Here is a 57,671-nt window from a genome sequence, read left to right as displayed (position 1 = left end):
TTGATACAGCCGGCCGCAATTACCGAGAGAAAAAATATGTAGATGATTTACAGGATTTAATGTTGAGGAAAAAGGGAGAGTCCCTTTCCTATCTTGTTTTAAGTGCCGCATCAAAACAGGCGGATTTAGAAGAAGTCATTGATAATTTCAAACTAGTTCAATTCGATGGTTTTATTTTTACGAAAGTAGACGAAACAAAAACTAAAGGCACAATTGTGAATTTGATGTATACTTACAAAGTAGGTACAACGTACATCACAAATGGTCAAAATGTACCAGAGGATATTGAGAAAACAACGATTAAATCTATTATTCAATCATTATTTGAGAGTACATGCGATGAATGATCAAGCGGAAACACTGAGAAAAAAAGTGAGGCAAAAAGCGGCTGAAATCAATAAATTGAAAAAAAGCCGTGCAAAAACAGTAGCCATTGTCAGCGGAAAAGGCGGTGTTGGGAAAACAAACATTTCTGTAAACTTTGCTGTAGGTCTTGCCCAATTAGGCAAAAAAGTTTTATTGTTTGATATGGACATTGGAATGGGTAATATATACCATTTAATTGGTGAAGATCCTGGCCATTCTATTGCTGATTTTTTCAAAAAAGGGGAATCGCTTGTGAGTTTAGTCAAGCCTGGACCGGAAGGGGTTTCTTTTATTCATGGGGGTTCAGCAGCAGCTCAACTATTTGAGTGGGATGCTTCTTATATGGACAAATGGATTCATGCTCTTGAAGAACTTGTTGATGACTATGATTATTTATTGTTTGATATGGGGGCCGGTGCATCAAAAGAAAGTTTAAATATTTTGCATGCTGCCGAAGAAGTGTTAACAGTTACGATACCAGAGCCAACAGCGATAACAGATGCTTATTCTATGATGAAATTTATTTATTTACGTGATCAAGAAAAAGATTTTTATTTGATATGCAATCGGGCTGACACTGCAGAAGAGGGACGGAAAACAGCGGATCGTCTTAAGCAGACGATGGAGAAATTTTTATATGTCAGTCCAACCATCCTTGGTTCACTTCCAGAAGACAACGTTGTTCGGAAATCAGTCGCAGCCGGACAGCCTTTTATGATTTTGTATCCGGAAGCGCGTGTTTCAAAAGCGTTTGATCACATTGTAAAAAAGTATGCCGGTTTGCCTGAAAATGAAGAAAATCAACGAAAAGGTTTCATCGATAAATTGCGGCGTTTTTTTACAGAAAGAAGGGACAGCCGATGAAATCAAAAAAAATTCTTGTGGTGGACGACTCAGCATTTATGAGAAAGCTGATTTCTGAATTTTTATCCGAGCATCCAGATCTTGAAGTGATTGCATTTGCACGAAATGGACATGATGCCGTTAAAAAAGCAATAGAGTTAAAACCAGATGTCATTACGCTCGATATTGAGATGCCGGAAATGGGCGGGCTGGAAGTTCTAAAACTGATCATGGACAAACAACCCTGTCCAGTAGTTATGCTGTCGAGTGCAACAAAGGAAGGAACGGATATAACGTTAAAAGCAATGGAAATAGGTGCTGTCGATTTTATTGCTAAACCATCTGGGACGATCTCATTGGACCTTCACATAATCAAAGGTATATTAATTGAAAAAGTGCTAGCTGCAGCAAAAGCAAATATTAGTATGAAGCCTGCTTTAGCAGCAAAATCAGTCGTCAACGAATCGTTTATTTCGACTAATTCAGGATGGAGAGAAGGTAAGGTACGGCCTTCTTCATATGAAAAAGTGGATAAAATTGTGCTCATTGCTACATCAACAGGCGGCCCGCGGGCTCTGCAGCATGTTATAACTAAGCTGCCTGCAACACTTTTAGCCCCTGTTGTGATTGTACAGCACATGCCGCCAGGTTTTACAAAGTCGCTCGCGGATCGGCTTGACTCCTTGTCGGCAATGCGTGTAAAAGAAGCAGAAGACGGCGAAATTTTACAAAAAGGGACGGTTTATATTGCACCAGGAGGCTATCATTTAACGTTTAGGAAAAATGCTGCTTTTATCGCTATAGCACTTGACCAAACGGACCCGGAAGGTGGACACCGTCCAGCTGCTAATGTAACGTTCCGCTCTGCCTCAGCCATCCAAGGTGTTGAAAAAGTGACAGTGATTATGACAGGGATGGGTGCAGACGGTGCAGACGGTTTGATTAAACTAAAAGAAACAAGCGTAGTGAAAGCTATTGCAGAATCGAAAGAAACATGTGTCGTATATGGAATGCCCAAAGCAGCGATTGCGACTCATCTCATTGACGAAATAGTGCCGGTCGATGAAATTGCCGTAACGATTGTTAAGTATGTAAATGATAAGAGGTGAAGACGGGTGGATACGAATCAGTATTTGGAAATTTTTATTGATGAAAGCAAAGAACATTTACAAGCAATGAATGAGAACTTATTAGAACTGGAAAAGGATCCGGCGAATCTTGCTATTGTCAATGAGGTCTTTCGATCTGCCCACACGTTAAAAGGGATGTCTGCCACAATGGGATATGAAGATCTTGCAGACTTGACACATAAAATGGAAAATGTGCTCGATGCGATACGCAATCATAAAATTACCGTTACATTAGAAATTATGGATGTTGTCTTTTCTTCTGTAGATGACCTTGAAGCGATGGTAAACGATATTTCGTCCGGCGGTGATGGGAAGCGGGATGTAACTGAAATCGTTAGGAAACTGTTAGAAATTGAACAAGGTGAAACAGTTATACTGTCTGAACTAAAAGAAGAAGAGCCCTCCTTATCATTAAAAACAGATGTTCAATACGATGAATTTGAACGTACTGTAATTGAACAGTCAAAAGAACAGGGTTTTACATGTTATGAAGTTGCGGTCTTTTTACGCAGTGATTGCGTTTTAAAAGCAGCTCGCGTGTTTATGGTATTTGAAGTGCTTGAAAAATGTGGCGAGGTGATTAAGTCTGTTCCTCCTACGGAGCAATTAGAAGAAGAAAAGTTTGATGAATATTTCACCGTTGCTCTTATTACGAAAGAACCGTCAGAAGATATTGAAGAAAAAGTAAAAAAAGTATCAGAAGTTGATCAAGTAACGGTCACGGAAGTGGCAAATTTGATGATGAATGAAGCTCAACAAGAAGCTGGTACGCTTGTGCAAGAGCAGTCGAAACAAATGCACAAAAACAAAGAAGTAAAGCCAGCTGTAAAAGAAATGAACAATATTAAAGAAGCCAAGCATGCTGTAACGAATAAAACGATCCGTGTTAACATTGAGCGTCTCGATATTTTAATGAATTTATTTGAAGAGCTTGTCATTGATCGCGGCCGCCTTGAGTCGATCTCTACTGAACTGAATCATTCTGAATTAAATGAAACGGTTGAACACATGTCACGCATTTCAGGTGATTTGCAAACAATTATTTTGAATATGCGCATGGTACCAGTTGAAACAGTCTTCAACCGGTTCCCGAAAATGGTTCGCCAGTTAACGAGGGACTTAAACAAGCAAGTAAACCTTGAAATTATCGGAGCGGAAACTGAACTTGATCGGACGGTAATTGACGAAATTGGTGATCCGCTTATTCATTTAATCCGTAATGCAATGGATCACGGTATTGAGATGCCGGCAGACCGTATTGCAAAAGGGAAACCAGCTGAAGGCACAGTGAAATTAAAAGCATACCATAGTGGCAATCATGTCTTTATTGAAATTGAAGATGATGGAGCAGGGATTCATAAAGATAAAGTGTTGAGAAAAGCATTGGATAAAGGAATTGTTACAGACGAACAGGCGCTGACACTAAGCGATCGCCAAATTTATGAACTTATACTGGCATCTGGCTTTTCAACAGCAGAGGTTGTCTCTGATTTATCAGGACGCGGTGTAGGTCTTGATGTTGTCAAAACGACGATTGAATCGCTCGGAGGCTCGATTACAATTGATTCGGTTGAAGGATCAGGATCCATATTCTCGATTCAACTCCCATTAACACTATCAATCATTTCCGTCATGCTTGTAGAAGTAGAGAAAGAAAAATATGCGATTCCGCTTTCATCTATTATTGAAACGGCTATTGTCAAGAAGGATGAAGTGTTAAATGCCCATAACCAGCAAGTGATTGATTTCCGTGGCAAAGTCGTTCCACTTCTTTTTCTTGAAAATATTTTTTCTATACCACATCAAGATGATGATGACCGATTCTATTCGATCGTTATTGTTAGGAAAGGTGAAAAAATGGCTGGCCTTGTCGTTGACTCCTTTATCGGTCAGAAAGAAGTCGTTTTGAAATCTCTTGGCAATTATTTAACAAATGTGTTTGCCATTTCAGGAGCAACGATTTTAGGGGACGGACAAGTGGCGCTTATTGTAGACTGCAATGCGCTTATCAAATAAGAGGAGGTTCGGCTATGAGTGAGACAAGTACTCCAGTCGCTGTGAAAGTTATTGCTTTTCAATTAGTGGATAAAGAGTATGCTTTGCCTGTTCATCAAGTCTACTCCATTGAAAAATTAATGCATATTACGCGTGTACCTGGCACTGTGCCATTTGTAAAAGGTGTAATCAATTTGCGTGGTGTTGTGACACCCATTATCGATTTACGCAGCCGTTTCGGTTTGGCTGATGAAAAATATGATGATACAACGCGCATTATTATTGCAGCGCTCGATGCTATGGAAGTGGGTCTTATTGTAGATGGAGCAAATGATGTACTTGACATCCCTCTTGATGCAATTGAGCCACAGCCTGAAGTTGTAGGCTCCATGGGCGATGAATATATTACAGGAGTTGCAAAATTAGAAAAAAGACTGCTCATTATGCTTAGTCTTGAAAAGATATTTAAATAAAGGCGGCTCATGATGAACTATATTGATAATATTCAACCGATTCATCTTGATATTTTAAAAGAAATTGGCAACATAGGAGCAGGACATGCGGCAACATCGCTGTCTATTCTCTTAAATAGAAGAATTGATATGAAAGTACCGAGTGTACGCATTGTGCCTTTTTCAGAAATGATGGAATTAACCGGTGGATCTGAACAAGAAGTGGTCAGTGTCAGCCTTCGAATTGAAGGCGAGGCGGGCGGAAACATGTTTTTTGTCCTGACAGTAGAAGAAGCAGACCGCTTTATTCGTAAGTTAATGTCAGATGATCTATTTACATTTCATAATCGTGAAGCGCAGGATATTGGTTTCTCAGCTATGCAGGAGATGGGGAATATATTATCCGGTTCCTATTTATCTGCACTTGGTGATTTTACGCATTTGAAATTGCAGCCTTCTGTACCAGAACTCGCTATCGATATGTTTGGTGCGATCATCAGTTACGGACTGCTTGAAATTTCACAGTACAGCGATCATGCTATCGTGATCGACACAATATTAACGGAGCTTGAAGATGATAATGTGGAAACGGTAAAAGGACATTTCTTTCTCCTGCTGTCTCCGGAATCATTTCCGGTTATTTTCGAGGCACTCGGGGCCGGATACAGTGAATAAGGTGCGGGAAGTTGTCAAAGTAGGAATTGCTGATATGAAGATCGTTAAGCCGCCAGAAATGATACGCACGTCCGGGCTCGGATCCTGTGTCGGGGTCGTTATTTATGATGAAACTGCTCGCATTGCGGGAATGGTTCATGTCATGCTGCCGGATTCAAGCCTTGCGAAAGCAGGGGCGAAAAATGAGGCGAAGTTTGCGGATACAGGCGTACCCGCGCTTATAAAGACATTAACAAAAAGCGGCGCACGTCCTTTTCGTTTAAAAGCAAAGATCGCAGGCGGTGCGCAAATGTTTCAGTATAAATCGGGTTCTGATTTAATGAAAATTGGTCCACGGAATGTAGAGGCAGTCAAACAGCAGCTGAAAATAGCTCGTATTCCGATTCTTGCTGAGGATGTTGGTGGAAACAGTGGGCGAACGATTGAATTTGATCCGTTAACATTCATTCTACATATTCGTTCAGTCAATAAAGGCGAGCAGCAAATATAGAAAAAGCAGCGGATATAAAACCGCTGCTTTTTTGTACATAATGTTGGCAAACAACTGACTTTTCTTTAAACTGTTATTAAAGAAGGTAATAATTCGTACCGGGTCATGTCAGTTGATGGGGGGGATGAAATGACAAAATTAATGCCGTACGAAGAACATGATTTGTGGGAAAGATGGAAAAGAGATAGACATCCTGATGATGGGGATGCACTCGTCGCTCGTTATTTGCCACTTGTGACATTTTATAGCAGACGAATTGCTTCAACACTTCCAAAAGCGGTGAGCAGAGAAGAAGTGACAAGTTTTGGTTTATCAGGTTTATATGATGCGCTTTTAAAATTTGAACCATCACGTGATTTGAAGTTTGATACATATGCTTCATTTCGGATACGGGGTGCGATTTTAGATGGCTTACGTAAAGCGGACTGGCTCCCAAGATCTACTCGGGAAAAATCGAAAAAAATCGAGGCGGCTACATCTATGCTTGAACAACGCTATTTGCGAGCGGTGACAGCTGAAGAAGTAGCAGAAGAACTCGGTATAACAGCAGATGAAGTAAATGATACGATCGCTGAACACTTTTTTTCACACGTTTTATCAATAGAAGAGCAAGTAACTGAACCAGGCCAGCCGGACGGGCCAGGGTTTATATTGAAAGACGATCAGAAGATCTCACCGGAAGAAGAGCTCGTAAAGCAGGAACAAATGAAGGAGTTGGCTGTCGAAATCGAAAAGCTGACAGAAAAAGAACAGCTCATCATTGACCTTTTTTATAAAGAAGAGGTAACGTTGACGGAAATTGGTGAGATTCTCGGATTGTCGACGTCCCGCATTTCACAAATCCATTCAAAAGCGTTATTTAAATTAAAACAGCAGCTTGTGAAGAAAAAGTAATCATTCATTTTGGTGAAATTAGGTAAGGAGCGCATATGATAACATTTTTAATCACGACTTCATTTTTAATACATGCGGTCAATTTGTTTGCGCTTATTCTATTATTTCAACGCCAAAATAATATGAAGCAAACAGAAAAGAAAATGCGGCAAACGGCGGAAGAAACAGAAGAAATGATGTCAGCTTTTTTAATGGAACTAAAAGAAGAAAATGAGCAGCTGATCAAACAGTTGTCACAAAAATCAATGAACCGAAAAGAGCCGGCGCCTCCTATTTTGAATGAAGCACGGTCAGATGAAAAGGGAGTGCCACCTATTGTCCCGCGCGCGACAGCAGCTAAAGCATATGAAAATGTGAAAAAAGAACCGAAACTGCCGGTAAAGGAACGATCTACGTTAGAACAGATGATAGAATTGAAAAAGCAAGGATTTTCTGAAGAAGAGATTGCACGCGAATTAAAAATAGGTATTACAGAAGTTCAGCTTGGATTAAAATTTTATAGGCCACAATAAAATGGTTGCGGGACACGAAGTGATGTGGTATAGTAACTAACGGTGTTAATACACACGTCTTTTGATTCAGATAAACGGTGCCGTCCGTGACGGAATTTGTCGGAATAGGATAAAGGCGGAGGAAATCTAACCAAACAGGAGGAAACAAACATGTCAGTAATCTCTATGAAACAATTGCTTGAAGCGGGTGTTCACTTCGGTCATCAAACTCGCCGCTGGAACCCAAAAATGAAAAAGTACATCTTCCAGGAACGTAACGGGATCTACATTATTGATCTTCAAAAAACAGTTCGCAAAGTGGAAGAAGCGTATAAATTTGTAAGAGAAGTTGCCGATGACGGTGGTAAAGTATTGTTTGTTGGAACGAAAAAACAAGCACAAGATTCTGTGAAAGAAGAAGCAGAACGTTCAGGTATGTACTATGTAAACCAACGCTGGTTGGGTGGTACGCTTACAAACTTCTCTACAATCCAAAAGCGTGTTCAACGTTTGAAAAATATTGAAAAAATGCAAGAAGACGGTACATTTGATGTACTTCCGAAAAAAGAAGTGGTTAAACTAAAAAAAGAACATGAACGCCTACAAAAATTCCTTGGCGGTATTCGCGATATGAAAGGTCTTCCAGATGCTCTTTTCATCATCGACCCGCGTAAAGAGCGTATTGCAGTTGCAGAAGCACGCAAATTGCACATTCCAATCGTTGGTATTGTTGATACAAACTGCGATCCAGATGAAATTGATTATGTTATTCCGGCAAATGATGACGCAATCCGCGCTGTCAAACTTTTGACGGGTAAAATGGCTGATGCTGTTCTTGAAGCGAAGCAAGGCGAGGAAATTGTGGAAGCTGTTGCTGTTGAAGAAGCAGAACAAGTTGAAAAAGCAGAAGCTGCAGCTGAGTAATGAACAAAAAAGGTGATAAGAGGGATGCCCTTATCACCTTTTTTTGAAGCTAGATAAAATAAAGAAACATGGATTTATTTGAAAGTGTAAAATGCGGCAGCCTGCCGCAACGCTTTCGTGGACCGCATTGAGCGGGTCCTATTCTACATATTGAAGGAGGAACTATAATATGGCTATTACTGCACAAATGGTAAAAGAACTTCGTGAAAAAACAGGCGCAGGTATGATGGACTGCAAAAAAGCATTAGTTGAAACAAAAGGTGACATGGATCAAGCAATTGACTACCTTCGTGAAAAAGGTGTTGCAAAAGCGGCTAAGAAAGCAGATCGTATTGCGGCTGAAGGAACAACTTATATTACAAGTGAAGGCGATCATGCTGTTATTCTTGAAGTAAATGCTGAAACAGATTTCGTTGCGAAAAACGAAAACTTCCAAGTTCTTGTGAAAGAAATCGCAGCGCACCTTTTAGCAAACAAGCCAGCTACTGTCGAAGAAGCGTTAGCACAGACAATGCAAAACGGTAAAACAGTGGAAGTGTACATTAATGAAGCGATTTCCAAAATTGGTGAAAGACTATCCCTTCGCCGCTTTGAAATTCGTACAAAAGGCGAGAATGCTGCATTCGGCGAATACTTGCATATGGGTGGACGTATTGGCGTTCTTGCTGTCCTTGAAGGAACAACTGATGCAGCAGCAGCGAAAGACGTTGCGATGCATGCAGCGGCATTGAATCCAAAATATGTTTCACGCGAACAAGTTTCTGAAGATGAAGTAGCGCGCGAGCGTAAAGTATTAACAGAGCAGGCGCTTAACGAAGGAAAACCTGAAAAAATCGTTGAAAAAATGGTAGAAGGCCGACTTGGGAAATTCTTTGAAGAAGTATGTATCTTAGACCAAGGATTTGTTAAAGATCCCGATCAAAAGGTACGTCAATTCCTTGAATCTAAAGGCGCAACATTAATAGAATTCATTCGCTATGAAGTTGGCGAAGGACTTGAAAAACGTCAAGAAAATTTTGCTGAAGAAGTTATGAACCAAGTGAAAAAATAATGATTCTTTTTCCGTCGGACGGAATGGAATAAGTGAAATCCCTTGCCGATCTGGTGAGGGATTTCATGTACATTACAGATGGAGGTTTACATGAGCCAGCCTAAATATAAACGCGTTGTATTAAAATTAAGTGGTGAAGCATTAGCAGGAGAGGCAGGATTCGGTATTAACCCTGCTGTCATTCAATCAGTGGCTGAACAAGTAAAGGAAGTAAGTGAACTGGACGTAGAAGTGGCTGTCGTCGTTGGCGGTGGCAACATTTGGAGAGGGAAAATCGGTAGTGAAATGGGCATGGATCGTGCCACAGCAGATTACATGGGGATGCTGGCAACGGTCATGAATTCAATGGCATTGCAGGATAGTCTGGAACAGCAAGGTATTGAAACAAGAGTGCAAACATCCATCGAAATGCGTCAAATAGCAGAGCCGTATATTCGGAGACGGGCGATTCGCCACCTTGAAAAAGGCCGTGTCGTTATTTTTGCTGCGGGTACAGGAAATCCATACTTTTCAACAGATACAACAGCTGCGTTACGGGCTGCTGAAATTGAAGCTGAAGTTATTTTAATGGCAAAAAATAATGTGGACGGCGTATATAGTGCAGATCCAAAATTGGAAAAAGACGCAGTGAAATATGCGGAATTGTCCTATCTCGATGTTATTAAAGAAGGACTGGCAGTTATGGATTCGACAGCTTCTTCCCTGTGCATGGATAATGATATTCCACTAATTGTTTTCTCTGTCACGGAAAAAGGAAACATTAAACGTGTTGTTATGGGTGAAAATATCGGAACAATCGTAAGGGGGAAATAACCGTGGTACAACAAATTATTAATCAGACAAAAGAGCGAATGGACAAAGCGATTCAAGCATTTACACGTGAACTTGCATCAATCCGTGCAGGTCGTGCGAGTGCGAATGTGTTAGACCGCATTGCAATTGATTACTATGGAGCTCCGACACCGATTAATCAGCTTGCGTCTATCAACATTCCAGAAGCGCGTCTTTTAGTAATTCAGCCATACGATAAAACATCATTGGGTGATATTGAGAAGGCACTTTTGAAATCTGATCTAGGCTTAAATCCATCGAATGATGGAGCAGTCATTCGCTTAAACTTCCCAGCTTTGACAGAAGAGCGCCGTAAAGAACTTGCGAAGCTTGTAAAGAAAGAAGCAGAAGACGCGAAAGTGGGGATACGCAATATCCGTCGTGATGTAAACGATGAATTAAAGAAAAGTGAAAAAAATGGGGATATAACAGAAGACGATCTTCGTGGCTATACAGAAGACGTTCAAAAGCAGACGGATGAATATATTCGTAAAGTGGATGAAATTGCTAAAGATAAAGAACAAGAGATTATGGAAGTGTAATACGCTAATTAGCAAACCCTCTTCTTAGGCAAGAGGGTTCTTTTTTTGGATTTTATCGCTGTATTTACTATGAAATCGTCTTATATGGTAAAATGTATAGGAAAGAAGCGATGTGGAGGATCTTGTATGGGACATAAACCGTGGTTCTGGCAATCAAAACAAACAGGTGAAACAGCCTTTTCAGAAGAAAATGTGCCTGAACATATTGCGATCATAATGGATGGAAATGGTCGATGGGCAAAAAAAAGGGCTTTGCCGCGTATTGCCGGACATAATGAAGGCATGAAAACCGTACGGAAAATTACCCGCAGTGCCAATCGGATCGGGGTAAAGGTGTTAACACTCTATGCGTTTTCAACGGAAAATTGGAAGCGACCTAAAGTGGAAGTTGATTTCTTGATGAAATTGCCCGAAGAATTTTTATCTACTTTTTTGCCGGAATTAATAGAAGAAAATGTACGTGTTGAACTAATAGGTGATATAGAGAAATTACCTGTACATACAAAACGGGCTGTTCGAAATGCGATGGATAAAACGGCTGGCAATGATGGACTTATTTTAAATTTTGCTTTAAATTATGGCAGCCGTGCAGAAATCGTCAATGCCGTTCAGAGGATAATGAATGATGTACAATTGGGTGTGCTGGAAAAACATGATGTGACAGATGAAACAATTTCTCACTACTTAATGACCAGTCATTTACCAGAGCCTGACTTACTCATTCGTACAAGTGGTGAACACCGCCTCAGTAATTTTATGCTTTGGCAGCTTGCTTACACTGAATTTTTCTTTACAGACGTATTGTGGCCTGATTTTTCAGAAGAAGATCTTCTTGAAGCGGTGGCTGTATTTCAAAAAAGGTCACGACGTTTCGGGGGATTGTCGTGAAGAACAAGCTGGAGGATATAGAATTATGAAACAAAGAATTGTAACAGGCGTCATTGCCGCTGCTTTATTTTTACCAATTGTTATGTATGGGGGATGGCCGTTTGTCATACTCGTTTATATTATGAGTGCTTTTGCGGTACTCGAAGCGTTAAGAATGAAAGGTGTTCCAGCTATTTCTCTGCCTGCGCTTTTATCTGTCCTCCTTTCATTCATGTTACTTATGCCAGAAGTTGTTGCGGAGAAATGGCAGGATGCGGGATATGGAAAGCAAGAGTTATTGCTTATTTTTGTCTTATTTTTCTTAGTATATACAGTCATAACGAAAAATCGATTTACATTTGATGAAGCGGCATTTTGTGTCCTGGTCCCGCTTTATATTGGGTTCGGATTTTCATATATGATTGAGACGAGAGAAGCAGGTGTTTTATTCGTCTTTTTCGCTTTGCTCATTACGTGGGCAACAGACTCTGGTGCTTATTTTGTTGGCCGTGCGATCGGCAAACGAAAGTTATGGCCTGAGATTAGTCCCAATAAAACAGTAGCAGGTTTTTACGGTGGTATTGGATCTGCTGTGTTAGTGGCAGTTATCTTTTTATTTATTATTGATTTTGATGTTAATCCGTTATGGGTACTCACGGGAACGGCATTATTATCGATCGGGGGGCAAATTGGTGATCTTGCTGAATCTGCTCTCAAACGCCATTATGGTGTAAAAGATTCAGGTACATTATTGCCGGGCCATGGAGGCGTATTAGACCGCACAGATAGCTGGCTGTTTGTATTTCCGTTTTTACACCTACTTCAATTGCTTTAAAGGAGATGATTTTTTGAAAACGATAAGTCTGCTAGGGGCTACAGGCTCGATCGGCTTACAAACGCTCGATATTATTAGAAAAAACCCCGAAAGATTCAAATTAACATCTTTTTCCGCCGGGAAGAACATAGATGCAGCACGGCAAATTATCAATGAATTTAAACCAGATCTCGTATCTGTTCTTGAGAAAGATGAAGCAAATCGGCTGAAGATAGAGTATCCTCATATTCGTGTCTTGAGTGGAGCAGAGGGACTCGAAGCAGCGGCAATTGATGAAAAAGCAGATACCCTTGTGAATGCCGTTCTTGGCAGTGTAGGCTTGGAACCGACGTTGAAGGCCATTGAGACAGGGAAAACAATCGCGATTGCGAATAAAGAAACGCTTGTGACAGCGGGACATATTGTAACAGAAGCTGCAAAAAAAGCGGGTGTTAAGCTGTTGCCGGTCGATAGCGAGCATTCAGCGATTTTTCAATGCATGCAGGGAGAACATGAAAAAAATGTAAGTCGTCTCCTTTTAACTGCATCAGGTGGAAGCTTTCGGGATAAAAAAAGAGAAGAACTTGCAAATGTGACAGTTGAAGAAACATTGAATCATCCAAACTGGTCAATGGGTGCTAAAATTACTGTTGATTCTGCGACGATGATGAACAAGGGACTTGAAGTGATTGAGGCGCACTGGCTTTTTAACTTGCCATATGATCAAATAGATGTTATTTTACATCGAGAAAGCATCATTCATTCGATGATTGAGTTTCATGACCGTTCTGTTATAGCGCAGCTAGGTTCACCTGATATGCGTGTGCCAATTCAATACGCCTTGACGTGGCCAGATCGCTTTCCGTTACCAGATACAGCACCTCTGGATCTTGCTGCCATTGGCAAGCTGCATTTTGAAAAAGCAGATTTTAATCGGTATCGGATGCTTCAACTTGCGTATGAAGCAGGAAAAATAGGAGGCACGATGCCAGCAATCATGAATGCAGCTAATGAAGAAGCAGTAGCGGCCTTTCTTGATAGCAAACTTACATTTTTGCAAATTGAAGAAGTAGTGGAGCGGGCAATGGAACAACACAATTCGATTGAGTCACCTGAGCTAGGGGCGATTATCGAAACCGATGCAGAAGGGAGAGCGTTTGTACGCTCATTCTTATCATAAAAAGGTGGTTAGAACCGTTTGAATACCGTAATCGCGTTTATCGTTATCTTTGGATCACTTGTTTTCTTTCATGAGCTTGGTCATTTTATTTTTGCTAAACGAGCAGGTATATTATGCCGTGAGTTTGCGATTGGATTTGGACCGAAAATTTTTGCACATAAAAAGGGAGAAACGGTTTATACAATCCGGTTGTTGCCGCTCGGTGGATATGTCCGAATGGCCGGTGAAGATCCAGAAATGACTGAACTAAAAGCTGGACAGCGTATTGGTGTTATATTTAATGACCAAGACGAAGTGATTCATTTAATTGTCAATGGCCGTGATCGCTTCAAAGAGGCGCGTGTGATTGAAATTGAAAAAGCGGACCTTGAACACAAACTAATCATCAGCGGTTATGAAGAGGGCGAGGATGAATTAAAAACATTCCGCGTTTACCGTGAGGCGTTAATGACTGAAGATCATTTGAGTACACAAATTGCCCCGTATGATCGTCAGTTTAATTCAAAAACGTTGCCTAAGCGTGCAATGGCCATTTTTGCAGGGCCGTTGTTTAACTTTATCCTTGCATTTATCATTTTTGTCGTTCTAGCGATGATTCAAGGAATCCCAACAAATGAGCCTCAGCTAGGAGAAATCATTGAGGACGGCGCGGCGGTTGAAGCAGGATTGCAAGAAGGTGACCGTATTATGTCGATTGACGGTGAAACAATGTCATCATGGGAAGATATTGTCACCGTTATTCAAAAAAGTCCGGGAAAAGAGCTTGTCTTTAATATTGAGCGCGGCGAGCAGCAGCTGACGATTCCGGTTACGCCATCAGCTCAAGAAGCAGAAGGTGAAACGTACGGAATGATCGGAGTATACACCCCTTTTGAAAAGTCTTTTTTCGGAGCATTTGTTTACGGAGCCAAAGATGTTTATGCGTGGACAATCCAGATTATTCAATTGCTGGGTACAATCGTAACAGGTCAATTTTCGATTGACATGTTATCTGGCCCTGTTGGTATATACGTGTCTACGGATACCGTTGCCCAATCAGGCATTCTAAATCTCGCAAAATGGGCGGGCGTTTTAAGTATTAATCTAGGTATTATGAATTTGCTGCCGTTGCCTGCTCTTGATGGAGGCAGATTGTTGTTTTTCTTTTATGAAGCAGTGCGCGGTAAGCCGGTTGACCGTCAAATGGAGGGTATGATCCATTTTGTTGGTTTTGCGCTTTTAATGCTATTAATGATTGTTGTCACATGGAACGACATACAGCGATTCTTTTTATAATAAACAGAACCAATAATTTTTTAGTCGAGGTGCGATTGAATGAAGCAAAGTAGAACGTTAATTCCAACAATGAGAGAAGTGCCGGCTGATGCAGAAGTAAAAAGTCATCAACTCCTTCTCCGTGCCGGCTTTATCCGGCAAAATGCGAGTGGTGTGTACAGCTACCTGCCGCTCGGTAAGAAAATGCTTCGCAAAGTAGAAGACATCGTCCGCGAAGAAATGGATAATGCAGGGGCAATAGAAATATTAATGCCTGCCTTACAGCAGGCAGAGTTATGGCAAGAATCAGGCCGCTGGCAAACATACGGTCCGGAATTAATGCGTTTAAAAGACCGTCATTCACGTGAATTCGCACTTGGTGCGACACATGAAGAAGTCATTACGGCTCTCGTTCGGGATGAAGTGAAATCATATAAACGCTTACCACTGACACTTTATCAAATTCAAACGAAGTTTCGCGATGAAAAACGGCCGCGATTCGGATTGCTTCGCGGCCGTGAATTTATTATGAAAGATGCTTATTCATTTCATTCTTCTCAGGATAGTCTGAATGAGGTGTATGATCGTTTGTTTGAAGCGTATTCGAATATATTCCGTCGCTGCGGGTTGAACTTCCGCGCTGTTATTGCTGATTCAGGAGCCATGGGTGGGAAAGATACCCATGAATTTATGGTGTTATCTGAGATCGGTGAAGACACAATTGCGTATTCAGATACATCAAGCTATGCAGCAAATATCGAAATGGCGCCAGTTGTGACGGTTTACGAGAAAAGCAATGACGAGCAAAAAATGCTTGAAAAAGTGGAAACGCCGGATTGTAAGACCATTGAATCTGTGGCCGCCTTTTTAAATGTGCCAGCTCAACAGTGCGTAAAAACGCTCGTCTTTAAAGTAGATGAAGAAATAGTCATCGTACTCGCACGTGGCGATCATGAAATTAATGATATTAAATTGAAAAACTTCTTAAACGCTGGAACAGTCGAAATGGCAGCGGAACAGGAATCAGCTCACCTTTTTGGCGCAACGTTTGGTTCACTTGGTCCAGTAGGGGTACCGGCAAATGTCAAAATCATTGCTGATCAGGCTGTTCGTTCACTTACAAATATAGTCTGTGGCGCAAATGAAGACGGCTGGCATTACGTGAACGCAAATATGGAACGTGATTTTAATGTATCTGAATTTGCGGATCTTCGTTTCATTTTAGAAGGTGATCCATCACCTGATGGAGAAGGAATCATTCAATTTGCAAAGGGCATTGAGGTCGGCCACATATTTAAACTGGGTACACGATACAGTGAAGCGATGAATGCCGTGTACTTGGATGAAAATGGCCGTACACAGCCGATGATTATGGGCTGTTATGGAATTGGTGTCTCGCGTATTGTAGCAGCAATTGCAGAGCAGTTCAACGATGAGAAAGGCTTCGTCTGGCCAGTTAATCTCACCCCATTTGATGTCCATTTAATACCGGTCAACGTGAAGGATGAAGCTCAGGTGAATGCAGCAAACGCACTTTATGATACACTGCGGCAGTCAGGCTTCAGCGTATTAATGGATGATCGTGCTGAGCGTGCAGGCGTTAAATTTACAGACAGCGATTTAATTGGCTTGCCAGTACGTGTCACAGTCGGTAAAAGAGCACCAGAAGGTATAGTAGAAATCAAAGTACGTAAAACAGGTGACGTTATTGAATCATCTGTTGAAGATGTTGTCAACACTATTCGTGACTTGCAAGGAACGATGTAAAAAAGAGGATGAGCGGCATTTGCCGATCATCCTCTTATACGTAAGGGGGAAGGGCTATGAATGGATCGTCATCCGACGGCCGGAGCCGCTTTTTAATTTTACTTGAACAACTCCGTTTAACGGAAGATGCCGTTGTGCGCCATTTTGATGAAACTGAAATTAAAAAATTGATTGTTCATAAACAAGATCAAAAATGGCAATTTATTTTTTCAGCACCGGCACTTATACCATGCAGTGTTCTCATGCGTTTCGCCGATGCGCTTTCAAGTACATTTTCGCCTATTGCTTCGGTTACGTTTGCGATTGAGGTCAAGGATCGATCCTGTACACCAGAGCATATTTTGGATTATTGGTCGTATTGTGTTCGCCAGCTAGACGGCATTGCGCCACCGATTCTTGCTGCGTTAAACGAACAGCAGCCAGGGGTGTCTGGAACGAAATTGATTATTCGCACGCAAAATGAAATGGAAGGAATGGCACTGAAAAATAAATACGGGCGCCGCCTTTGTGATATATATGAAAGTCTTGGCTTTCCGCCGCTTACATTTGATGTGCAAATAACAGAAAATACCCAAAATGAAGAGTATGAGAAGTTTCTCGAAGAAAAGCGAAAAGAAGATGCGGAACGGGCAAGACAAGCGGTTGTTGAGATGCAAAATCGAGCGAAAGAGCAGGAATCCGGTACTGCAGAGGATTCGGGTCCTGTTACGATTGGGTATACGATTAAGCGTGACAGTGAATTTAAACGGCTTGAAGAAATTATCGATGAAGAACGCCGTATTGCAACGGAAGGGTATATTTTTGATGCGGAAACGAAAGAACTGCGCAGCGGCCGTACGCTGCTTACATTTAAAATTACAGATTACACAGATTCATTAATGATTAAAATGTTTTCTCGTGATAAAGAAGATGCAGCGATATTTAATCGTGTCAAAAAAGGAATGTGGGTGCGTGTCAGAGGATCGGTTCAAAATGATACATTCGTCCGCGACCTAGTCATGATTGCCAACGATATTAATGAAATTCGTTCGCCGTCACGTGAAGATACCGCAGAAAAGAAACGGGTAGAACTTCATCTTCATTCACCCATGAGCCAGATGGACGCTGTTACATCGGTCAGCGCGCTCGTCGGTCAAGCGAAAAAATGGGGACATTCAGCGATCGCGATTACCGATCATGCAGTCGCTCAGTCGTTTCCAGAAGCGTACAGCGCCGGAAAAAAGAATGGTGTGAAAATTTTATATGGCATGGAAGCGAATCTTGTGGATGATGGCGTACCTATTGCATATGAAGATGCAGACAGAGAACTTGCCACCGATACGTTCGTTGTTTTTGACGTTGAAACAACAGGATTGTCAGCTGTATACGATACGATCATTGAATTGGCCGCTGTTAAAATAAAAGACGATGACATTATCGATCGGTTTGAGCGGTTCGCGAATCCACATCATCCGCTTTCTGCGACAACGATTGAGTTAACAGGCATTACAGATGAAATGGTAAGAGATGCACCGGACGTCGATGAAGCATTGCGTGACTTTAAAGAATGGTGCGGCGACTCGATATTAGTCGCGCATAACGCTTCATTTGATATGGGTTTTATTCAAACAGGTTATGAAAAATACGATATTGGCCGAACAGGAAATCCAGTTATTGACACGCTCGAGCTAGCCCGTCTCATTTATCCTGATATGAAAAACCACCGGCTCAATACATTGGCGAAAAAATTTGATGTGGAATTAACACAACATCACCGAGCCATATACGATGCAGAAGCGACAGGCTATATTTTATTAAAGCTATTGAAAGACGCGGATGCAAAAGGCATAAAACGTCATAATGAATTTAATAATTATATGGGGGAAGGCGGCGCATATAAACGGGCACGCCCTTACCACTGTACAATTTTAGTACAAAATGCGGACGGATTGAAAAACTTATTTAAGCTTGTTTCCAAGTCGCACATTGACTATTTTTATCGTGTACCGCGTATCCCGCGTTCTGTTTTACAAAAACATCGGAATGGTTTATTAATCGGTTCAGGCTGTAACAAGGGTGAAGTGTTTGAAGCGATGATGCAAAAAGGGATGGACACAGCGCGTCAGGCAGCTGAATTTTACGATTACCTCGAGGTACAGCCAAAAGCTGTTTATGCACCGCTTATGGAAATGGAGCTTGTAAAAAACGAAGCAGGACTGGAAGATATTATCGGGAACATAATTCAGCTCGGAGATGAACAGAAGAAATTAGTTGTTGCAACAGGAAATGTGCATTACTTAAATGAAGAAGACAAAGTGTACCGGCATATTTTAATTTCATCGATGGGTGGTGCCAATCCACTAAACCGCCAAACATTGCCGGACGTTCATTTCCGTACAACAGATGAAATGTTAGAGGCATTCTCGTTTCTCGGGACGGATAAAGCACATGAAATTGTTGTCAATAATACGAATAAAATTGCCGATTTAATTGAAGACGTCAAGCCGATTAAAGATGACTTGTTTACGCCGAAAATTGAAGGCGCAGAAGATGAAATGCGTGAAATGAGTTACGGTATGGCAAGAAGTATTTATGGGGATGAGCTGCCTGAAATTGTGGAAGCGCGTCTTGAAAAAGAATTAAAAAGTATTATTGGGCATGGCTTCGCCGTAATTTATCTTATTTCACATAAACTGGTAAAAAAATCGTTGGATGACGGCTATCTTGTTGGCTCCCGTGGTTCTGTAGGCTCGTCATTTGTTGCCACGATGACAGAAATTACTGAAGTCAATCCGCTGCCGCCGCATTATGTTTGTCCGCAATGTAAAAAATCGGAGTTTTTTGATGACGGTTCTGTCGGTTCGGGTTTTGACTTGGAAGATAAAGATTGTCCAAATTGCCATATACCTTATAAAAAGGACGGGCATGATATTCCATTTGAAACGTTTCTTGGCTTTAAAGGAGACAAAGTACCCGACATTGATTTGAATTTTTCCGGTGAGTATCAGCCGCGAGCTCATAACTATACGAAAGAGCTATTCGGTGAAGAGTATGTATTTAGAGCAGGAACGATCGGAACGGTAGCAGAAAAAACAGCTTATGGTTACGTGAAAAAATATGCGGAAGAGTACACGAAGCAATATCGTAGTGCGGAGGTAGACCGCCTCGTGTCAGGGTGCACTGGTGTGAAACGGACAACAGGTCAGCATCCAGGCGGGATTATCGTTGTACCAGACTATATGGATATTTACGATTTTTCACCAATTCAATATCCAGCTGATTCTGATAAATCGGAGTGGAAAACAACTCATTTTGACTTCCATTCGATCCATGATAACTTGCTTAAACTGGATATTCTCGGACATGATGATCCGACCGTTATCCGGATGCTTCAAGATTTATCAGGTATTGACCCTAAAACAATTCCAACCGATGATCCAGAAGTGATGAAAATTTTCAGTGGCACCGAATCGCTCGGTGTGACAGAAGAGCAAATTATGTGTAAAACGGGAACACTCGGTATTCCCGAATTCGGTACAAGGTTTGTCCGGCAAATGCTTGAAGAAACGAAGCCGACGACATTTTCAGAACTCGTTCAAATTTCTGGACTGTCTCACGGCACTGATGTTTGGTTAGGGAATGCACAGGAACTAATTCAAAAAGGCGTTTGCGAACTATCAGAAGTGATAGGCTGTCGGGATGATATTATGGTGTATTTAATTTATCAAGGACTTGATCCCGCTTTCGCCTTTAAAATTATGGAGTCTGTCCGTAAAGGGAAAGGCTTATCGGATGAAATGGAAGAGGAAATGCGTAAAAATGAAGTACCGGAATGGTATATTGATTCATGTAAAAAGATTAAATATATGTTTCCGAAGGCCCATGCGGCCGCATATGTGTTAATGGCGGTGCGGATTGCGTACTTTAAAGTTCATTTGCCACTTTTATATTATGCAGCGTATTTTACAGTTCGTGCAGAAGACTTTGAAATTGATGTGATGTCGAGAGGATCGGCAGCGATTAAAGCATTATTGCAAGAAATCAATTCAAAAGGACTTGATGCGTCACCAAAAGAAAAAAACTTAATGACAGTGCTTGAATTGGCACTTGAAATGGTTGAACGGGGCTTTACTTTTCAAAAGGTGGATCTGTACCGTTCAAGTGCGGATAAATTCATCATCGATGACGGCTCGCTTATTCCACCATTTAACGCTATACCGGGCCTTGGTACGAATGCAGCAAAAAATATCGTTGCTGCTCGAGCGAACAGTGAGTTTTTATCGAAAGAAGATTTACAGCAGAGAGGGAAAGTGTCAAAAACGATTATGGAATACTTGGAGAAAATGGGCTGCCTTGATGCGTTGCCTGACCAGAACCAGCTGTCATTGTTCTAATGTGCTGTTTGCAAAAAAGACCTAATCATGGTATCCTTAAAGATGGAAATTGCATGATAACTCTCTTCGAAAGAGTGGGCCGCCCCCACTCTTTCGTGTTTGTTGCGGGAATGTTCCGAAACAAATTTTTTCATGCGGGAGGATAAAACAATGAGTAAAATCATCGAAACGGTAGAGAAAATTGCCGAGCCAATTATTGAAGAATTGAATCTTGAACTAGTTGAAATCGAATATGTTAAAGAAGGAAAGAATTGGTTTCTTCGATTGTACATTGACAAAGAAAGCGGCATTGATATCGAAGAATGTGCAATGGTCAGCGAGCGTTTAAGTGAGAAATTGGACGCCCTTGATCCGGATCCGATTCCACACAATTATTTCCTCGAAGTGTCATCACCGGGTGCGGAAAGACCATTAAAGAAAACGGAAGACTTTGAACGGTCTGTTGGTAAACATGTAAATGTAAAGCTGTATGAACCAATTGACGGTGAAAAAACGTATGAAGGCAAACTTCTTTCGTTTAACGGAGAAGAATTAACGATTGAATATGCGATAAAAACACGTAAAAAACAGTTGACGATACCTTTAAATAAAGTAGCAAAAGCACGTCTTGCTGTTACCTTTTAAAAAAATTAATAAGATATTTATGTAAGGAGGCTTTTTAGCCAATGAGCTCAGAGCTATATGATGCCCTCACTTATCTTGAAAAAGAAAAAGGCATTGAACGAAATGTATTAATTGATGCAATAGAAGCAGCGCTTGTTTCTGCTTATAAGCGTAACTTTAATCAAGCTCAAAACGTGCGGGTAGACTTAAATCTTGAAGGCGGTTCAATACGTGTATATGCACGCAAAGAAGTCGTTGATGAAGTATTTGATTCACGGCTTGAAATTGCAGTGCCAGATGCGATACTAATTAACCCCGCTTACGAACTTGGTGATATCGTTGAATTGGAAGTGACACCAAAAGATTTTGGCCGTATTGCAGCGCAGGCAGCAAAGCAAGTCGTTACGCAGCGCGTACGTGAAGCAGAACGCGGCATTATTTATTCTGAATTTATCGACCGCGAAGAAGATATTATGACGGGGATTGTGCAAAGACAGGATGCCCGCTTTATTTATGTCAGCCTCGGTAAAATTGAAGCGCTTTTGCCGCAGTCAGAGCAAATGCCGAATGAAACATATAAACCGCATGATCGGATTAAAGTATTTATTACAAAAGTAGAACGGACGACAAAAGGGCCGCAAATTTTTGTATCACGTACACATCCAGGATTGCTTAAGCGTTTATTTGAAATTGAAGTGCCAGAAATTTTCGATGGCACAGTTGAAATCCGCTCTGTTTCACGTGAAGCAGGCGATCGATCTAAAATTTCGGTGCATTCTGAAAATCCAGAAGTCGATCCAGTTGGTGCATGTGTAGGACCTAAAGGAAACCGTGTACAGGCAATCGTCAATGAATTAAAAGGTGAAAAAATTGATATTGTGAAATGGTCGGATGACCCTGTTGTATTTGTCGCAAATGCCCTTAGTCCTGCGAAAGTCATTGAAGTGACGTTTGATGAAGAAAATAAAGCAACGACCGTTATTGTTCCAGACTATCAATTGTCACTGGCCATTGGAAAACGAGGACAAAATGCACGACTTGCGGCGAAATTAACAGGTTGGAAAATAGACATTAAAAGTGAAACAGATGCACGTGAAGCCGGTATTTATCCGACTTCTAAAAATAGCGTATCCGTTGATGAAGATGACGAATTTGAACAACCAGCGTCAGATACCAACCTTGAAGATTTCTTTTCAGAAGACATCGAATAAGGAGGAACAGCGATGCCTGTACCCAAAAAAGTCCCGCTCCGCAAATGTGCGGCCACGGGTGAAATGAAACCAAAAAAAGAAATGATCCGCATCGTCCGTTCAAAAGAAGGAGAAGTGTCTGTTGATCCGACTGGCAAAAAATCAGGGCGTGGCACATATGTAACAAAATCAAAGGAAGCGGTCGAAGCGGCAAAGAAGAAAAATGTCCTCGCCCGCCAGCTTAGCGCAGAAATCCCTCCATCCGTTTATGATGAATTGCTTGATTTTATTGCAAAGGAAAAAAATTAAGATGGCTGTGAAGCCCTGGATATCATTTTTAGGACTTGCAACTCGAGCAGGTAAAATTATTTCCGGTGAAGAATTGACGGTCAAAGAAATTCAACGCGGGAATGCAAAACTAGTTATTTTATCAGAAGATGCATCGCATAATACAGAAAAGAAAATTACCGATAAGGCGCACTTTTATCGTGTACCAGTCAGACGGATACAGGACCGCTACGTACTAGGGCAGGCGATTGGAAAAGATGCTCGAGTTGTCGTTGCTGTAACAGATGCTGGTTTCGCTCAAAAGCTGCAGACGCTTATCGATGGGGAATGACAGCATTATAAATGCTAGTCATGACAAGGAGGCTATTTAAACTTGGATAATAAAACAAATAATCAACAAACAACGAATAAATCAGCAAGCCAACCAGGACAAAATCGAGGACCAGCAAAACCAAAACCGACTGGCTCTAAACCAGGTGCACAGCAAAAAACAGGCGGCGGTGCAGGCGGCGGTGCACGTGGCGGCGCTTCAAAGCCAGGCCAACGAGGAATTAACGGTGGCCCACGCGGCAAAGGCCGTTCCGGTGGACAGCGTAAAGGAACGCCAAAACCGCAGCCAGTCGTTAAAAAGAAAGAAATTCCAGAAAAAATCGTTTTTTCAGGTTCACTGACAGTAGCGGAATTAGCGAAGAAAATGAACGTCGAACCGTCGGAAGTCATTAAAAAGTTATTTATGATTGGTGTTATGGCAACAATCAATCAAGAGCTTGATAAAGATGCAATAGAACTTGTTGCAAGTGAATTTAATGTTGAAGTTGAGGAAGAAATTCTAATCGACAAAGCGGACCTTGAAACGTATTTTGAAGGAGAAGTGTCAGAAGAAGATACAATTGAGCGTCCAGCGGTTGTGACGATCATGGGCCATGTTGATCACGGTAAAACAACGCTGCTTGACTCAATTCGAAATACAAAGGTAACAGAGGGTGAAGCAGGCGGGATTACACAGCATATCGGTGCTTATCAGGCTGAAACGAACGGAAAGAAAATTACGTTCCTCGACACACCTGGACATGCAGCATTTACGACAATGCGTGCACGCGGGGCAAAAGTAACGGATATTACCATTCTTGTTGTAGCAGCAGATGACGGCGTCATGCCACAAACCGTTGAAGCGATCAACCATGCAAAAGCAGCAGAAGTGCCTATTATTGTGGCGGTTAATAAAATTGATAAGCCTGCGGCTAACCCAGATCGCGTAATGCAAGAATTAACAGAACATGGTCTTGTGCCAGAAGCATGGGGCGGTGAAACCATCTTTGTTCCGATTTCAGCGAAGCAGGGAGAAGGAATTGATACATTACTTGAAATGGTTCTTCTCGTCGCGGAAGTAGAAGAATTGAAAGCAGATCCGAAGCGTCGTGCAATGGGTACTGTTATTGAAGCGGAGCTGGATAAAGGCCGTGGTTCTGTTGCCACATTGCTCGTTCAAGATGGAACACTTAATGTTGGAGATCCAATCGTAGTCGGAAATACATTTGGACGTGTACGTGCGATGGTTAATGACATTGGGCGCCGTGTGAAAACAGCTGGTCCATCAACACCAGTTGAAATTACAGGCTTGAATGATGTACCACTCGCGGGAGACCGTTTCGTGGTATTTGAAGATGAAAAAACAGCTCGTCAGATTGGTGAAACACGTGCACAAGAAGCACTTCAAGCGCAGCGCAGTGAAAAAACAAAAGTCAGTCTTGACAACTTATTTGAACATATGAAACAAGGGGAAATGAAAGACTTAAATATCGTCTTAAAAGCAGATGTACAAGGTTCAGTTGAAGCGGTGGCTGCTGCTCTTCAAAAAATTGAAGTGGAAGGCGTCAACGTTAAAATTATTCATACAGGCGCTGGTGCGATTACAGAATCGGATATTATTCTCGCATCAGCATCAAACGCAATTGTGATTGGATTCAACGTTCGTCCTGATGTCAATGCAAAACGTACAGCAGATGCGGAAAAAGTAGAAGTGCGCCTGCACCGTATTATTTATAAAGTCATCGAAGAAATTGAATCTGCGATGAAAGGAATGCTGGATCCAGAATTTGAAGAAAAAATTATTGGACAGGCTGAAGTGCGACAAACGTTTAAAGTATCAAAAATTGGTACGATTGCGGGCAGCTATGTAACAGAAGGCAAAATTACCCGTGATTCGGGTGTGCGCTTAATTCGTGATAGCATCGTTATTTTTGAAGGTGAAGTCGATGATTTGAAACGATTTAAAGATGATGCTAAAGAAGTTGCACAAGGTTATGAGTGCGGAATTACAATTCGTGGTTTCAATGATGTCAAAGAAGGAGATATTATTGAGGCGTTCATCGAACAGGAAATTGAGCGCAAATAACCTTTCATTTTAAGGGGTGATATACATGTCAATGCGTTCAAATCGTGTAGCAGAACAAATGAAAAAAGAATTGACGGAGATTTTAAGCCGGAAAGTGAAAGATCCACGTATCGGTTTTTTAACGGTAACAGATGTGGAGGTCACTGGCGATTTGCAGCAAGCTACTGTGTACATTACAGTGCTTGGTGGGGAAGAGGAGCGAGAAGGGACGTTAAAAGCACTGGCGAAAGCAAAGGGCTTTATCCGTTCTGAACTCGGTCAGAGAATCCGTCTCCGGAAAACACCAGAGCTTATGTTTGAGTTTGATGAATCGGTTGCATACGGCAGCCGAATTGATTCTCTTTTAAAAGAAATTGGCAATACAAATGAACCGTCCTAAGAAAAAAGACGTCATGGCAGCAGCAAACTTGATCTTGCTGTCTGTCAGACGTTTTTTTTATGAAGAAAGGAGCCCATCCAGTGAATGGAATTTTACCCTTATGGAAAGAAAAAGGCATGACATCGCATGATTGCGTTTTTAAAGTACGCAAAATATTGAAAACGAAAAAAGTCGGTCATACTGGTACGTTAGATCCTGATGTAGAAGGCGTATTGCCAATTTGCATTGGAAAAGCAACCCGACTTGCTGAATATATAACAGACAGCGGTAAAACGTACGAAGCGGAAGTGACGATTGGAATATCGACTGAAACAGAAGATGCGTCGGGTGCAGTCGTTGAATCAAAAAAAATAGATGCCTCTATCACAGAAGATCAGTTATTGCCTGTATTAAAGGAGTTAACAGGACAAATTAAACAAATTCCGCCAATGTATTCTGCTGTCAAAGTAAATGGCAGACGTCTATATGAATATGCACGTGCAGGAGAAATCGTGGAGCGGCCATCAAGGACCGTAACGATTGATCAAATAGAGTTAATAAGCGACATTGTGCAAGATGACGCAACAGTGCGGTTTTCTATTCGGATCATCTGCGGAAAAGGTACGTACATCCGAACATTGGCGGTTATGATTGGTGAGAAACTTAGTTATCCCGCGCATATGTCAAAGCTCGTCCGCACAAGTTCAGGGGGCTTTTACGAGAAAGACTGTGTCACACTGGAAGAGCTTTCCTTACGTAAGCCAACAGAGGTGCTGAAGCCGGTTGAAATCGCGGTTTCTCATTTGCCGAAGTGGAATGTATTTGATAAAGTAGCAGTAACCATAAAAAACGGTGCTGTACTGCCGGTACCTGCTGACTGGCCTGAGGGAGAAAAGGAAGCGGCGGTTTACTTAAATAATGAACTTCTTGCTATTTACCAGATTCATCCAGAAAAAGAAGGGAAAATAAAACCGGTCAAAGTAATGCGAGACTGAAAGAAAGACAGGTGTTAACCTATGGAAGTTATTATGCTTCATCATCCGCATAAAAAAAAGAAAGACGAGTTTAAACCCATGGCGCTTGCACTCGGTTTTTTTGACGGTGTACATAAAGGTCATCAACAAGTCATTACGGCAGCAAAACAAATTGCTATTGAGAATGAATGGAAAAGTGCCGTCATGACGTTTGATCCACATCCGTCTCTTGTACTTGGCAATAAACATACGCATATTCGTCATATTACACCGTTAGCAGAAAAAAAACGGCTTCTTGAAGAAATAGGTATTGATTATTTATTTATTGTCCGATTTACATCTGACTTTGCTGCACTTGAGCCACAGCAATTTGTGGATGAGTTTATTATCGGGCTGAATGTACAGCATGTTGTCGCAGGTTTTGATTATACATATGGCCATCTTGCCAAAGGAACAATGGAAACAATGCAATTTCATTCACGTGGTCAGTTTACTTACACTGGGGTGGATAAACTTGATTATGAAAAAGAAAAAATAAGTTCTACAAAAGTACGGGAACTTTTGTCAAAGGGTCTCGTACGTGATGCATCCGATTTATTAGGACGACCTTATCGTATGCGAGGAACGGTCATTCATGGCGATAAGCGCGGACGTAAAATGGGCTTTCCAACTGCGAATATTGAACCGGATGATTCCTACTTTTTGCCCCTTACAGGTGTATATGCAGTGAAAATGAATGTGCAAAATGAATGGTATGAAGGGGTATGCAATGTGGGATTCAGACCAACATTTAAAAGTCCAGATAAGCCTGTTTTATCGATTGAAGTGCATATGTTTCACTATAATGGAGATATTTATGGAGAAGAAGTCGACGTGGACTGGCATATTCGTTTACGTGGAGAACAAAAGTTTAATGGTATGGACGAGTTGTCAGCGCAAATTGAAAAAGATAAACAGGCAGCTATTCGTTTCTTTGATCGTAAACGGCTTGACGAACAGTTTTAAATTTCGTATAATATACCGTGATTAACATTTCGAACCGCTGCTTGGCATCGCGAGTCTCCAACGTATGCTAGGCTGACGGGGATGAAACAAACTAAAGGAGGAAACAAAATAATGGCATTATCACAAGAACGTAAAAACGAACTAATTCAGGAGTATAGAACGCACGAGTCTGATACAGGATCTCCAGAAGTGCAAATTGCTGTATTAACTGAACAAATCAACACGTTGAATGATCATTTACGTACACATAAAAAAGACCATCATTCACGTCGAGGTCTTTTAAAAATGGTCGGCCGTCGTCGTAACTTGCTTTCATACCTTCGTAACAAGGATGTTGCACGTTACCGCGAACTGATCCAAAAACTCGGCTTGCGCCGATAATTCACAAAAAAGCGGGATTCTTCCCGCTTTTTTGTTAGGGAAAAAATATGATGTTAAAATAAAAGAGGTGCAACTATATGGAGCAAGGAAAACAAATATTTTCCATCGAATGGGCAGGGCATGAGCTAACTGTCGAAGTAGGGCAAATCGCTAAGCAGGCTAATGGTTCGGCGCTAGTACGTTATGGTGATACCGTTGTATTGAGCTCTGCAACAGCCTCAAAAGAACCGAAAGCAGTTGATTTCTTTCCATTGACTGTGAACTATGAAGAACGTCTTTATGCCGCCGGTAAAATACCAGGCGGATTTATTAAACGTGAAGGCCGTCCGAGTGAAAAAGCAACCCTTGCGAGTCGTCTAATTGACCGCCCGATTCGTCCGCTTTTCCCTGATGGATTCCGCAATGAAATTCAAGTTATCAGTATAGTCATGAGTGTCGATCAAAATTGTTCTTCTGAAATAGCGGCGATGTTTGCATCCTCTCTTGCGCTCTCAGTATCAGATATTCCGTTTGAAGGTCCAATTGCGGGAGTACAGGTCGGGCGCATTAATGGTGAATTTATTATTAATCCATCGGTCGAACAGGCAGAAGAGAGTGATATTGATTTAACGGTTGCTGGTACGAAAGAAGCGATCAACATGGTTGAAGCAGGTGCAGATGAAGTGCCTGAAGAAGTCATGCTTGAAGCGATCATGTTTGGCCACGAAGAAATCAAACGTCTTATCGCTTTCCAAGAAGAAATTGTTGCGAAATGCGGTAAGGAAAAACAAGAAGTTGTTCTTTATGAAAATGATCAAGCACTTGAAGCGAAAATACGCACTTTGTGTGAGAGTGAGATGATTCAAGCCATTCAAACGGTTGAAAAACATGCGCGTGAGGAAGCAATTAAAAAAGTGAAAGACGCAGTGAAATCAACACTTGAAGAAGAAGGCGAAGAAGAGTCAATTCGAGAAGCTTCTGAAATTTTGGGTAAAATTGTAAAAGAAGAAGTGCGGCGTCTCATCACTGTTGAAAAAATTCGTCCGGATGGCCGTAAGATCAATGAAATCCGTCCGCTTGCGTCGGAAACAGCATTGCTTCCACGGACACACGGTTCTGCCATGTTTACACGTGGACAAACACAAGTGCTCAGCATTGCAACTCTTGGTGCGCTCGGTGACGTTCAAATATTGGATGGCCTTGGTGTAGAAGAGTCAAAACGATTTATGCATCATTACAATTTCCCTTCTTTCAGCGTTGGAGAAACGCGTCCGCTTCGTGCCCCTGGGCGTCGTGAAATCGGTCATGGTGCACTTGGGGAACGAGCGTTATACCCAATCATTCCAGACGAAAAAGACTTCCCTTACACCATTCGTGTCGTGTCGGAAGTGCTTGAATCAAATGGTTCATCCTCACAGGCAAGCATCTGTGCAAGCACAATGGCTATGATGGATGCGGGAGTACCGATTAAAGCACCGGTTGCTGGTATTGCAATGGGTCTTGTTAAGTCAGGTGAACATTATACGGTCCTCTCTGACATTCAAGGTATGGAAGATCATCTTGGCGACATGGACTTTAAAGTAGCAGGTACAGCAAAAGGTATAACAGCACTTCAAATGGACATTAAAATTGATGGATTAAGCCGTCAAATTTTGGAGGAAGCATTGCAGCAGGCGAAAGAAGGCAGAATGTATATTTTAGAACATATGCTATCTGTAATCGACACGCCGCGTACGGAATTGTCTGCGTATGCACCGAAAATTATGACGATGACGATTAATCCGGATAAAATTCGTGACGTTATTGGACCAAGCGGTAAACAGATCAATAAAATCATTGAAGAAACGGGCGTTAAAATCGATATTGAACAAGATGGAACTGTCTTTATTTCATCCATCAATCAAGAAGATAATGAGCGCGCGAAAAAAATCATTGAAGATATCGTTCGTGAAGTTCAAGTAGGCGAACTTTATATGGGGAAAGTAAAACGAATTGAAAAATTCGGTACATTTGTTGAATTGTTTAAAGGAAAAGATGGACTTGTTCATATATCTGAACTGGCTGAAGAACGTGTTGGCAAAGTAGAGGATGTCGTAAAAATGGGCGATCAATTCCTTGTAAAAGTGATCGGTGTTGATAATCAAGGCCGTGTCAATGTATCACGTAAAGCCGTTTTGAAAGAGCAAAGAGAAAAAGAAGAAGCAGCAAAACAATCTTAATTATAAAGAAAGCGTCGCTCTCTTTTGAGAGAGGCGTTTTCTTTATGGAATAAATGTGTGACCTATGATAATGTTGGTTATTGAAACAGACATCAAGATGAAACAGATATTTAGGAGGAATAGATTACGTTGATAAAACGATTTACATGCAACAATGGTGTGACGATTGTAACAGAAGAACTTTCAACTGTCCGCTCAGCTGCGATTGGAATTTGGATTGCGACAGGCTCGCGCAATGAGTCTTCTCAATTAAATGGGGTATCTCATTTTATTGAACACATGTTTTTTAAAGGCACGAAAAATTTAAGTGCCAAAGAAATTGCTGAAAGTTTTGACAGTATAGGCGGACAAGTAAATGCTTTTACGTCAAAAGAATACACGTGTTATTATGCAAAAGTACTTGATAATCATGCAGATCGTGCACTCGATGTACTGGCTGATATGTTTTTTAATTCAACATTTGCAGAAGAAGAAATGGAAAAAGAGAAAAATGTGATATATGAAGAAATTAAAATGTATGAAGATGCACCAGACGATATTGTTCATGACTTATTGAGCAGTGCCGCATACGGTGACCATCCGCTGGGTCTGCCTATTTTAGGTAAAGAAGAAACTCTTTCTTCTTTTACACGAGAGACATTGAAAGAATATATATATAACATGTACACACCGGATCGGGTTGTTATCTCCATTGCCGGTAATATTGATGAAAACATTGTCCGAAAAGCAGAGACACTCTTTGGTTCGTATACGGGGGGCAAGGCAACTGAATTGGAAACAGTCTCTCATTTTTATTACGAGAAAAAAGCGCGTGCAAAAGAAACAGAGCAGGCACATTTATGTCTCGGCTATGAAGGACTACCTATCGGAAATGAAGATATTTACAATCTAATTGTTATGAATAATATTATCGGCGGCAGCATGTCGAGCCGCTTGTTCCAAGAGGTACGGGAAGAACGAGGTCTTGCATATTCTGTTTACTCGTATCATTCCTCTTATAAAGATACAGGTCTAATTACTTTTTATGGTGGAACAGGTGCTGAGCAGCTTGATGAATTATATGAGACGATACAAAACTCAATTCATCTCGTAAAAACGGAAGGATTGACGGAAAAAGAATTGCATAACAGTAAAGAACAGCTCAAAGGCAGCTTAATGTTAAGCTTGGAAAGCACAAATAGCCGGATGAGCCGCAACGGGAAAAATGAACTTCTTTTAAAACGTCACCGTTCATTGGATGAAATTGTCTCACTCATTGATGGTGTAACAAAAGAACGGATCGATGAACTCGCAAAACAATTATTTGATAAACCATTTTCTGCGTCCTTAATCAGTCCGGACGGCAAATGGCCAAAAACAGCTGTCAATTGAATCCGCCTTTTGCGGGTTCTTTTTTTATCGGCAGTAAAATGGCACAGCAAAATAAACACTTCATACAATAAAAAGAATACGTCAAAGATGGAGGAGATGAAGATGAACGCCGTTTTGTTTGGTGGGGATGCAAGACAATTGGAAATAAGCCGTATTCTTGTTCAGCATGGGTATAATGTATCGATGATAGGGTTTGAACAAATAGAGATAGCAGACAATGTGAAAAAAATAAAAACGGATGATTTGCACGATCTATCCATTGACTTATTCGTTTTACCAGTATCAGGCGTAAAGGAAAATGGAGAAGTTGAGGCAACGTATGCAAACGAACCGCTTTTTTTTACAAAAGAAATCGCAGACAAAATACCAGAATCGTGTGCAGTCATGAGCGGTATAAAAACAGCTGCGCTTAAGCAAATAATCCAACGTGAAATCATTTTTTTATTTGAACGTGAAGATGCAGCGATTCATAATTCGATTCCAACGGCTGAAGGAACGCTTATGATCGCTATGGAGCAAACACCATTTACCATTCATCAATCCAAGGTTTTGGTGGTGGGATTTGGACGGGTTGGGATGACGACAGCACGTTTGTTTCATCAAGTCGGAGCAATTGTCTCAACAGCTGTGAGAGAAACGGGTAAATTTGCCCGCGCATTAGAAATGGGGCTTAATCCGTTTTATATGGAGGACCTTCTCGAGCAGGCAAGTCAGGTGGATATCATTATTAATACAGTACCAGCCCTTTTATTGACAGATGAAGTGATTTGGAAGATGAAAAAATCAGCAATTATTATTGATCTTGCTTCCATGCCAGGTGGAACGGATTTCAAAGCAGCAGAGGCAGCTGGTATTCAAGCCATTCATGCGCTAGGTCTGCCGGGGAAAACGGCGCCGGAAACAGCAGGTAAAATAATTGGGCAGGTCATTGTCAATGCTGCCAGTGAATGGAAAATCGAAAGGGGACTGTAAACAGTGGAATCGCCTTTAGCAGGACGCCGAATAGGATTTGGAGTAACAGGATCTCACTGTACATTTGAAGAGATAGTACCGGTTGTGAAAAAATTAGTTGAACTTGGTGCCCATGTTGTTCCGGTAGCGACGGCTACTGTTCAAAAAGAAGCGAGCCGTTTCGGTTCAGCAGGTGAATGGCTGCAAAAGATAGAGGAAGAAGCAGGTCGAAAAGCGATCGTCACGATTCAAGATGCAGAACCGCTTGGGCCAAAGGAACCGCTTGACTGCATGGTCATTGCACCGATGACAGGCAGTACCCTTAGCCGGTTTGCTAATGCCAATACGGATTCACCGGTCCTTATGGCAGCGAAAGCAACACTTCGTAATGGAGGGCCGATCGTTGTGGCAGTTTCGACAAACGATGGACTTGGCTTAAACAGCCACAATATTGCTAAGTTGTTAACAACAAAAAATATTTATTTCGTTCCATTTGGACAGGATGATCCAATAAAAAAACCAAACTCGCTCGTTGCTAAAATGGATCTCGTTCCAGAAACAGTTGCCGCTGCTATCAATAACCGTCAAATTCAGCCACTGCTAAGATAAAATATGCGCAATTCCCCTGAAAAAACTCGTCTTTTTTACGAACAAATGATTTTCTTCTTTTATTCATCCTTTATTGTGTTAAAATAATGCTATTAAAAGTATCGAAATACTTTTTCACGATATGCTACTATTCGACAACGTATTTTATACGTAAAATGAATCACTTATTCTGGAAGGGGAAGATTTACATGAGTAACAAAGGTTTTCACGTAGCCGTCGTCGGTGCGACGGGGGCGGTCGGGCAACAAATGTTAAAAACACTGGAAGAGCGTGATTTTCCAATAAAATCATTGACGCTACTTTCATCCGCCCGTTCAGCGGGAAAAACCGTTTCTTTTAGAGGCGAAGATATAATGGTACAGGAAGCGAAACCAGAAAGCTTTGACGGAATCGATATCGCGTTGTTTTCAGCAGGCGGCAGTGTCTCAAAAGAGCTCGCTCCTGAAGCAGCAAAACGCGGCGCTGTTGTCATTGATAATACGAGCGCGTTCCGCATGGATCCGGAAGTTCCACTTGTTGTACCAGAAGTAAATAAAGAAGATTTGCGTAATCATAAAGGAATTATCGCCAATCCAAACTGCTCGACGATTCAAATGCTTGTGGCACTTGAGCCCATTCGTGCAGCATATGGATTGAAAAAAGTCATTGTATCAACGTATCAGGCGGTGTCGGGTGCGGGTGCACAGGCGGTAGAAGAGCTTTATAATCAGACGAAAGCAATTGTTAATAAAGAATCGTTTGAACCAAAAATTTTGCCAGTTGGCAGCGATAAAAAACATTATCAAATCGCATTCAATGCGATTCCACAAATCGATAAATTTGAAGAAAATGGCTTTACATTTGAAGAAATGAAAATGATGAATGAAACGAAAAAAATTATGCACATGAATGATCTGCCAGTTGCAGCGACTTGTGTTCGTTTGCCTGTGGCTGTAGGCCATTCTGAATCACTTTATTTTGAAACAGAAAAAGGTGCGCTTACAGCATCCGATATACAAGAGTTGTTAAAGGATGCTCCAGGAGTTGTCCTTCAAGATAATCCGGCTGAACAAGTATATCCAATGCCGGCAGACTGTGTTGGTAAAAATGAAGTGTTTGTTGGACGCATCCGCAAAGATCTTGATACGGATAACGGTTTTCATATGTGGGTTGTTTCTGATAATTTGTTAAAAGGAGCAGCATGGAATTCTGTGCAGATCGCTGAAACATTGATTGACATGGGAATTGTCACAGAAAAATAAAGTGAAACGTTATTGAGTAAGGATCAATTCGGACTGCTTGATAAAGGAAAAAATCAGATAAAAAGCGCCGCGTCCTGCGGCAATACCTGAGAGACCGGGATCACATACAGGACCGGACCCAATCGGGCGTTTTCGAACAGTTGCCTAATCTCATCTTACATCGCTTTTTTCTTTTTGATGTTTGAAAGAGAAAAGGGTTTACTGTTCGTTAATGCGGGATAAACGGCCGCCATTCTTCATGAAAAGGCCAGGTGTTCACATGAAAATCATCATTCAGAAATTTGGCGGTACGTCTGTGCGGGATGAACAGTCAAGAATCAGTGCCCTCAACCACGTACAGCGTGCCGTTCGTGAAGGATATAAAGTCATTGTCGTTGTATCTGCCATGGGACGAAAAGGCGATCCGTATGCAACGGATACATTATTAGCGCTTACAGGCGGCGGAGAAAGTATGTTGAGTAGAAGAGAAACTGATCTTCTATTATCTACTGGTGAACTGATTTCCAGCCTCGTTTTCTCAAACATGCTAAAGGAAAATGGATTTCAATCAATAGCGTTGACAGGCGGGCAGGCGGGAATTATTACAGATCATGATTATATGAATGCCAAAATTATTGAAATGAATTGCACGCGTCTGTTAAAAGAACTGGAAGCGAACGATGTGATTGTTGTGGCAGGTTTTCAAGGAACGTCAAAATTTGGTGAAGTGACTACGCTTGGACGGGGCGGCAGTGATACATCTGCCGCTGCTTTAGGCGCTGCAGTACATGCTGAGTTTATCGATATCTTTACAGACGTGAACGGGATTATGACAGCGGATCCACGCATTGTACAGCATGCACGGCCGCTTTCTATCGTGACATATACAGAAGTATGTAACATGGCCTACCAGGGAGCAAAAGTCATTCACCCGCGTGCAGTGGAGATTGCGATGCAGGCAGAAGTGCCGCTCCGCATCCGATCGACTTATTCAGAAGAACCGGGGACGCTTGTTACCTCTGCATCGGACGACGATCGTGGCTTTGATACCCGTGATCGTCTCGTCACGGGTATTGCTCATGTAACAGATATTACCCGTATTAGTGTTCAGACAACGAATCAGTCTCATATTTTTCAACTGATGGCGGCTGAAGATATCAGCGTTGATTTTATTAATATATCAAAAGACCGTGTCACATACACTGTGACAGATGCAAATGCCAATCGTGCACAGCAAAAGCTGATCGGTAATGGGTACGAACCGTTCATGGAGCCGGATTGTGCAAAAGTGTCTGTCGTTGGTGCAGGTATGACAGGCGTACCAGGTGTAACGTCTAAAATCGTCACAGCGCTATCAGAAAAAAACATTAGCATTATGCAGTCAGCTGACAGCTACACAACAATCTGGGTACTTATAAAAGAAGATCAGATGCCAGCGGCTGTTAACGCACTGCATGATGCATTCTTACTTCAAAACAATAAATCAACAGGCTGAATAATATTAGGAGGCCCGGGAATACAGGAGGCGAATGCGTATGGTTACTTTCGGCCGGTTGTCAACGGCGATCGTTACGCCGTTTGATTCAAAAGGAAACATTGATTTCAATAAAACGACCCAACTGATTGAATATTTAATTCAAAATGGAACAGACTCGCTTGTTATAGCAGGAACGACTGGTGAATCACCAACGCTGACAGCAGAAGAAAAAATAGCGCTTTTCCGTCATGCAGTAAAAGTAGTGGCGGGGCGCATTCCCGTTATTGCTGGTACAGGCAGCAATAACACGAGGGCATCCATTGAACTAACCAAAAAAGCGGAGGCAGAAGGCGTAGATGCCATTATGCTTGTTGCGCCCTATTATAATAAACCGAATCAAGAAGGACTTTTTCAGCATTTCAAAACCATTGCTGAATCGACAAGCCTCCCGGTTATGATCTATAACATTCCGGGCCGTACATCCATTTTAATCGAACCAAAAACAACAATCCGTCTTGCTAAAGAAGTGCCAAATATTGTGTCAACAAAAGAAGCAAGCGGCAATATCGATATCATTACGGAAATTATTGCGAATACATCAGATGATTTTCTAGTTTACAGCGGTGATGATGGTTTGACACTTCCTGTTTTGTCTGTCGGAGGTACAGGCATCGTTTCAGTAGCGTCGCACGTAGTTGGAAATGAAATGAAGGAAATGATCAATGCATTTTATGCAGGAGACATTCAAAAAGCTGCTAAAATACATCAAGCGCTTCTTCCGCTTTTCCGCGGATTGTTTGCGGCACCAAATCCGGTGCCAGTTAAAACAGCCTTACAGCTAAAAGGTTTGGATGTCGGCGGCGTTCGCCTGCCGCTCATTCCATTGACAGAAGAAGAACGGACAGCATTATCGACATTGCTTTAAAAGGTGGCCGGTTTTTGCAGAATCATTCTGCGGAAGCCGGCTTTTCCTTTTACATACGGAGGATTGTATTGGCTTTACTTTTCTTCATCGATTATAATAGACGTAACGTGTTGTAGATCGGGTTTGTTAAATGTTTAGGAGGAAATAAAAGTGAGCAAGAAAATAAATGAATTAATTAAAGTCATTCCACTCGGAGGAGTTGGAGAAATCGGTAAAAACATGACGGTTGTGGAAGTGGATCAAGATATTTTTGTGATTGACTCAGGACTCATGTTTCCGGAAAATGAAATGCTGGGGATTGATATCGTTATTCCAGACATTACGTATTTAGAAGAAAATAAAGACCGGATTAAAGGGATCTTTTTAACACATGGACATGAAGACTCTCTTGGATCACTGGGGTATGTATTAAAAAAAGTGAAAGCGCCTGTATACGGAACGAAATTGACACTAGCGCTTGCAAAAATGCGTCTACGCGAAGAAAATATAAAAGAAGATGTAAAGTTCTATACGGTACATTCTGAATCACGCCTTCGTTTCGATCATTCAGAAGTTACATTTTTCCGGACGACGCATAGTATTCCAGATTCAGTTGGCGTGGCAATCCATACATCTGAAGGAGCAATTGTTCACACAGGTGAATTTAAATTTGATCAGAGTGCAAAAGGACATTACGCACCAGATATCGGCAAAATGGCGACACTCGGCAAAAATGGTGTTTTTGCGTTGTTATCTGATTCAACAGAAGCAGAACGTCCGGGTTACACGACATCAGAAGCAGTTGTTGAAGCTCAGTTGTCTGATGCGTTTCATTCAACAAACGGGCGTATTATCGTATCGTTATTTGCATCGAATTTAATTCGTATGCAGCAAGTATTTGATGCGGCTTATGAACATGGTCGTAAAGTAGCAGTAAGCGGCAAAAGTATTCAGCGTGTAAACGATATTGCGATTCGTCTTGGTTATCTGCAAGTTGAAGAGGACATCTTAATTAATTTAAATGAAATTGGTAAATACCCGGATCATCAAGTCGTTATTCTTGCGACAGGCGTACAAGGTGAACCTATTGAAGCACTGCAAAAAATGGCAAAAGGAACAAACCGACATGTGAAAATTAAAGAAGGCGATATGGTCCTTATTACAGCAACACCGTCTGCGGGTCTTGAAATTCTTTTAGCAAAAACAGTGAATTTATTGTATCGTGCGGGAGCGAATGTACTAACGGGCAGCCGTCGTGTTCATGTATCTGGCCATGGTTCACAGGAAGACTTAAAATTTATGTTAAACTTAATGAAGCCAAAATATTTTATTCCGATTCAAGGGGAATATCGCATGTTAAAATCGCATGCGAAACTGGCTGAAATGACGGGTGTACCGCATGAAAACATTTATATCCCTGAAAAAGGCGACGTCATTGAATTTAAAGAAGGTCGGATGCGGCCAGCTGGAAGAGTAACAGCAGGAAATGTTCTTATTGATGGGATCGGTGTGGGTGATGTTGGCAATATTGTGCTACGTGACAGAAAATTGCTTTCGCAAGATGGAATTTTCACGGTTGTCATTACACTCAGTAAAAAGCAGAAAAAAATTGTGGCGGGCCCAGAGATCATTTCACGCGGATTTGTATACGTCCGTGAATCAGAAAAATTAATTGATGATTCAGTGAAGCTTGTGACGAATATTGTTGAACAAAACTTGGCTGGTGAGTCGTTTGAATGGTCAGGTATTAAGCAGGATATTCGTGATCAATTGAATTCATTCTTACATGAGAAAACGAAGCGTCGTCCAATGATTCTGCCGATTATTATGGAAGTATAATCGCTCGTATGTTCGATTTCGTTAAATATGATATAATTGGAAAGCAGCCCACAATTGGCTGCTTTCGATTGTTTAAAGAACAAAAATAAGGGTGATAGAATTGGCACACAAAAAACGAAAAAAACCGGCACACCGAACGAATAAGGAAAAAGAACGAATGCAATCATTAAAGCTTCAGGTGGCGGGTGCTATTATACTCGCAATCTGTATGGTTGGAATTGTTGGCACCGGAATGGCAGGCAAAATTGTGACACAAGCGGCCACTTTTTTCTTTGGTAGTCTGTATATAATGGGATTAATCGGTCTTGCTGGAATGGCCCTTTATATGATGATTAAACGACAGCGTCCTCCTTTATGGAAACGAAATATTGCCGGCATTTTATTGATTATCGCAAGTATTCTCGTTTTTTTGCATATACGCTTATTTGGTGCACTAGCAGACGGAACAAATTATTTAGCTGAAACATGGTTTTTGTATAAAGAAAGCATTACGTATAACGAAGCAGTCGATATAGGTGGCGGTATGATCGGCGGCACACTATTCTCGTTTTTTTACTTTTTGTTTGGTCGTCCAGGAACATGGATTTTTGCCCTTATCTTATTCTTTGCTGGTATTTTGATGATCGGCGGCAAGCCGCTTATTCAAAAAATAGGGCATAGTGTTGTATTATTTGGTCAAAAAATGAAACAAGTATGGTATGGATGGCAAGAAAAAATAAACGACAGAAGAAAAGAGAAGAGCCGTGTCCATATAGAAACGAAAGAGTCAAAAGAAATAATAAAACCTAATCCCGAATTCCACGGAGTTGTAAGTGAACCCGAGCCAGTTATTTCTAGTTTTGTTGAAAAAGCGTCCGATGCTGAGCAGCCTGTTCCAGGGAAGCCTATACAGGAGGAAAAAGAACTAGAAGAAGCGGTTATATCGTTTGCAGAAGAAGAAAACAAAGACTATAAATTACCACCTGCTTCGATTTTGAAACAGCCTCAACAAGTAGACCAAAGCAATGAAAAGAAACGTATTCAAAAAAATGTACAAAAGCTAGAGAAAACATTTCAAAGCTTTGGTGTCAAAGCAAAAGTTACACAGGTGCATCTTGGCCCGGCAGTCACAAAATATGAAGTGCATCCTGATACAGGTGTGAAAGTAAGCAAAATTGTCAGTTTAACAGACGACTTGGCACTGGCGCTTGCTGCGAAAGATATTAGGATGGAAGCACCGATTCCAGGGAAATCGGCAATCGGCATTGAGGTGCCAAATGCGGAAGTCGCCATGGTCAGTTTCCGAGAAGTAGTTGAGGCAAGACAAAATGAAAAGTCTGACTCGAAGTTGCTTGTAGCTCTGGGACGTGATATCACGGGCGAAGCGATTGGAGCAGAATTGAATAAAATGCCGCATTTACTCGTAGCGGGTGCCACTGGAAGTGGGAAAAGTGTATGTATTAATGGCATTATTACAAGTATTTTAATGCGTGCCAAACCCCATGAAGTTAAATTGATGATGATTGACCCTAAAATGGTGGAATTAAATGTGTATAATGGCGTGCCGCATCTGTTGGCACCAGTTGTAACAGATCCCAAAAAAGCATCGCAAGCATTGAAAAAAGTAGTTGGAGAGATGGAAAGGCGCTACGATTTATTTTCCCATACAGGTACGCGCAATATTGAAGGCTATAATGGACATGTGACAAAACATAATTTAGAAACTGGTGAAAAACAGCCCCAGTTGCCGTACATTGTAGTCATTGTCGATGAGCTTGCAGACTTAATGATGGTGGCCTCCAATGATGTGGAAGATTCAATTATCAGGCTCGCACAAATGGCACGGGCTGCTGGTATTCATCTTATTATTGCAACACAGCGTCCATCTGTAGATGTTATTACAGGAATCATTAAAGCAAACATTCCATCACGTATCGCTTTTTCGGTGTCATCAGCCATTGATTCACGGACGATTCTTGATATGGGCGGGGCAGAGAAATTGCTTGGCCGCGGTGATATGCTTTTTTACCCGACTGGTGCCGTGAAACCAGTTCGAGTGCAAGGTGCTTTTTTATCGGATGAAGAAGTAGAAGATATCGTGGACTTTGTTATTTCTCAGCAAAAAGCGCAGTACCAAGAAGAAATGATTCCAGATGATATCCCGGAAACAACGGCACAGTCAGAAGATGAGTTATATGATGATGCTGTACAGCTCATATCTGAAATGCAGACAGCGTCTGTTTCGATGTTGCAGCGCCGCTTTCGGATAGGCTATAGTCGTGCAGCACGTCTAATTGATGAAATGGAAATGCGCGGTATTATAGGTCCATATGAAGGAAGTAAGCCACGGACTGTGCTTATTCCAAAACCATCTGATGAAATGGTGTAAAAAGAACAGCCTTATTTAGGAAAAATAAGCAGTTATGACGAATATTGTCTTTTCAAGTCGGGAAAGAAATGATATATTAAGGTAAAATGAACGTAGATGTTAAACTTCAGAGGTCTGATGTCTGAAAGAGAAGGTGGTGAAAAATCCGTGTCCATTAAACAGGACAACCGGCCTTTATATTTACAAGTAATTGACCGATTAAAAAAGGATATTGAAAAAGGGATATATAAAGAAAAAGAAAAATTACCTTCTGAATTTGAATTGGCTAAACAGCTAGGTGTAAGCCGAGCGACGCTTCGTGAAGCGCTTCGGATACTTGAAGAAGAAAGTGTCATTATTAGGCGCCATGGTGTTGGCACATTTGTTCATTCAAAACCGCTTTTTATGTCAGGCATTGAACAGCTCAATAGCGTGACAGATATGATCGTAAATGCTGGCATGGAACCAGGTACTATTTTTCTTTCATCAAACATACAGCAGGCAACTGAAGAAGATGCGCGTCGCTTTTTATGTGCAGTAGATGGGGAGTTAATGGTTATTGAACGAGTAAGAACAGCTAATGGTGAACCCGTTGTTTATTGTATTGATAAAATACCACTTTCTCTTTTTCCAGGGCAGTTTGATGCAGGGCGGGAGTCTCTTTTTACATTGTTTGATGAACTGGAAACAGGTCCAATATCTCATGCGGTTACGAATATTGAGCCGTTCGGCTGGCATGAAAAAATATCACCTATTTTACAATGTGAACCTGAAACAGCGATGCTTACACTAAAACAGCTGCATTATACGGAAAGTGAGTTACCTGTTCTATACTCGGTCAACTTTTTTCGGGCGGATAAGTTCAGTTTCCATGTTTTGCGCAGACGGATGTAAGTAAGACCTTTTTCCTGATATCTTCCATTTTTCCTTGAGTAGCCACGGATGGTTCTAGTAAAGGAAATAAACAAAGAAAAAACACGTCTACCACAAAGGGACGTGTTTTTTACGTTAATAATCATTGAAAATGCCTTTATTCACACGTTAATTATGCCAAAATCTTTTTCATTTCATGAATGCTCCTGTATAGTGAAGATATACTACACTATTAGAAGAGATAGGTGCCTAATCCTTAATTTAATTGGGTTTTCAGAGTTTTTGTTTTATATTCAAAATCATAAAAATCATAAAAATCATAAAAAACTCATATGGAATAAATTTCAATTAAAAATCATGGCTAATTTTAGATCATTCCCTTCATAAATTGACTGAACTTTTTTGCTGCCTTTTCTTCCATGTTCTTTGTCATGTGGGCATAGATGTTCATAGTTGTTTTATAGTCAGAGTGACCGAGCCGCTGCTGGATCTCCTTCACGCCAACACCAGCCTCTATTAAAAGGGACGTATGTGTATGCCGGAAGCCATGCGGTGTAATTTGTTTATCAATGCCTGCTTTCTTCAGAAGTCTCTTTAAACGTGATCTTATCAATGCTGGAAGAAGTGGATAGCCGTCTTCCCGAGCAAATACAAAGTTCATGTCCTCATAGCGCTTTCGATAACGCAGCTTTTGCTCGTTTTGGGCCGTCTTATGTTTTTTAAACAACAACATCACATCTGAATCCATTCGAAGAAGCCGCTTGGAACTTTTTGTTTTCGGCGGAAGTATCTGAAACTGATACGTGTTTCTTGAATAGAAGAGTGTTTTTGTTACTTTAATTGAAGGATTATCCATATCAATATCCGGCCATTTAAGGGCAAGAAGCTCTCCGATTCGAAGACCCGAGTATGCCAGTAGAGAAAAAATAAGGTAATCGTATTTGAGACCATCCATTTTGGCTGTTTTTAAAAAAAGTGCTAGCTCATCTTTCTCTAAGTAGTTCAGATGTTCCGATTCATCCTCATCGTCTAGCGCCTGTTTTTGCTTGTTAGGGAGCTTTACGCCTTCAGTAGGGTCTTTGTTTACTAGTCCTAATTCAAGCCCTCACGGTACATCATACGCATGGAAGAGTGCATGCCACTAATGAAGCTTTTGCTGTATTCACCCGATAATTCATAGAGGCGATCCTGATAGATTTTTTTGGTCAGTTGCCGCATCTGCATATTTCCCCATGGTTCACATAGTTTCTTGAAGGCAGTACGACGTGAAATGATACTTGTTACTTTAGCGTGGTGACTGTACCAATCTAGAAATTCCGCAATAAAGTCATGTAACATCTTCCTGGATTCAGACTTAAACACTCCATCCTCATATTGTTTTTCCAAAAGAGCAGCAGCGCGGATCGACCTGGCAAGATCTACTTATTACCGCTGGAAGAGAAAGAGCCGGGACAAAAAAACAAAGCTGGCAGTTGAACAAAAAATTGGCACGTTGTGCCGGGACCATAAGTTTCGATACGGCTACCGTAAAATCACTGCTTTATTGAAACGGGAAATGTCTATTAGCCATAAAACGGTACAACGCGCGATGCAGGAGTATGGCTGGCAGTGCCGTGTAAAGAGGAAGAAACGCCGCAAAACCGGCCAGCCTTACTATACAGCGGGCGACCTGTTGGATCGTAACTTTCAGGCAGACCGGCCCCTTCAGAGGCTCGTAACGGATATTACATACTTGCCTTTTGGACAGAAAACAATGTATCTTTCCAGTATCCAGGATTTATTCAACGGTGAAATCATTGCCTATTTTATCGGAGACTGCCAGGATATACATTTTGTGCTGCATACGCTGGCTCAGCTGCCATCCTTCCCAGAAGGGTGCATTCTGCACAGCGACCAGGGATCTGTTTACACATCGTATGCTTATCAGCAGGCAGTCAAAGGAAAAGGCATTATCATGAGCATGTCCCGGAAAGGGACGCCCGCTGATAATGCCCCGATCGAATCGTTTCATTCCTCGCTAAAGTCTGAAACGTTCTATCTCGATGAGCTTCGAAGCACTACGACGGCCATCGTTGTGCAAACTGTTGAGAACTATATTCACTATTATAACCATATCCGTATTCAAGTGATACTAAACAACCAGCCGCTTGTCAAGTACCGACAGCTGGCTGCTTAAAAGGTGTTTTGATCCCTGTCTTAAAAACGGGCTCAGTCCCCCCTCCCACTTGGAGGTGTTTTTTCTATAGGTACAATGGTCAGTTATCCAGCGGATGTAAAAATGAAGCATTGGTATAACATACCATTCATTTAGTTTAAAACAAGCCAATAAGAAATCGTTTTTTTAGGAAAGGGTTGTCATTCAGCCATGCTAATGCCAGAATTACTGTTAAGGATTACGCTGATCTTTTTACTTTTATTTCGTTTTTTAACAAGTGAGGAGAGAATCAAATGAAGGATTCGGGATATGTTTCAGAGGAAGGCTTTCAGGACACGGGGATGATATTTAAGTTTATACGCAAAAATAACAAGTTTATCCATACGTTTTCTGAAGGCGAATTACTTTATAAAATGAATTTTCACCCAGAAGGGCTTATTGGAAAAACATTATATGAAGTGTATCCAGACGACATTGAGATGGCAAACTTATTAATTACATATTACGAAAAAGCGTGGGAAGGCCGTTTTGTCGAATACGAAGGTGTGTACAATGATATACAGTATGTGACATATTTAAGACCTTTGGTTTCAGAAGGGAAAGTGGTTGAAATAGTCGGAACGTGTATTGACATCACAAAAAGAAAAAAGATGGAAGAAGACATCCGACAAAAAGAAAATTTATATCGGACGGTTCTTGGAACAATGTCTGAAGCGGTACTGATTGAAACAGGGGGAGAAATCATCACGCTTAATGAAAGCGTAAATAAAATGCTTGGGATTAAAACAGGTGATTTTACAGAATCTTCTATGAAGGAATTAAATCAGGAGTACATAAAAGAAAACGGCTCAACGATTCCTTATTCAGAGCTGCCGGGGGTCATTACCCAGCGGAATGGCACTCCTATTAAAGATTTTATATTAGGAGTAAAAGATAAAAACAAGGAAACAAAGTGGCTTTCTGTTAATTCTAACCCGCTTACATTACCGGGTAAGTATGAACGTTCTGCTCTTGTGACACTTTCCGAAATTACATTTCAAAAACAACAAGAAAGAAAATTAATGGATTCTTACGCTTTTCAGCGCAATTTGATTGATCGGCTGGACAGCGGAATTATTGTGACAGATCGAAATAAAAAGATTAGGCTTATGAACAAGAAGTTTTATGAAATGTTCAAGTTAGACGGCGGGATTGATTTATACATTGGACATCATGCTCCGGACCTACATAGCCTTTTTGACGAAGAAATGAATGAGCTGGAAACTGAAAAGCTCGGAAATCAGAAAAGCATAGCAAAAGAGATTGAAGTCCATCAAACTGTCACACTGCGGTGTAACTGTGTTCCACTTAATGAGGAAAACGAGGATTATGGTTATTTGTGGGGTTTTGAAGATGTGACTGAAAGCAAAAGAATGGAAAAAATGATTATTCAAGCAAAAGAAGAAGCTGAAAAAGCAAATGTAGCTAAATCGGACTTTCTGTCTAAAATGAGCCATGAGCTCCGTACGCCGCTAAATGGCATTCTTGGCTTTGCTCAGCTTTTGGAAGCGGAAGAGGGATTAACCGAAACGCAGCAAGACTTTGTTCAGGAAATTTTAAATGGAGGAAGGCATTTATTAGAATTAGTAAATGAAGTATTGGATTTATCGAGAATCGAAACAGGCAATTTGAAAATTTCAATAGATGAGGTTAATCTTCTTACCGTTATGAACGAATGTATCAATATTGTTCAGCCGCTGGCAAAGAAAAAGAACATAAGCATTCATAATCAATTAACTCCCTTCCAAAACACCTTAGTTCTTGCTGATCCAATTCGCCTTAAACAAATAATCCTTAACCTTCTGGATAATGCCATTAAGTATAACAAGGATTACGGAAAAATAAATATTGATTGCTACCAAAAAGGGAGCGAGCAGGTTGTTCATATCGTGGATACAGGTATAGGGCTTTCAAAAGAAGAATATACTAAAATATTTGTTCCGTTCTATCGAATCGAAGGCACAAAGGAAGCAGGGACAGGCATCGGCTTGTCTCTCGTTAAACAGCTTGTACACTTAATGGGAGGGGATATTAGTGTGACAAGCACTAAAGGAAAAGGAAGTGATTTTTCTTTTAGTCTGCCCGTTCCAACTAATTTAAAAGCCGCTGTCAGGTGGGGTGAACAGGTGGAACCACGTACTGTAAATAATGATAAAGCAGAGCACTACCGCTTGCTCTATATCGAAGATAATAAGGCCAATTTTCATTTAGTAAGTAACATTATTGAATCGCAGCCTTCCTTTACGCTCTTATCAGCCACCACTGGAAAAAAAGGGTTAGAACTCGCAGCGAAGAAAAAAGTGGATTTAATTTTGCTTGATATTAATCTCCCCGATATTCATGGTTACGAAGTTTTTGACAGGCTAAAAAGGAATGAACAAACGAAGGATATTGCCGTTATTGCAGTCAGTGCAAATGCGATGCCGCAGGATATTCAGTATGCCTTGGCTAAAGGGTTTGATAACTATGTGACAAAACCCATAAATGTAAAAGAGTTTTTAACAGTCGTGCAGGAAACGTTAAATAAAACAATTTATCAAAATATCCCAGATCATAAAATTTTAAGCACAGGACCTTACGGGGAAGAAGCTGTCTCCGCAAAAACACTCCAGTTATCTTTAGAAGATTTGAAGAAAATCAAGAAAAAGAACTACAAAGCAGCCATCGCCATGCACTATGGCGGAAGCGATTGGTCAAGGTCCCAAGTGGAAGGAGTAAAAGCCACTTTTGAAAAAATGGGGATTGAGATCGTAGCGGTAACGGATGCCCAATTTGATTGGGAAAAGCAAGTGGCGGATATTGAAGCCATTTTAGCCCAAAGACCGGATATTCTTATAAGTATCCCTGTAAAACCGGCACGAATGGCAAGCATATATAAAAAAGCAGCCCAGGCGAATACAAAGCTGGTATTCATGGATAATATACCAAAGAACCTGCAGCATGGAAAAGATTATGTTAGTATTGTATCCTCTGACAACTATGGAAATGGTATTGAATCCGCTCATGTTATGGCTGATAAATTAGGTGGAAAAGGCAATATAGGTGTTATTTATTATAAAGAGGATTTTTTTGCAACCAAACAAAGAACAGAAGCATTTGAAAAAACGATACAAGAAACTTATCCTAAAATTCAAATTGTTGACCGCATTGGCATTGACGGTCCGAATGAGGGGCAAAAAGCAGCAGCTTCCATGATTGGAAAACATCAGGACTTGAATGGTATCTTTGTCGTGTGGGATGTGCCAGCTGAAGGAGCCTTAAAAGCTGCTCATGCTGAAGGAAGAAATGATTTGGTCATTACAACGGCCGATTTGGGCTTAAATGTGGCAGTGGAAATTGCCCAGGACGGTCTAATAAAGGGACTGGGTGCGCAGCTTCCATACCAGCAGGGAGTCGCTGAAGCCATTCTAGCAGGATATGCGTTAATTGGAAAATATGCGCCGCCCTATGTGGCTGTCCCATCTTTAAGAGTAACAAAAGAAAATATTCTGGACGCCTGGAAACTCGTTTATAACAAGGAGGCGCCAGCCATTATTCAAAAAGCAGCAGCTCAAGAAGAAGTGTAAGGAAAGAGGGAAATACCGGATGAAAGTGTTAATCGCTGAGGATGACGCAGCCTCAAGAAAACTGTTAAGATATTTTATCGGCAGTTTACCTGATTATAAAATTGTTGGAGAAGCAACGAACGGTGAAGAATTAATCAAGTATGTGACGAAAGAAAAACCGGATATTGCTTTGGTGGATATTGGAATGCCTTTAATGGATGGTATGGAAGCAGTTAAAGCATGTAAAGAACTTTTTCCATCCTTGCAGGTTATTTTTACTACCGGCCATGACGATTATGCACTCGAGGCATTTAATGTAAGAGCTGTTGACTATATTTTAAAGCCAATTGAGCGAAATCGTTTATACAGTGCGTTAGAGAGGGCTGCACAAGCCGGTAAAAAAGCTGATAAAGAGCCGTCTGCTAAAAAGAATTTAATGATTAAACAGCACAAAAATATCATTTTTATTCCGCTTGATGACATTATTTTTATCGAGAGAGAGGACCGTAAGTCCATCATCCATACAAGGAACAATCATTTTGAAACAAATGAAACGCTAGCCAGCTTAGAAGATGCCCTTGACTCCCGGTTTATAGCGTCTCATCGATCCTTTATCATCAATATGGGGCTTTTAACAAAAATTGAAGCATCAGGTCAAATGTATAAAGCGTATTTTAAGGATTACGACAAAAAGGCAAGGGTTTCAAAGCATAAAATTGATGAATTGCAAAAGTATAAGTCGTTATAAATAATAAGCTCAGCACAAGCTGCTGAGCTTTTTTATTTTTTTAAATTTCTGCTTTTTTTGTTTAAAAGAACAATTTTTAAGTCTGAAACCTAAAAATTATCTTGTCGAATGGAAGAAAATCATGTCTGAAACCAGTTAGACACATAAAATGAATCCGGTTACAATCCGGTTATAGCAAAACAAGCAGAAACAAAAAAGAAAAGAGAATTCTAAAATGCCAGGAATTAAAGAGGTAGCCAAACAAGCAAATGTTTCAATTGCTACTGTATCAAGGGTGTTAAGCAAACCGGAAACGGTGGCGAAGGAGACTATCAAAAAAGTATTAGAAGTCATCGAAAATTTAAACTATCAACCTAATGCAGCGGCCCGCCAGCTACGAATGTCTGAAACAACAACGATTCTAGTGGTTGTCCCGGATATTACGAATACATTCTTTTCCGATGTGCTGAGAGGGATAGAATTTGTAGCTCTTGAAAACGGTTACCAGGTTTTGCTTGGAGATGCAGACAATAGTGCTGAACGTGAGAAGGGATACTTAAGCATACTTCGCCAAAAAAAGGCAGCAGGAATGATTTTGCTGACAGCTGGAATTGAAGCGGACAACGTGGAAGAAATAGCCTCTGAGTATCCGGTCGTTCTTGCATGCGAATACTTGGAAGGCGTTAATGTTCCGACAGTTTCTATTGACAACGTCAGCAGTGCACGAAAAGCAACCGAGTATCTGATTAATCTTGGGCACAAGAGAATAGGCTTTATCTCAGGCCCCATGAATAGCGTACTGAGCAGAGACAGGCTGAAGGGATTTTATCAGGCGATGGCACAGTATAATCTGAAGGTTGAACCCGAATTAGTGCAGGAAGGCAACTTTTCTTATAAAAGCGGCTTGAATATGATGCTCAAACTTTTAGCGTACAGCCACACACCTACAGCAGTTTTTGCGGCGAACGATGAGATGGCCTTTGGTGCTGTCAATGCAATTGAACGAAAAGGATTATCTGTTCCGAACGACATATCGGTTATTGGCTTTGACAATATAAAGTTTTCGGCCATCTTTAAGCCAGCACTAACAACGATCTCACAGCCGACTTTTGACATAGGGGCAAAGGCAATGGAACTCTTAATAGGCCTCATGACAAAGCAGAAAATGGAGAAAACACAGTTTATTTTAGAAAACAAGCTGGTTCTTCGGGATTCATGCTATAAATGCAGACAGTGAAAGACAAATTTTAAAAAAACGATGTAAACGTTTACGGGCAGAATAAAACAGCCTCACTAGAAGTTTTGATGGCAAAAGCTTTAACGAAAAGGAAAGTAGTTATACTACAGATAATTTTTTTAGTTAATGTAAACGTTTACCTTGGATTCTTTAAAATTCACAAGCTGCTCCTTTTAAGGAGGTGGTGGAGCCGCATTCGCAATCGATGTTGCACTTGTGCAAACTATTTCAAAACGGAGGAAAAACAATGAAATTTGGATACCAAACAAATACGTGGGGCGGGGTTGTCGGTCATCCTGCCGGAGTCACTTCGATAAAAGATCTTTATTACCTGGCGAATGGCTCTACCGAAGAAGCATTAAAAGAGATTTCGGAAGCCGGTTTTAAAGGATTTGAAATTTTTGATGGAAACCTGATGCAATATAAGGACAATAAAGAAGAATTTAAAGCGTTGCTTGCAAAATACAAACTAACCTTGATTGGTGTTTATACAGGCGGCAACTTTATTTATTCAGATATTTTAGAAGAAGAACTTACAAAAATTGAAGAAGTAGCTGCACTTTCTGCTGAATTTAGTGCTCGTCATTTAGTTATCGGCGGAGGAGCTGTCCGTTCGGCGGGTATTCTAGAAAGCGATTACGAAGATTTGGGGACAGCACTTAATAAGGTACAAGAGATTGCAGAAAAACATGGGTTGATCCCAACGTATCACCCGCATCTTGGAACGAATGTGGAAGCGCCTGAACAATTAGATAAGTTAATGCAGCATACAACTATCGGTTTATGCCCTGATACGGCTCATATTGAAGCAGGCGGCGGTGATCCAGTTGAGGTGGTCCGCAAGTATGCAGACCGAATTAAATACATTCATTTTAAAGACTATCAAAATGGTGAATTTCTACCGCTCGGTGAAGGTCATCAGAAGTTTGATGAAATGGTCCGCCTTCTGAATGAAGCCGGTTACGATGACTGGATTACGGTTGAACTGGACAGCTATGAAGTGCCGAAGCAAGGCGCAGAAATCAGCCGTCGTTTCTTATCTTCTTTTGAAAAGTAATAGATAAAGAGAATTAACAAACAAAGGGGATGGGACTATGAAAAGAAAATCTTCACTATTAACAGCTATGTTATTGGGTGGCAGCCTCATGCTTGCTGCATGCGGCGGGGAAAGCGCTTCAAAAACAGAAGAGAGCCAGCAAAAAGCAGTAAAGCTTGAAGAAACAGGACCATTGACAATCAATCCTGAAATTTCATCCGAACAAGAAATTTTGAGCAAAGGTCCAAACGGGGAAGATGCTTTTTCAGCCATTAAGCTGCAATTGACTGAAGAAGAACTGGCAAAAATTAAAGAAGGTAAATACAAAGCGGCTATTGTCATGCACTACACAGGAAATGATTACTCGACAGCACAAATAAACGGCTTAAAAGCTGCTTTTAAAAGAATGGGGATTGAAGTAGTAGCAGTAACAGACGGACAGTTTAAGCCTGAAAAACAAATTGCTGATATTGAAACGGTTCTGGCAAAATCACCTGATATCATTGTCAGCTTGCCTGTAGATCCTACTTCTACTGCTGCTTCATTTAAAAAAGCGGCTGAAGCCGGCGTGAAATTAGTGTTTATGGATGTTCCACCAACTGGTTTAACTGCTGGGAAGGACTATTTAAGCGTTGTTTCTTCAGATAACTACGGAAATGGGGTAGCAGCTGCAGAAACAATGGCAAAACAACTTGGCGGCAAAGGGAAAATCGGTGTTATCTTCCACGATGTTGACTTCTTTGTAAACAATCAGCGTGTTGAAGCATTTGAAACAACAATCAAAGAAAAGTATCCAGATATTGAAATCGTTGCACGGGGCGGTATCACAAGCCCGAATGATGGTGAAGAAGTGGCTTCAGGCATGTTGACTAAACATAATGACCTGGATGGCATCTTTGCTATTTGGGATGTGCCTGCAGAAGGGGTGTTAGCGGCAGCCCGGGCAACAGGAAATGAAGATTTAGTGATCACAACAGTTGACTTAGGTACGAATGCAGCGCTGGACATTGCTTCTGGCGGAAGCATTAAAGGACTTGGAGCTCAGCTTCCGTACGATCAGGGCATCGCAGAAGCTATTTTAGCAGGGCAGGCTCTTCTTGGAAAAGAAGTACCGCCGTATGTAGCAGTTCCAGGGCTGAGTGTAACAGAAGAAAACGTATTAGATGCCTGGCAGTTAGTGTACCGTCAGCCGGCACCAGAAGTAGTTCAAAGTGCTGCAAAATAAAGACAATTACTATTTAGGAGGAAAATGAAATGAAAAAATTAAACGTAGGTATGATTGGCGGAGGATTTATGGGGAAAGCGCATGCACTTGCGTATGCAGGGATGCCAATGTTTTTCTGGCCGGCTCCAGTTGTTCCACACCGCCACACAGTAGTAGACGTAACAGAAGAACTGGCAAAAGATGCAGCAGCCCGCCTTGGTTTTGACAACTATTCTTCTGACTGGAGAAAAGTAGTCGAAGACCCGGAAATCGATATTATCGACATTGTAACGCCAAATGATTCCCATGCAGAAATTGCGATCGCAGCCGCAAAAGCAGGCAAGCATATTATTTCCGAAAAGCCGCTTGCGCGTGATGCAGCGGAAGCCAAAACCATGCTAGATGCCGTAAAAGAAGCAGGCGTAAAGCACATGGTTGCGTTCAACTACCGCAGAACACCAGCGGTTGCGCTGGCGAAAAAATATATTGAAGAAGGCAAGCTGGGCAAGATTTTGAATTTCCGCGGCACGTACCTGCAGGACTGGTCGGCTGATCCGAATTCACCACTTTCATGGCGCTTCCAAAAAGACCGTGCCGGCTCTGGAGCTTTAGGAGATATTGGTACACACGTGATTGACTTTGCCCGCTACCTTGTCGGTGAAATCTCCGATGTAAACGCTGTTGCAAAAACATGGATCGGCGAACGCCCAATTCAAAGCGGGGGCGCTGATAAGCTTGGCACCGTGAAAGCAGATGAAGATGTACCAAAAGCAGCGGTTGATGTAGATGATGAATTCATGACACTCGTGAAATTTGAAAACGGTGCTGTTGGAAGCATTGAGGCTACCCGTAACGCGTGGGGACGCAATAACTTCTTAACATTTGAAATTCACGGTGAAAAAGGGTCTCTTGTCTTTAACTATGAGCGCCGTGACGAACTTCAAGTGTGCTTCTCAGATGATCCAGGTGACAGCCGTGGCTTCAGAACCGTGTATACAGGTCCTGCTCATCCATACGGAGAAGGTTTATGGCCAATCCCGGCACTTGGAATCGGCTATGGGGAAACTAAAATTATTGAAACGTATGACTTTATGAAATCCATTGCGGAAGACACAAGCGTCTCACCAGACTTTGAAGACGGCTACCAAATCGCAGTGATTTCAGATGCAATCCTGGAATCAGCCGAAAAAGGCGAATGGGTGAACCTTTCGAAAACAGGTGAAATGGTAGATCTTTCGAAATAAGAAATTCAAAAAAATAGATGGAGGCTGCAGCTGCAGCCTCTGTTAAAAAGAAGGTGAATGAGATTGGAAAAGCCAATGCTTTCAATGAAAAATATCTCAAAAGCGTTTAATGGAATTACCGTACTTAATTCAGTCGATTTCTCTGTTGAAAAAGGCGAAGTTCACGCTTTGATGGGCGGAAATGGGGCCGGAAAATCGACACTGATGAAAATTTTAACAGGTGTTTATACAACCGATCAGGGTGAAATTTACATTGATGGTGAAGTTGTTCAAATTAACAATACAGATGATGCCAGAAAAAATTATATATCGATGATTTTTCAGGAGTTCAGCTTAATTCCCACATTAACAGTGGCACAAAATATTTTTCTTACCAGAGAAGATAAAACATCCATTGGGTTATTAAATGATAAAGAATGTGTTGAAAAAACAAGAAAACTGCTTCAAGAGCTAGAAGTCGATATTGATCCGAATGAACTTGTCGGAAACCTTGGAGTGGGGTACTGGCAAATGACTGAAATCGCAAAAGCATTATCGCAGGAAACCAAAATTCTCGTCATGGACGAGCCGACCGCTTCTTTGACAAAAAAAGAAACAGAAGTTTTATTTTCCTTTATTAATCAGTTGAAATCAAAAGGCTATGCGATTATTTATATTTCGCATCGCATGGATGAGATTCTTGAAATTTGTGACCGTATTACGATTTTACGCGACGGAAAACATGTCGCTACTGAAGACTGCAAACAAATCGATCTAGACATGGTTATTCAGTACATTGTCGGATCGGGTATGGATAAAGCGTTTGAATGGAAGGAACGGGAGTATGCAAAAGATGCTGCACCTGTATTGGAAGTGAAAAATTTAACAGTAGGGTCAAAAGTACAAGGTGTTAATTTTAACCTGTATCCAGGTGAGATCGTGGGCATCGCCGGATTAATGGGAAGCGGCCGGACTGAAACCGTAAGCGCTATCTTCGGAACAGGTCCGAAAGACAGCGGCGATATCGTTGTAAACGGTAAGCCGGTAACGATTAAAAATGCATCGGATGCCATAAAAGCAGGATTAGCGCTTATTCCAGAAGACCGGCGTGTACAGGGTCTTGTTTTAGAACATAGTGTGAAAGATAACATCATTCTGCCGATCTTATCGAAAATGCAGAAAGGTTTCTTTATTGATAATAAAAAAGCCAATAAAGTGGCCAATGACTTTGTTAGAAAACTAAACATTAAAACAGATGATATTTATAAAACTACTAATCTATTATCTGGCGGCAATCAGCAAAAAATTGTTTTGGCAAAATGGCTGGCGAATGATCCATCTGTGCTAATACTTGATGAACCAACCATTGGTGTAGACATTGGAGCGAAAACCGAGATTGTGGATGTTGTGCGCGAACTCGCAAACAGCGGGAAAGCCATTTTGGTCATTTCCTCAGAACTTCCTGAGCTTCTCGCATTAAGTGACCGTGTACTAGTCATGCATGAAGGGCGAATGATTAAGGAAATGCAAAGACGTGATATTGAAACAGAGGAGGAATTACAACATGCAATCCAAGGATTCTAATTTAAACGGTACAGTTGTTCTAGGCAGCCATACGGTTTCGCGCAAGAAGAAATCAATCGATTGGCGGGACTACATTGTCTACCTTGCTTTTATCGGTGTAATCATTTATTTCTCACTCACATTACATGACCAGGGATTTGTTTCAACGGACAACTTGCTTAACATTATTCGTCAAACAGCAATGATTTCATTAATGGGTCTTGCGATGACATTTGTTATCAGCACCGGAGAAATTGACTTGTCTGTTGGTTCAATTGCCGCATTGTCTTCTTTAACAGCAGCATTGACCATCCAAGCCGGATTTGGCATGATCGGCGGCGTAGCAGTTGGTTTAGGGACAGGGCTTCTTGTTGGATTAGTGAATGGTTTGTTAGTAACAAAACTGGCGATTCCATCTTTCCTGGTGACACTTGGTACGATGGGAACCGTCGCAGGTCTTGCAATGTGGATTACGGACACGGCACCAGTGCCGATTGTAGACGCAACATTCAACTTTGTATTTGGTTCAGGAGATATCGGACCGATTCCTATTCTTTTAGTTTGGACAGTATTAGCAACTATTATCGCTCATTTTTTACTGCGCAAGACATCATTTGGAAGACAAACACTTGCCACAGGGGGAAATGAAAGCGCTGCAAGATTCTCAGGTGTAAAAACACAACGCATTAAGCTTCTTGTTTTCCTCGGTTCTGGTTTTATGGCGGGGTTTGCCGGGCTGCTTTATGCAGGACGCATGCATGCCGGGCGTTTTACGTTTGGGGAAGGGGACGAACTTTCCGTTATCGCTGCAGTAATCCTTGGCGGAACAAGCCTTTTCGGCGGCGTAGGGACAGTCATTGGTACAGTCATCGGTTCATTAATGATCGGAACCATTAACAATGGGTTGATCATTATGGGTCTTGATGTCAGCCAGCAAATGATGATTAAAGGATTAATTATCATCCTGGCTGTAGCGTTTGGTAAAAAAGCAATTAAGCGTTAAGTCGAACAGGAGGGGCATAAATGAAGAAAATAAAAGAAGGAGGTTATACTATGAAGCTAGGTGTATTTACTGTTTTATATCAACAGCTGCCCTTTGAGGAAATGCTGGACAAGCTGCAAGAAATGGGCGTGGAGGCAGTAGAGCTCGGAACCGGTAATTATCCGGGAAACAGCCATTGTAATCCAGATGAGCTTTTGGGCAGTCCTGAGAAAGCAAAAGCGTTTAAAAAAGCTGTTGAAAGCCGGGGAATGACAATAAGCGGGTTGAGCTGCCATGGCAACCCGCTTCACCCGGACAAAAAATTTGCATCAGAATCTCATGCCGTATGGCAGAAAACTGTGAAGCTTGCAGAACGCCTGGAAATCCCGGTTGTAAATGGCTTTTCCGGCTGTCCCGGAGATCATGCCGAAGCGAAATTTCCAAACTGGGTGACTTGTTCCTGGCCGCCGGAGTATGCGGAAATGCTCGACTGGCAATGGAATGAAGTCGTGATTCCATACTGGAAAGAAGAAGTGAAATTTGCACAATCGCATGGGATTAATCAAATTGCACTTGAAATGCACCCCGGATTCGTTGTTTATAATCCAGACACCTTACTGAGGTTGAGAGAACATGCAGGAGAAGCAATTGGTGCGAATTTTGATCCAAGCCATCTCCTCTGGCAGGGAATTAATCCGGTAGAAGCGGTTAAAAAACTTGGAAAAGAAAATGCAATCTATCATTTCCATGCAAAAGATACGTATTTAGATCAAGCCAATATTGATGTAAACGGTGTGCTTGACACAAAACACTACAGTGACATTTTAAACCGTGCCTGGACATTCCGTTCTGTTGGGTACGGACAGAATGAAAAAATGTGGAAAGATATCATGAGCGCGCTCCGAGCGGTTGGCTATGATTATGTGGTGTCGATCGAGCACGAAGATATGCTTGCTTCTGTTGATGAAGGGCTGGGCAAAGCGATTTCTTTATTAAAAGACGTGATGTTTAAAGAGCAAATCGGGGAAATGTGGTGGGCTTAAAAAGCTCCAGTATTGCTATTTAAAACAGCCAGGAAATGAAAGGGGAAGCCGCTATGATTAAGTATTCATATAATACACTCGTGTATGCAGGGGAAGACATTGAAACGAGCATCGCTAGATTATCAAAATTCGGCTATGACGGCGTCGAATTTGTGGGAGAACCTGAACAGCAGGATCGTGTACTCATTAAAGAATTGCTTAGTAAGTATAATATCGCTGCTTCCACTATTTGTGCAATTTACAACCCAGAAAGAGATGTAATCTCCAGCAGAAAAGAAATTAGAAAAAACGCAGTAGAGTACATTAAAAGCTGTGTTGACTTTGCTCAGTTTATTGGTGCGACAGGAATTTCGCTAACACCCACTGCCTGTATGAAAATACACCAGGAGGCCGATAGAAAAACTGAATTTTCTTGGGCTGTTGAAGGAATTAAAGAAGCGGGAACATATGCAGGTGAACACGGAGTCAGAATTACAGTGGAGCCGTGGAATCGCTATGAAAATTATTTCATTAACCGTATGGAACAGTCTCTGGAGCTTGTACATGCCATCGATTTACCGAGCGTTGGATGCATGGGTGATACATACCATATGAACATTGAAGAAGTAGATATTGGCGATGCAATCCGCCTCGCTGGCGACAAGTTATATCATTTGCATATCGCGGACAGCAATAGAGCAGCACCTGGCAGAGGCCATATTGATTTTAACCTTGTAAAGAAAGCGCTTCAGGATATTAACTACAGCGGATATTTAACAATGGAACTATTGCCTGCCTTTGCCGATCCATTTAATGGTGTGCGCTGTGAAGAGTTTTATGATCAATACACGGAAGAGTCGATCGTTTTCCTGAAAAACCTGTTTAAGGAGGAAGCATGATGACAAATGAAATGAAAGCAGCTGTAACATACGGAAAACAAAATTTAAAAATTGAACGGGTTCCTGTTCCTGAAATTAAAGATAATGAAGTACTAATTAAAGTGAAAGCATGCGGAA

At 41.3% G+C, this 57,671-nt stretch carries 50 protein-coding genes and 1 pseudogene (2 of these 51 cut by a window edge); 50 read left to right on the top strand and 1 reads right to left on the bottom strand.

Annotation, left to right across the window (positions count from 1 at the left end; translation table 11 throughout):
* The 38 genes from flhF to ACZYRN_RS08950 form a co-directional block, all read left to right on the top strand.
* Positions 1–347: the end of a flagellar biosynthesis GTPase FlhF gene (flhF, locus tag ACZYRN_RS09135; protein ID WP_488911240.1), read on the top strand. The gene continues 772 nt to the left of window position 1, outside the view; the window shows 347 of its 1,119 coding nt (coding positions 773–1,119); the start codon falls outside the window, past its left edge; its stop codon occupies positions 345–347.
* Positions 340–1,230: a MinD/ParA family protein gene (locus ACZYRN_RS09130; RefSeq protein ID WP_488911239.1), complete on the top strand. Its 891-nt coding sequence runs from the start codon at positions 340–342 to the stop codon at positions 1,228–1,230. The genes flhF and ACZYRN_RS09130 overlap by 8 nt, the downstream gene beginning before the upstream one ends.
* Entirely contained in the window at positions 1,227–2,318 is a 1,092-nt protein-coding gene (locus ACZYRN_RS09125) for a protein-glutamate methylesterase/protein-glutamine glutaminase (RefSeq protein ID WP_488911238.1), read from the top strand. The genes ACZYRN_RS09130 and ACZYRN_RS09125 overlap by 4 nt, the downstream gene beginning before the upstream one ends.
* Before the next feature lie 6 nt (positions 2,319–2,324).
* Positions 2,325–4,355, top strand: a complete 2,031-nt coding sequence (locus ACZYRN_RS09120; RefSeq protein ID WP_488911237.1) for a chemotaxis protein CheW — start codon at positions 2,325–2,327, stop codon at positions 4,353–4,355.
* 14 nt (positions 4,356–4,369) lie between these two features.
* Positions 4,370–4,807 carry a chemotaxis protein CheW gene (locus ACZYRN_RS09115; RefSeq protein ID WP_488911236.1) on the top strand — a complete coding sequence of 146 codons (438 nt, stop codon included), beginning with the start codon at positions 4,370–4,372 and terminating at the stop codon, positions 4,805–4,807.
* Positions 4,808–4,819: 12 nt separating this feature from the next.
* Entirely contained in the window at positions 4,820–5,461 is a 642-nt protein-coding gene (locus ACZYRN_RS09110) for a chemotaxis protein CheC (protein ID WP_488911235.1), read from the top strand.
* A complete protein-coding gene (locus ACZYRN_RS09105; protein WP_488911234.1) occupies positions 5,454–5,951 on the top strand; it encodes a chemotaxis protein CheD in 498 nt (165 codons plus the stop codon). Before ACZYRN_RS09110 ends, ACZYRN_RS09105 begins: the two co-directional genes overlap by 8 nt.
* A gap of 129 nt (positions 5,952–6,080) precedes the next feature.
* Positions 6,081–6,845, top strand: coding sequence for a FliA/WhiG family RNA polymerase sigma factor (locus tag ACZYRN_RS09100; protein WP_488911233.1), 765 nt, complete (start codon positions 6,081–6,083; stop codon positions 6,843–6,845).
* A gap of 35 nt (positions 6,846–6,880) precedes the next feature.
* The gene (locus ACZYRN_RS09095; protein WP_488911232.1) at positions 6,881–7,357 is read left to right on the top strand and encodes a hypothetical protein; all 477 of its coding nucleotides are present in this window, start codon (positions 6,881–6,883) and stop codon (positions 7,355–7,357) included.
* A gap of 150 nt (positions 7,358–7,507) precedes the next feature.
* On the top strand, positions 7,508–8,260 hold the full coding sequence (rpsB, locus tag ACZYRN_RS09090; RefSeq protein WP_488911231.1) for a 30S ribosomal protein S2: 753 nt from the start codon (positions 7,508–7,510) through the stop codon (positions 8,258–8,260).
* A gap of 169 nt (positions 8,261–8,429) precedes the next feature.
* The gene (tsf, locus tag ACZYRN_RS09085; RefSeq protein ID WP_488911230.1) at positions 8,430–9,311 is read left to right on the top strand and encodes a translation elongation factor Ts; all 882 of its coding nucleotides are present in this window, start codon (positions 8,430–8,432) and stop codon (positions 9,309–9,311) included.
* Between the two features lie 90 nt (positions 9,312–9,401).
* Positions 9,402–10,124 carry a UMP kinase gene (gene pyrH / locus ACZYRN_RS09080; protein ID WP_488911229.1) on the top strand — a complete coding sequence of 241 codons (723 nt, stop codon included), beginning with the start codon at positions 9,402–9,404 and terminating at the stop codon, positions 10,122–10,124.
* 38 nt (positions 10,125–10,162) lie between these two features.
* Complete coding sequence (frr, locus tag ACZYRN_RS09075) at positions 10,163–10,684, top strand: ribosome recycling factor (protein ID WP_488911739.1); 522 nt, start codon at positions 10,163–10,165, stop codon at positions 10,682–10,684.
* A gap of 126 nt (positions 10,685–10,810) precedes the next feature.
* Entirely contained in the window at positions 10,811–11,572 is a 762-nt protein-coding gene (gene uppS, locus ACZYRN_RS09070) for an undecaprenyl pyrophosphate synthase (RefSeq protein ID WP_488911228.1), read from the top strand.
* 25 nt (positions 11,573–11,597) lie between these two features.
* Positions 11,598–12,386, top strand: a complete 789-nt coding sequence (locus ACZYRN_RS09065; RefSeq protein ID WP_488911227.1) for a phosphatidate cytidylyltransferase — start codon at positions 11,598–11,600, stop codon at positions 12,384–12,386.
* A gap of 13 nt (positions 12,387–12,399) precedes the next feature.
* Positions 12,400–13,545, top strand: a complete 1,146-nt coding sequence (gene dxr / locus ACZYRN_RS09060) for a 1-deoxy-D-xylulose-5-phosphate reductoisomerase (RefSeq protein ID WP_488911226.1) — start codon at positions 12,400–12,402, stop codon at positions 13,543–13,545.
* An 18-nt stretch (positions 13,546–13,563) separates the two neighbouring features.
* Positions 13,564–14,820 carry an RIP metalloprotease RseP gene (rseP, locus tag ACZYRN_RS09055; RefSeq protein ID WP_488911224.1) on the top strand — a complete coding sequence of 419 codons (1,257 nt, stop codon included), beginning with the start codon at positions 13,564–13,566 and terminating at the stop codon, positions 14,818–14,820.
* A 39-nt stretch (positions 14,821–14,859) separates the two neighbouring features.
* A complete protein-coding gene (locus ACZYRN_RS09050) occupies positions 14,860–16,566 on the top strand; it encodes a proline--tRNA ligase (protein ID WP_488911223.1) in 1,707 nt (568 codons plus the stop codon).
* Positions 16,567–16,622: 56 nt separating this feature from the next.
* The gene (locus ACZYRN_RS09045; RefSeq protein ID WP_488911222.1) at positions 16,623–20,939 is read left to right on the top strand and encodes a PolC-type DNA polymerase III; all 4,317 of its coding nucleotides are present in this window, start codon (positions 16,623–16,625) and stop codon (positions 20,937–20,939) included.
* 150 nt (positions 20,940–21,089) lie between these two features.
* Positions 21,090–21,563 carry a ribosome maturation factor RimP gene (rimP, locus tag ACZYRN_RS09040; RefSeq protein ID WP_488911221.1) on the top strand — a complete coding sequence of 158 codons (474 nt, stop codon included), beginning with the start codon at positions 21,090–21,092 and terminating at the stop codon, positions 21,561–21,563.
* A gap of 41 nt (positions 21,564–21,604) precedes the next feature.
* Positions 21,605–22,753: a transcription termination factor NusA gene (gene nusA, locus ACZYRN_RS09035; RefSeq protein WP_488911220.1), complete on the top strand. Its 1,149-nt coding sequence runs from the start codon at positions 21,605–21,607 to the stop codon at positions 22,751–22,753.
* Positions 22,754–22,765: 12 nt separating this feature from the next.
* On the top strand, positions 22,766–23,041 hold the full coding sequence (gene rnpM / locus ACZYRN_RS09030) for an RNase P modulator RnpM (protein WP_488911219.1): 276 nt from the start codon (positions 22,766–22,768) through the stop codon (positions 23,039–23,041).
* Between the two features lies 1 nt (position 23,042).
* The gene (locus tag ACZYRN_RS09025; protein ID WP_488911218.1) at positions 23,043–23,351 is read left to right on the top strand and encodes a YlxQ family RNA-binding protein; all 309 of its coding nucleotides are present in this window, start codon (positions 23,043–23,045) and stop codon (positions 23,349–23,351) included.
* Positions 23,352–23,393: 42 nt separating this feature from the next.
* A complete protein-coding gene (gene infB, locus ACZYRN_RS09020; RefSeq protein WP_488911216.1) occupies positions 23,394–25,415 on the top strand; it encodes a translation initiation factor IF-2 in 2,022 nt (673 codons plus the stop codon).
* A 25-nt stretch (positions 25,416–25,440) separates the two neighbouring features.
* Entirely contained in the window at positions 25,441–25,794 is a 354-nt protein-coding gene (gene rbfA, locus ACZYRN_RS09015; protein ID WP_488911215.1) for a 30S ribosome-binding factor RbfA, read from the top strand.
* An 80-nt stretch (positions 25,795–25,874) separates the two neighbouring features.
* The gene (gene truB / locus ACZYRN_RS09010; protein WP_488911214.1) at positions 25,875–26,768 is read left to right on the top strand and encodes a tRNA pseudouridine(55) synthase TruB; all 894 of its coding nucleotides are present in this window, start codon (positions 25,875–25,877) and stop codon (positions 26,766–26,768) included.
* A 21-nt stretch (positions 26,769–26,789) separates the two neighbouring features.
* Positions 26,790–27,752 carry a bifunctional riboflavin kinase/FAD synthetase gene (gene ribF / locus ACZYRN_RS09005; protein WP_488911212.1) on the top strand — a complete coding sequence of 321 codons (963 nt, stop codon included), beginning with the start codon at positions 26,790–26,792 and terminating at the stop codon, positions 27,750–27,752.
* A 111-nt stretch (positions 27,753–27,863) separates the two neighbouring features.
* A complete protein-coding gene (rpsO, locus tag ACZYRN_RS09000; protein WP_018392393.1) occupies positions 27,864–28,133 on the top strand; it encodes a 30S ribosomal protein S15 in 270 nt (89 codons plus the stop codon).
* Positions 28,134–28,210: 77 nt separating this feature from the next.
* Complete coding sequence (gene pnp / locus ACZYRN_RS08995) at positions 28,211–30,331, top strand: polyribonucleotide nucleotidyltransferase (RefSeq protein ID WP_488911211.1); 2,121 nt, start codon at positions 28,211–28,213, stop codon at positions 30,329–30,331.
* A gap of 129 nt (positions 30,332–30,460) precedes the next feature.
* On the top strand, positions 30,461–31,702 hold the full coding sequence (locus ACZYRN_RS08990) for a M16 family metallopeptidase (RefSeq protein ID WP_488911210.1): 1,242 nt from the start codon (positions 30,461–30,463) through the stop codon (positions 31,700–31,702).
* Between the two features lie 102 nt (positions 31,703–31,804).
* Entirely contained in the window at positions 31,805–32,674 is an 870-nt protein-coding gene (gene dpsA / locus ACZYRN_RS08985) for a dipicolinate synthase subunit DpsA (protein ID WP_488911209.1), read from the top strand.
* Positions 32,675–32,677: 3 nt separating this feature from the next.
* Complete coding sequence (locus tag ACZYRN_RS08980; protein ID WP_488911208.1) at positions 32,678–33,262, top strand: dipicolinate synthase subunit B; 585 nt, start codon at positions 32,678–32,680, stop codon at positions 33,260–33,262.
* Positions 33,263–33,450: 188 nt separating this feature from the next.
* Positions 33,451–34,503, top strand: a complete 1,053-nt coding sequence (asd, locus tag ACZYRN_RS08975; protein ID WP_488911207.1) for an aspartate-semialdehyde dehydrogenase — start codon at positions 33,451–33,453, stop codon at positions 34,501–34,503.
* A gap of 259 nt (positions 34,504–34,762) precedes the next feature.
* On the top strand, positions 34,763–35,977 hold the full coding sequence (gene dapG / locus ACZYRN_RS08970; RefSeq protein WP_488911206.1) for an aspartate kinase: 1,215 nt from the start codon (positions 34,763–34,765) through the stop codon (positions 35,975–35,977).
* Between the two features lie 40 nt (positions 35,978–36,017).
* Positions 36,018–36,884, top strand: coding sequence for a 4-hydroxy-tetrahydrodipicolinate synthase (gene dapA, locus ACZYRN_RS08965; RefSeq protein WP_488911205.1), 867 nt, complete (start codon positions 36,018–36,020; stop codon positions 36,882–36,884).
* 150 nt (positions 36,885–37,034) lie between these two features.
* Entirely contained in the window at positions 37,035–38,702 is a 1,668-nt protein-coding gene (locus tag ACZYRN_RS08960; protein WP_488911204.1) for a ribonuclease J, read from the top strand.
* A 100-nt stretch (positions 38,703–38,802) separates the two neighbouring features.
* On the top strand, positions 38,803–41,070 hold the full coding sequence (locus tag ACZYRN_RS08955) for an FtsK/SpoIIIE family DNA translocase (protein WP_488911203.1): 2,268 nt from the start codon (positions 38,803–38,805) through the stop codon (positions 41,068–41,070).
* Positions 41,071–41,217: 147 nt separating this feature from the next.
* The gene (locus ACZYRN_RS08950) at positions 41,218–41,943 is read left to right on the top strand and encodes a GntR family transcriptional regulator (RefSeq protein ID WP_488911738.1); all 726 of its coding nucleotides are present in this window, start codon (positions 41,218–41,220) and stop codon (positions 41,941–41,943) included.
* Between the two features lie 346 nt (positions 41,944–42,289).
* Here the strand turns inward: ACZYRN_RS08950 and ACZYRN_RS08945 are convergent, their stop codons facing one another.
* Positions 42,290–42,928, bottom strand: a complete 639-nt coding sequence (locus ACZYRN_RS08945; RefSeq protein WP_488911737.1) for a site-specific integrase — start codon at positions 42,926–42,928, stop codon at positions 42,290–42,292.
* 408 nt (positions 42,929–43,336) lie between these two features.
* On the opposite strand from ACZYRN_RS08945, the pseudogene ACZYRN_RS08940 reads away from it, so the two are divergent.
* From ACZYRN_RS08940 to ACZYRN_RS08885, 12 genes and pseudogenes are all read left to right on the top strand, one after another.
* Positions 43,337–44,098, top strand: a pseudogene (locus tag ACZYRN_RS08940) (IS3 family transposase); the annotation flags it as partial.
* Between the two features lie 272 nt (positions 44,099–44,370).
* A complete protein-coding gene (locus ACZYRN_RS08935; RefSeq protein ID WP_488911202.1) occupies positions 44,371–47,682 on the top strand; it encodes a substrate-binding domain-containing protein in 3,312 nt (1,103 codons plus the stop codon).
* Between the two features lie 19 nt (positions 47,683–47,701).
* Positions 47,702–48,409 carry a LytR/AlgR family response regulator transcription factor gene (locus tag ACZYRN_RS08930; protein WP_488911201.1) on the top strand — a complete coding sequence of 236 codons (708 nt, stop codon included), beginning with the start codon at positions 47,702–47,704 and terminating at the stop codon, positions 48,407–48,409.
* Between the two features lie 214 nt (positions 48,410–48,623).
* Positions 48,624–49,625, top strand: coding sequence for a LacI family DNA-binding transcriptional regulator (locus ACZYRN_RS08925; protein ID WP_488911200.1), 1,002 nt, complete (start codon positions 48,624–48,626; stop codon positions 49,623–49,625).
* Positions 49,626–49,872: 247 nt separating this feature from the next.
* Positions 49,873–50,682 carry a sugar phosphate isomerase/epimerase family protein gene (locus ACZYRN_RS08920; RefSeq protein WP_488911199.1) on the top strand — a complete coding sequence of 270 codons (810 nt, stop codon included), beginning with the start codon at positions 49,873–49,875 and terminating at the stop codon, positions 50,680–50,682.
* Between the two features lie 37 nt (positions 50,683–50,719).
* Positions 50,720–51,886: a substrate-binding domain-containing protein gene (locus ACZYRN_RS08915; protein WP_488911198.1), complete on the top strand. Its 1,167-nt coding sequence runs from the start codon at positions 50,720–50,722 to the stop codon at positions 51,884–51,886.
* Positions 51,887–51,915: 29 nt separating this feature from the next.
* Positions 51,916–53,109 carry a levoglucosan dehydrogenase gene (locus tag ACZYRN_RS08910; protein WP_488911197.1) on the top strand — a complete coding sequence of 398 codons (1,194 nt, stop codon included), beginning with the start codon at positions 51,916–51,918 and terminating at the stop codon, positions 53,107–53,109.
* Between the two features lie 63 nt (positions 53,110–53,172).
* A complete protein-coding gene (locus ACZYRN_RS08905) occupies positions 53,173–54,672 on the top strand; it encodes a sugar ABC transporter ATP-binding protein (protein WP_488911196.1) in 1,500 nt (499 codons plus the stop codon).
* A complete protein-coding gene (locus tag ACZYRN_RS08900) occupies positions 54,653–55,654 on the top strand; it encodes an ABC transporter permease (RefSeq protein ID WP_488911195.1) in 1,002 nt (333 codons plus the stop codon). Before ACZYRN_RS08905 ends, ACZYRN_RS08900 begins: the two co-directional genes overlap by 20 nt.
* Positions 55,655–55,704: 50 nt before the next feature.
* Complete coding sequence (locus ACZYRN_RS08895) at positions 55,705–56,676, top strand: sugar phosphate isomerase/epimerase family protein (RefSeq protein WP_488911736.1); 972 nt, start codon at positions 55,705–55,707, stop codon at positions 56,674–56,676.
* 53 nt (positions 56,677–56,729) lie between these two features.
* Positions 56,730–57,554, top strand: a complete 825-nt coding sequence (locus ACZYRN_RS08890; RefSeq protein WP_488911194.1) for a TIM barrel protein — start codon at positions 56,730–56,732, stop codon at positions 57,552–57,554.
* A protein-coding gene (locus ACZYRN_RS08885; RefSeq protein ID WP_488911193.1) for a zinc-dependent alcohol dehydrogenase family protein crosses the window boundary here: on the top strand, positions 57,554–57,671 show its beginning. 920 nt of this gene lie beyond the right edge of the window; only the first 118 of its 1,038 coding nucleotides appear in the window; its start codon is at positions 57,554–57,556; the stop codon falls past the right edge of the window. The genes ACZYRN_RS08890 and ACZYRN_RS08885 overlap by 1 nt, the downstream gene beginning before the upstream one ends.

Source organism: Domibacillus sp. F004, from assembly GCF_057814295.1.
Note: the sequence above shows the minus strand (reverse complement) of the source record. Positions and strands in the feature narration are given on the sequence as shown.

Excerpts from the sequence above, each read along its gene's own strand:
- rpsO (WP_018392393.1), top strand. The coding sequence starts at position 27,864 with ATGGCATTATCACAAGAACGTAAAAACGAACTAATTCAGGAGTATAGA.
- ribF (WP_488911212.1), top strand. The coding sequence starts at position 26,790 with ATGGAAGTTATTATGCTTCATCATCCGCATAAAAAAAAGAAAGACGAG.
- ACZYRN_RS09130 (WP_488911239.1), top strand. The coding sequence starts at position 340 with ATGAATGATCAAGCGGAAACACTGAGAAAAAAAGTGAGGCAAAAAGCG.
- ACZYRN_RS08890 (WP_488911194.1), top strand. The coding sequence starts at position 56,730 with ATGATTAAGTATTCATATAATACACTCGTGTATGCAGGGGAAGACATT.
- ACZYRN_RS09115 (WP_488911236.1), top strand. The coding sequence starts at position 4,370 with ATGAGTGAGACAAGTACTCCAGTCGCTGTGAAAGTTATTGCTTTTCAA.
- ACZYRN_RS09065 (WP_488911227.1), top strand. The coding sequence starts at position 11,598 with ATGAAACAAAGAATTGTAACAGGCGTCATTGCCGCTGCTTTATTTTTA.
- asd (WP_488911207.1), top strand. The coding sequence starts at position 33,451 with ATGAGTAACAAAGGTTTTCACGTAGCCGTCGTCGGTGCGACGGGGGCG.
- dapA (WP_488911205.1), top strand. The coding sequence starts at position 36,018 with ATGGTTACTTTCGGCCGGTTGTCAACGGCGATCGTTACGCCGTTTGAT.
- ACZYRN_RS08935 (WP_488911202.1), top strand. The coding sequence starts at position 44,371 with ATGAAGGATTCGGGATATGTTTCAGAGGAAGGCTTTCAGGACACGGGG.
- ACZYRN_RS09110 (WP_488911235.1), top strand. The coding sequence starts at position 4,820 with ATGAACTATATTGATAATATTCAACCGATTCATCTTGATATTTTAAAA.
- pyrH (WP_488911229.1), top strand. The coding sequence starts at position 9,402 with ATGAGCCAGCCTAAATATAAACGCGTTGTATTAAAATTAAGTGGTGAA.
- ACZYRN_RS09045 (WP_488911222.1), top strand. The coding sequence starts at position 16,623 with ATGAATGGATCGTCATCCGACGGCCGGAGCCGCTTTTTAATTTTACTT.
- tsf (WP_488911230.1), top strand. The coding sequence starts at position 8,430 with ATGGCTATTACTGCACAAATGGTAAAAGAACTTCGTGAAAAAACAGGC.
- ACZYRN_RS09095 (WP_488911232.1), top strand. The coding sequence starts at position 6,881 with ATGATAACATTTTTAATCACGACTTCATTTTTAATACATGCGGTCAAT.
- pnp (WP_488911211.1), top strand. The coding sequence starts at position 28,211 with ATGGAGCAAGGAAAACAAATATTTTCCATCGAATGGGCAGGGCATGAG.
- uppS (WP_488911228.1), top strand. The coding sequence starts at position 10,811 with ATGGGACATAAACCGTGGTTCTGGCAATCAAAACAAACAGGTGAAACA.
- ACZYRN_RS09125 (WP_488911238.1), top strand. The coding sequence starts at position 1,227 with ATGAAATCAAAAAAAATTCTTGTGGTGGACGACTCAGCATTTATGAGA.
- ACZYRN_RS09100 (WP_488911233.1), top strand. The coding sequence starts at position 6,081 with ATGACAAAATTAATGCCGTACGAAGAACATGATTTGTGGGAAAGATGG.
- rnpM (WP_488911219.1), top strand. The coding sequence starts at position 22,766 with ATGCCTGTACCCAAAAAAGTCCCGCTCCGCAAATGTGCGGCCACGGGT.
- ACZYRN_RS09025 (WP_488911218.1), top strand. The coding sequence starts at position 23,043 with ATGGCTGTGAAGCCCTGGATATCATTTTTAGGACTTGCAACTCGAGCA.
- ACZYRN_RS08895 (WP_488911736.1), top strand. The coding sequence starts at position 55,705 with ATGAAGCTAGGTGTATTTACTGTTTTATATCAACAGCTGCCCTTTGAG.
- ACZYRN_RS08910 (WP_488911197.1), top strand. The coding sequence starts at position 51,916 with ATGAAAAAATTAAACGTAGGTATGATTGGCGGAGGATTTATGGGGAAA.
- ACZYRN_RS08925 (WP_488911200.1), top strand. The coding sequence starts at position 48,624 with ATGCCAGGAATTAAAGAGGTAGCCAAACAAGCAAATGTTTCAATTGCT.
- ACZYRN_RS08930 (WP_488911201.1), top strand. The coding sequence starts at position 47,702 with ATGAAAGTGTTAATCGCTGAGGATGACGCAGCCTCAAGAAAACTGTTA.
- ACZYRN_RS09050 (WP_488911223.1), top strand. The coding sequence starts at position 14,860 with ATGAAGCAAAGTAGAACGTTAATTCCAACAATGAGAGAAGTGCCGGCT.
- dapG (WP_488911206.1), top strand. The coding sequence starts at position 34,763 with ATGAAAATCATCATTCAGAAATTTGGCGGTACGTCTGTGCGGGATGAA.
- ACZYRN_RS08920 (WP_488911199.1), top strand. The coding sequence starts at position 49,873 with ATGAAATTTGGATACCAAACAAATACGTGGGGCGGGGTTGTCGGTCAT.
- frr (WP_488911739.1), top strand. The coding sequence starts at position 10,163 with ATGGACAAAGCGATTCAAGCATTTACACGTGAACTTGCATCAATCCGT.
- nusA (WP_488911220.1), top strand. The coding sequence starts at position 21,605 with ATGAGCTCAGAGCTATATGATGCCCTCACTTATCTTGAAAAAGAAAAA.
- rbfA (WP_488911215.1), top strand. The coding sequence starts at position 25,441 with ATGTCAATGCGTTCAAATCGTGTAGCAGAACAAATGAAAAAAGAATTG.
- rpsB (WP_488911231.1), top strand. The coding sequence starts at position 7,508 with ATGTCAGTAATCTCTATGAAACAATTGCTTGAAGCGGGTGTTCACTTC.
- rimP (WP_488911221.1), top strand. The coding sequence starts at position 21,090 with ATGAGTAAAATCATCGAAACGGTAGAGAAAATTGCCGAGCCAATTATT.
- ACZYRN_RS08900 (WP_488911195.1), top strand. The coding sequence starts at position 54,653 with ATGCAATCCAAGGATTCTAATTTAAACGGTACAGTTGTTCTAGGCAGC.
- dpsA (WP_488911209.1), top strand. The coding sequence starts at position 31,805 with ATGAACGCCGTTTTGTTTGGTGGGGATGCAAGACAATTGGAAATAAGC.
- ACZYRN_RS08915 (WP_488911198.1), top strand. The coding sequence starts at position 50,720 with ATGAAAAGAAAATCTTCACTATTAACAGCTATGTTATTGGGTGGCAGC.